General features: G+C 64.7%; 55 protein-coding genes and 1 pseudogene (1 of these 56 cut by a window edge). 31 read left to right on the top strand and 25 right to left on the bottom strand.

The window, feature by feature from the left end; translation table 11 throughout:
* The 4 genes in view from OWC48_RS39110 to OWC48_RS39095 are tightly spaced (at most 9 nt apart) and all read left to right on the top strand, a layout consistent with a single transcriptional unit that may run on beyond the window.
* Positions 1-467, top strand: the 3' end of a protein-coding gene (locus OWC48_RS39110; protein ID WP_282524778.1) for an ATP-binding protein. It extends 2,119 nt beyond the left edge of the window; the window shows 467 of its 2,586 coding nt (coding positions 2,120-2,586); the start codon falls outside the window, past its left edge; it ends in the stop codon at positions 465-467.
* Positions 464-853 carry a response regulator gene (locus tag OWC48_RS39105; protein WP_014496960.1) on the top strand — a complete coding sequence of 130 codons (390 nt, stop codon included), beginning with the start codon at positions 464-466 and terminating at the stop codon, positions 851-853. The genes OWC48_RS39110 and OWC48_RS39105 overlap by 4 nt, the downstream gene beginning before the upstream one ends.
* Positions 850-2,100, top strand: a complete 1,251-nt coding sequence (locus OWC48_RS39100; RefSeq protein ID WP_282524777.1) for an adenylate/guanylate cyclase domain-containing protein — start codon at positions 850-852, stop codon at positions 2,098-2,100. The genes OWC48_RS39105 and OWC48_RS39100 overlap by 4 nt, the downstream gene beginning before the upstream one ends.
* 9 nt (positions 2,101-2,109) lie before the next feature.
* Entirely contained in the window at positions 2,110-2,856 is a 747-nt protein-coding gene (locus OWC48_RS39095) for a hypothetical protein (protein WP_282524776.1), read from the top strand.
* A gap of 217 nt (positions 2,857-3,073) precedes the next feature.
* On the opposite strand, the gene OWC48_RS39090 is transcribed toward OWC48_RS39095, so the two are convergent.
* The 12 genes from OWC48_RS39090 to OWC48_RS39035 form a co-directional block, all read right to left on the bottom strand.
* The gene (locus tag OWC48_RS39090; protein ID WP_282524775.1) at positions 3,074-3,961 is read right to left on the bottom strand and encodes an ABC transporter permease; all 888 of its coding nucleotides are present in this window, start codon (positions 3,959-3,961) and stop codon (positions 3,074-3,076) included.
* A 3-nt stretch (positions 3,962-3,964) separates the two neighbouring features.
* Entirely contained in the window at positions 3,965-4,906 is a 942-nt protein-coding gene (locus tag OWC48_RS39085) for an ABC transporter permease (RefSeq protein WP_014496956.1), read from the bottom strand.
* Between the two features lie 31 nt (positions 4,907-4,937).
* Positions 4,938-6,449: an ABC transporter substrate-binding protein gene (locus tag OWC48_RS39080; protein ID WP_282524774.1), complete on the bottom strand. Its 1,512-nt coding sequence runs from the start codon at positions 6,447-6,449 to the stop codon at positions 4,938-4,940.
* Positions 6,450-6,472: 23 nt separating this feature from the next.
* Entirely contained in the window at positions 6,473-7,573 is a 1,101-nt protein-coding gene (locus tag OWC48_RS39075; RefSeq protein ID WP_282524773.1) for an ABC transporter ATP-binding protein, read from the bottom strand.
* Positions 7,573-8,562 (bottom strand): ABC transporter ATP-binding protein, encoded by a 990-nt coding sequence (locus OWC48_RS39070; protein WP_282524772.1) that lies wholly within the window; start codon positions 8,560-8,562, stop codon positions 7,573-7,575. Before OWC48_RS39070 ends, OWC48_RS39075 begins: the two co-directional genes overlap by 1 nt.
* Positions 8,559-9,269 carry a DUF1028 domain-containing protein gene (locus OWC48_RS39065; RefSeq protein ID WP_282524771.1) on the bottom strand — a complete coding sequence of 237 codons (711 nt, stop codon included), beginning with the start codon at positions 9,267-9,269 and terminating at the stop codon, positions 8,559-8,561. The genes OWC48_RS39070 and OWC48_RS39065 overlap by 4 nt, the downstream gene beginning before the upstream one ends.
* 9 nt (positions 9,270-9,278) lie before the next feature.
* Positions 9,279-11,084: a gamma-glutamyltransferase family protein gene (locus OWC48_RS39060; protein ID WP_282524770.1), complete on the bottom strand. Its 1,806-nt coding sequence runs from the start codon at positions 11,082-11,084 to the stop codon at positions 9,279-9,281.
* An 87-nt stretch (positions 11,085-11,171) separates the two neighbouring features.
* Positions 11,172-12,161, bottom strand: coding sequence for an ABC transporter ATP-binding protein (locus OWC48_RS39055; RefSeq protein WP_282524769.1), 990 nt, complete (start codon positions 12,159-12,161; stop codon positions 11,172-11,174).
* Complete coding sequence (locus OWC48_RS39050) at positions 12,158-13,144, bottom strand: ABC transporter ATP-binding protein (RefSeq protein ID WP_038942057.1); 987 nt, start codon at positions 13,142-13,144, stop codon at positions 12,158-12,160. The genes OWC48_RS39055 and OWC48_RS39050 overlap by 4 nt, the downstream gene beginning before the upstream one ends.
* Positions 13,145-13,172: 28 nt before the next feature.
* Positions 13,173-14,144 carry an ABC transporter permease gene (locus OWC48_RS39045; protein ID WP_282524768.1) on the bottom strand — a complete coding sequence of 324 codons (972 nt, stop codon included), beginning with the start codon at positions 14,142-14,144 and terminating at the stop codon, positions 13,173-13,175.
* A 10-nt stretch (positions 14,145-14,154) separates the two neighbouring features.
* Entirely contained in the window at positions 14,155-15,135 is a 981-nt protein-coding gene (locus OWC48_RS39040; RefSeq protein WP_282524767.1) for an ABC transporter permease, read from the bottom strand.
* A gap of 104 nt (positions 15,136-15,239) precedes the next feature.
* Entirely contained in the window at positions 15,240-16,835 is a 1,596-nt protein-coding gene (locus OWC48_RS39035) for an ABC transporter substrate-binding protein (protein ID WP_282524766.1), read from the bottom strand.
* A 293-nt stretch (positions 16,836-17,128) separates the two neighbouring features.
* Here OWC48_RS39035 and OWC48_RS39030 point away from each other — a divergent pair, with 293 nt between their 5' ends.
* The 6 genes from OWC48_RS39030 (at position 17,129) to OWC48_RS39005 (ending at position 24,864) form a co-directional block, all read left to right on the top strand.
* Entirely contained in the window at positions 17,129-17,386 is a 258-nt protein-coding gene (locus tag OWC48_RS39030; protein ID WP_028146839.1) for a DUF6489 family protein, read from the top strand.
* The gene (locus tag OWC48_RS39025; RefSeq protein ID WP_282524765.1) at positions 17,387-18,187 is read left to right on the top strand and encodes a triacylglycerol lipase; all 801 of its coding nucleotides are present in this window, start codon (positions 17,387-17,389) and stop codon (positions 18,185-18,187) included. It begins immediately after the preceding gene.
* Between the two features lie 46 nt (positions 18,188-18,233).
* Positions 18,234-19,784: a wax ester/triacylglycerol synthase family O-acyltransferase gene (locus OWC48_RS39020; protein WP_282524764.1), complete on the top strand. Its 1,551-nt coding sequence runs from the start codon at positions 18,234-18,236 to the stop codon at positions 19,782-19,784.
* 10 nt (positions 19,785-19,794) lie between these two features.
* Positions 19,795-20,790, top strand: coding sequence for an alpha/beta fold hydrolase (locus tag OWC48_RS39015; protein WP_282524763.1), 996 nt, complete (start codon positions 19,795-19,797; stop codon positions 20,788-20,790).
* A gap of 132 nt (positions 20,791-20,922) precedes the next feature.
* Positions 20,923-24,159: a bifunctional cytochrome P450/NADPH--P450 reductase gene (locus OWC48_RS39010; protein WP_282524762.1), complete on the top strand. Its 3,237-nt coding sequence runs from the start codon at positions 20,923-20,925 to the stop codon at positions 24,157-24,159.
* Between the two features lie 30 nt (positions 24,160-24,189).
* Positions 24,190-24,864 (top strand): spermidine synthase, encoded by a 675-nt coding sequence (locus OWC48_RS39005; RefSeq protein WP_282524761.1) that lies wholly within the window; start codon positions 24,190-24,192, stop codon positions 24,862-24,864.
* 13 nt (positions 24,865-24,877) lie between these two features.
* On the opposite strand, the gene OWC48_RS39000 is transcribed toward OWC48_RS39005, so the two are convergent.
* On the bottom strand, positions 24,878-25,792 hold the full coding sequence (locus OWC48_RS39000) for an alpha/beta fold hydrolase (protein ID WP_282524760.1): 915 nt from the start codon (positions 25,790-25,792) through the stop codon (positions 24,878-24,880).
* Between the two features lie 168 nt (positions 25,793-25,960).
* Between OWC48_RS39000 and OWC48_RS38995 the strand changes: the two genes are divergently transcribed.
* The 16 genes from OWC48_RS38995 (at position 25,961) to OWC48_RS38920 (ending at position 40,024) form a co-directional block, all read left to right on the top strand.
* Positions 25,961-26,344: a hypothetical protein gene (locus OWC48_RS38995; protein WP_282524759.1), complete on the top strand. Its 384-nt coding sequence runs from the start codon at positions 25,961-25,963 to the stop codon at positions 26,342-26,344.
* Positions 26,341-27,423, top strand: a complete 1,083-nt coding sequence (locus OWC48_RS38990; protein ID WP_282524758.1) for an alpha/beta hydrolase — start codon at positions 26,341-26,343, stop codon at positions 27,421-27,423. Before OWC48_RS38995 ends, OWC48_RS38990 begins: the two co-directional genes overlap by 4 nt.
* Positions 27,420-28,013, top strand: a complete 594-nt coding sequence (locus tag OWC48_RS38985) for a GNAT family N-acetyltransferase (protein ID WP_282524757.1) — start codon at positions 27,420-27,422, stop codon at positions 28,011-28,013. Before OWC48_RS38990 ends, OWC48_RS38985 begins: the two co-directional genes overlap by 4 nt.
* A 222-nt stretch (positions 28,014-28,235) precedes the next feature.
* On the top strand, positions 28,236-28,691 hold the full coding sequence (locus tag OWC48_RS38980; RefSeq protein WP_282524756.1) for a phasin: 456 nt from the start codon (positions 28,236-28,238) through the stop codon (positions 28,689-28,691).
* A 162-nt stretch (positions 28,692-28,853) separates the two neighbouring features.
* On the top strand, positions 28,854-30,140 hold the full coding sequence (locus OWC48_RS38975) for a DUF445 domain-containing protein (protein WP_282524755.1): 1,287 nt from the start codon (positions 28,854-28,856) through the stop codon (positions 30,138-30,140).
* A gap of 201 nt (positions 30,141-30,341) precedes the next feature.
* A complete protein-coding gene (locus tag OWC48_RS38970; protein ID WP_282524754.1) occupies positions 30,342-31,112 on the top strand; it encodes a triacylglycerol lipase in 771 nt (256 codons plus the stop codon).
* 209 nt (positions 31,113-31,321) lie between these two features.
* Entirely contained in the window at positions 31,322-32,188 is an 867-nt protein-coding gene (paaX, locus tag OWC48_RS38965; RefSeq protein WP_282524753.1) for a phenylacetic acid degradation operon negative regulatory protein PaaX, read from the top strand.
* A gap of 76 nt (positions 32,189-32,264) precedes the next feature.
* Positions 32,265-33,257, top strand: a complete 993-nt coding sequence (paaA, locus tag OWC48_RS38960; protein WP_282524752.1) for a 1,2-phenylacetyl-CoA epoxidase subunit PaaA — start codon at positions 32,265-32,267, stop codon at positions 33,255-33,257.
* Positions 33,258-33,268: 11 nt separating this feature from the next.
* Positions 33,269-33,556 (top strand): 1,2-phenylacetyl-CoA epoxidase subunit PaaB, encoded by a 288-nt coding sequence (gene paaB, locus OWC48_RS38955; protein ID WP_282524751.1) that lies wholly within the window; start codon positions 33,269-33,271, stop codon positions 33,554-33,556.
* Positions 33,556-34,332 (top strand): 1,2-phenylacetyl-CoA epoxidase subunit PaaC, encoded by a 777-nt coding sequence (paaC, locus tag OWC48_RS38950; RefSeq protein WP_282524750.1) that lies wholly within the window; start codon positions 33,556-33,558, stop codon positions 34,330-34,332. The genes paaB and paaC overlap by 1 nt, the downstream gene beginning before the upstream one ends.
* Positions 34,326-34,829: a 1,2-phenylacetyl-CoA epoxidase subunit PaaD gene (gene paaD / locus OWC48_RS38945; RefSeq protein WP_282524749.1), complete on the top strand. Its 504-nt coding sequence runs from the start codon at positions 34,326-34,328 to the stop codon at positions 34,827-34,829. Before paaC ends, paaD begins: the two co-directional genes overlap by 7 nt.
* Before the next feature lie 2 nt (positions 34,830-34,831).
* Positions 34,832-35,914 (top strand): 1,2-phenylacetyl-CoA epoxidase subunit PaaE, encoded by a 1,083-nt coding sequence (gene paaE / locus OWC48_RS38940; protein ID WP_282524748.1) that lies wholly within the window; start codon positions 34,832-34,834, stop codon positions 35,912-35,914.
* A gap of 55 nt (positions 35,915-35,969) precedes the next feature.
* Positions 35,970-36,419 carry a hydroxyphenylacetyl-CoA thioesterase PaaI gene (gene paaI, locus OWC48_RS38935; RefSeq protein ID WP_282524747.1) on the top strand — a complete coding sequence of 150 codons (450 nt, stop codon included), beginning with the start codon at positions 35,970-35,972 and terminating at the stop codon, positions 36,417-36,419.
* A 40-nt stretch (positions 36,420-36,459) separates the two neighbouring features.
* On the top strand, positions 36,460-37,791 hold the full coding sequence (gene paaK / locus OWC48_RS38930; RefSeq protein ID WP_282524746.1) for a phenylacetate--CoA ligase PaaK: 1,332 nt from the start codon (positions 36,460-36,462) through the stop codon (positions 37,789-37,791).
* 51 nt (positions 37,792-37,842) lie between these two features.
* Positions 37,843-38,847 carry a zinc-binding alcohol dehydrogenase family protein gene (locus OWC48_RS38925; protein ID WP_282524745.1) on the top strand — a complete coding sequence of 335 codons (1,005 nt, stop codon included), beginning with the start codon at positions 37,843-37,845 and terminating at the stop codon, positions 38,845-38,847.
* Between the two features lie 121 nt (positions 38,848-38,968).
* The gene (locus OWC48_RS38920; RefSeq protein WP_282524744.1) at positions 38,969-40,024 is read left to right on the top strand and encodes a YeeE/YedE family protein; all 1,056 of its coding nucleotides are present in this window, start codon (positions 38,969-38,971) and stop codon (positions 40,022-40,024) included.
* Here OWC48_RS38920 and OWC48_RS38915 read toward each other — a convergent pair.
* On the bottom strand, positions 40,003-40,917 hold the full coding sequence (locus tag OWC48_RS38915; RefSeq protein ID WP_282524743.1) for a DMT family transporter: 915 nt from the start codon (positions 40,915-40,917) through the stop codon (positions 40,003-40,005). The genes OWC48_RS38920 and OWC48_RS38915 overlap by 22 nt on opposite strands.
* Before the next feature lie 100 nt (positions 40,918-41,017).
* Between OWC48_RS38915 and OWC48_RS38910 the strand changes: the two are divergent.
* Positions 41,018-41,575 (top strand): annotated as a pseudogene (locus OWC48_RS38910) (GntR family transcriptional regulator); the annotation flags it as partial.
* A gap of 97 nt (positions 41,576-41,672) precedes the next feature.
* On the opposite strand, the gene OWC48_RS38905 reads toward OWC48_RS38910, so the two are convergent.
* Genes OWC48_RS38905 through OWC48_RS38885 form a run of 5 tightly spaced genes read right to left on the bottom strand, consistent with a single transcriptional unit; the run spans position 41,673 to position 46,432 of the window.
* On the bottom strand, positions 41,673-42,896 hold the full coding sequence (locus tag OWC48_RS38905) for a bifunctional alpha/beta hydrolase/OsmC family protein (protein WP_282524741.1): 1,224 nt from the start codon (positions 42,894-42,896) through the stop codon (positions 41,673-41,675).
* Positions 42,897-42,921: 25 nt separating this feature from the next.
* Entirely contained in the window at positions 42,922-43,584 is a 663-nt protein-coding gene (locus OWC48_RS38900) for a sulfite oxidase-like oxidoreductase (protein ID WP_282524740.1), read from the bottom strand.
* A 3-nt stretch (positions 43,585-43,587) separates the two neighbouring features.
* A complete protein-coding gene (locus OWC48_RS38895; protein WP_282524739.1) occupies positions 43,588-44,910 on the bottom strand; it encodes an MFS transporter in 1,323 nt (440 codons plus the stop codon).
* Positions 44,911-44,942: 32 nt separating this feature from the next.
* Positions 44,943-46,163, bottom strand: a complete 1,221-nt coding sequence (locus OWC48_RS38890) for a cytochrome P450 (protein ID WP_282524738.1) — start codon at positions 46,161-46,163, stop codon at positions 44,943-44,945.
* A gap of 59 nt (positions 46,164-46,222) precedes the next feature.
* Entirely contained in the window at positions 46,223-46,432 is a 210-nt protein-coding gene (locus tag OWC48_RS38885) for a ferredoxin (protein ID WP_007607931.1), read from the bottom strand.
* A gap of 152 nt (positions 46,433-46,584) precedes the next feature.
* On the opposite strand from OWC48_RS38885, the gene OWC48_RS38880 reads away from it, so the two are divergent.
* Complete coding sequence (locus OWC48_RS38880; protein ID WP_282524737.1) at positions 46,585-47,232, top strand: TetR/AcrR family transcriptional regulator; 648 nt, start codon at positions 46,585-46,587, stop codon at positions 47,230-47,232.
* On the opposite strand, the gene OWC48_RS38875 is transcribed toward OWC48_RS38880, so the two are convergent.
* From OWC48_RS38875 to OWC48_RS38860, 4 genes are all read right to left on the bottom strand, one after another.
* A complete protein-coding gene (locus tag OWC48_RS38875; protein ID WP_282524736.1) occupies positions 47,229-47,867 on the bottom strand; it encodes an aspartate/glutamate racemase family protein in 639 nt (212 codons plus the stop codon). The genes OWC48_RS38880 and OWC48_RS38875 overlap by 4 nt on opposite strands.
* 185 nt (positions 47,868-48,052) lie before the next feature.
* Positions 48,053-49,066: an amino acid ABC transporter substrate-binding protein gene (locus tag OWC48_RS38870; protein ID WP_282524785.1), complete on the bottom strand. Its 1,014-nt coding sequence runs from the start codon at positions 49,064-49,066 to the stop codon at positions 48,053-48,055.
* 12 nt (positions 49,067-49,078) lie between these two features.
* Positions 49,079-50,428 carry an aspartate aminotransferase family protein gene (locus OWC48_RS38865; protein ID WP_282524735.1) on the bottom strand — a complete coding sequence of 450 codons (1,350 nt, stop codon included), beginning with the start codon at positions 50,426-50,428 and terminating at the stop codon, positions 49,079-49,081.
* A gap of 3 nt (positions 50,429-50,431) precedes the next feature.
* The gene (locus tag OWC48_RS38860; protein WP_282524734.1) at positions 50,432-51,304 is read right to left on the bottom strand and encodes a MurR/RpiR family transcriptional regulator; all 873 of its coding nucleotides are present in this window, start codon (positions 51,302-51,304) and stop codon (positions 50,432-50,434) included.
* 87 nt (positions 51,305-51,391) lie between these two features.
* Between OWC48_RS38860 and OWC48_RS38855 the strand changes: the two genes are divergently transcribed.
* The 3 genes from OWC48_RS38855 to OWC48_RS38845 all read left to right on the top strand — a co-directional run bounded on the left by OWC48_RS38855 (position 51,392) and on the right by OWC48_RS38845 (position 54,070).
* Positions 51,392-52,579: an amino acid ABC transporter permease gene (locus tag OWC48_RS38855; RefSeq protein WP_071915770.1), complete on the top strand. Its 1,188-nt coding sequence runs from the start codon at positions 51,392-51,394 to the stop codon at positions 52,577-52,579.
* A 2-nt stretch (positions 52,580-52,581) separates the two neighbouring features.
* Positions 52,582-53,691: an amino acid ABC transporter permease gene (locus OWC48_RS38850; RefSeq protein ID WP_282524733.1), complete on the top strand. Its 1,110-nt coding sequence runs from the start codon at positions 52,582-52,584 to the stop codon at positions 53,689-53,691.
* A 196-nt stretch (positions 53,692-53,887) separates the two neighbouring features.
* Entirely contained in the window at positions 53,888-54,070 is a 183-nt protein-coding gene (locus OWC48_RS38845) for a hypothetical protein (protein WP_282524732.1), read from the top strand.
* A gap of 53 nt (positions 54,071-54,123) precedes the next feature.
* Here the strand turns inward: OWC48_RS38845 and OWC48_RS38840 are convergent, their stop codons facing one another.
* The gene (locus OWC48_RS38840) at positions 54,124-55,542 is read right to left on the bottom strand and encodes an amidase (protein WP_282524731.1); all 1,419 of its coding nucleotides are present in this window, start codon (positions 55,540-55,542) and stop codon (positions 54,124-54,126) included.
* Positions 55,543-55,656: 114 nt separating this feature from the next.
* Positions 55,657-56,433, bottom strand: a complete 777-nt coding sequence (locus OWC48_RS38835; RefSeq protein WP_014496907.1) for an SDR family oxidoreductase — start codon at positions 56,431-56,433, stop codon at positions 55,657-55,659.
* Positions 56,434-56,445: the final 12 nt, after the last annotated feature.

Raw genomic sequence — 56,445 nt, 5'->3', positions numbered from 1 at the left:
ACGGCGCGCGCGCGGAACGGCCCGCCTTTAACGTCACGCTTGAGCGCGAGTTCGATCCCGGGGCCGGGATGGTCGATGTCTATCCGCAGGAGATCGCGCGCGTCTTGCTCAATTTGATCTCGAACGGCTTCTATGCTGCGGCCAAGCGCAAGGAGAGTGCGACGGACGGCTTCGAGCCCACCTTGAACGCGACGACGAAAAATCTCGGCGACAAGGTCGAGATCCGGATCCGCGACAACGGCACGGGGATTCCGCCCGAGGTGAAGGCGAAACTATTCAATCCGTTCTTCACCACCAAGCCGGCCGGCGAGGGCACCGGGCTCGGCCTGTCCATGAGCCATGACATCGTCGTGAAACAGCACGGCGGCACGATCGACGTGAACACCGAGCCCGGTGTATTCACCGAATTCATCATCACGCTGCCGCGCATGATGGCGGCAGGCGGCACTCCCGGAGGCAAGAGTTGAACGTTTACATCCTGGTCGTCGATGACGAGCCCGACGTCGAGGCGCTGTTCCGGCAGCAGTTCCGGCGTGACCTGCGCGCCGGACGCTTCCAGATGGAATTCGCGCCGTCCGCGTCCGACGCGCTCAGGCTCGCCTCCGAGGTGCGCGACCCTTCGTTGATCCTGATCCTGTCCGACATCAACATGCCCGGCATGAGCGGGCTCGACATGCTGCCCAAGGTGCGCGCGGAGCATCCGGACGTTCCCGTCATCATGATCACGGCCTATGGCGACGCCGAGACGCGCCGGAAGGCGATCGAGCGTGGCGCCATCGGGCTCCTCACCAAGCCGATCGATTTTGCGCTGCTCCGGCAGGAGATCGACACGAGGCTCGAGCAAGCCGCATGACTTCGACCATCCTCTTCGTCGATGACGAGCCAGACCTCGAGGCGCTGATCCTGCAGAAGTTCCGCAGGCAGATCCGCGACGGGCTCGTGGCCATCATGTTTGCGCGCGACGGCGTCGAGGCGCTGGAATCCCTCGAGCAGAACCCGCATGTCGACATGGTGGTCTCCGACATCAACATGCCGAGGATGGATGGGCTGTCGCTGCTGGCGAAGCTCCAGGAGGCCGAAGACAAGAAATCGACCATCATCGTCTCGGCCTACGGCGACATGAGCAACATCCGCACCGCCATGAACCGCGGCGCGTTCGACTTCCTCACTAAGCCGATCGACTTCGCCGACCTGGAAGCCACGATCGAGAAGACCATTCGCCATATCGAGATGCTGCGCGAGGTGCGGCGCCGTCAGATGGAGGCGGAGCGGGCCCATGCCGCGCTGTCGCGCCATTTCTCGCCCGAGCTCGCCAAGCGTCTGGTAGCCGGCGGCGAGGGTGAGGGGATCGAGGTGCAGTGGCGCGATGTCGCGACCATCTTCACGGATATCACGGGGTTCACCTCCCTGGTCGAGAGCGCGCCGCCCGAGACGCTGGGCGCGCTCCTCAACGAATATGTCGGCGGGATGACCGAAACCATCTTCGCGCATGAGGGGACGGTCGCAAAAATCATCGGCGATGCGATCCAGGTGCTCTTCAATGCGCCCGGCGATCAGCCGGACTATGCGACGCGTGCGGTCGCCTGCGCCCATGACCTCGATGCCTGGGCGCAGGATTTCTGCGCGCGCCAGAGGGCCATGGGCGTGAATTTCGGCACCACCCGGATCGGCATTCACGCCGGGCCGGCGCTGGTCGGCAATTTCGGAGGCAACCGCTTCTTCGATTACACCGCGTATGGAGACACCATCAACATCGCGGCGCGGCTGGAGGCCGCCAACAAGCATCTGGGAACACGCATCTGCGCCAGTGCCAGCGTCGCCAAGGCGGCGGAGCATTTTCAAGGCCGTCCCGTCGGCGATCTGATGCTGCGCGGACGCAGCGAACCGCTGCGTGCATTCGAGCCGTTGCCGCAGGAAAAGTTCGAAGCGCCAAGGACGGCGCAATATTCCGAGGCTTTTGCCAAGATGGAGGCCGGCGACGTCGGGGCCATGCCCGCCTTTGCCGCGCTGGTCGGGATGCACGCCGACGATTCCCTGGCCGGCTTTCACCTGAAGCGCTTGCTCAACGGCGCCAAGGGTATCCGCATGAAACTGGATTAGGAGTTCGACATGATTGGTGATTTCTCCGCCGGCAACTATCGTTTCATTCCGTCCGTGTTCCAGTATTCGGCCGGTGCCGCCGCTGACGACGGCTACGAGATCGAGCGGGTTCGGTTCGACCGCATGGTGCCGCTGGCCGAGGGATTTGCGCTCGCGGCGAAGTATATCCAGGAAGCAGGGCGTCCGCTGACGGCGTTCTGCGCCTGCGAGTTGCGCTCACCGGCGGCCTTCAGCGAGGAAGGCTTTCGCGCATTCAACCTGCATTATGTGAAGACGCTGTCGGAATGGGGCATCTTCGACGGCACCACCAATCCGGTGGCGCGCAGCAATGTCTGTCCGGAGTTCGATCCGCCGTCCGAGCCGTCGTTCTATGCCTTCTCCTTCACGCGTCCGACAACCTCGAAGGCACCAAGCTTCGTGATTGCCGGTGGCGCCGAGGCGCGCGAGGGCGGCGGCACCTATGTCGAGCGCACCGTGCGCTACCGCGACCTCAGTCCGGAGGGCCTCCGCGAGAAGGTGCGGTTCACCACGACGTCGCAGATGGAGAACCGGATGACGGCCTTCGGCTTCGGCTGGAAGGACACCACTGGCGTGCAGGCCTATTCCGTGCACGATTTCCATCACGCGCTGGTCGACGAACTGGTCCGCCGCGGCGCGTTGCGCTCCGGCCTGACCTGGCACTTCGCCCGTCCGCCGGTGGTGGACCTCGAATACGAGATGGATTGCCGCCGCGTGATGCGCGAGACCGTGATTTGAGGTCCTCGACAGCGGCGCTCTCTCCGTTCCCTCCCCCCTTGCGGGGGAGGGGCAGGGAGGGGGGCCACACGGGGATTCTATCCTTTGCGCGTCGGCCTCGGCGCGTCATCAGCAACCGGCACCTTTTCCTGGGCTACCCCTCTCCCTAACCCTCCCCCGCAAGGGGGAGGGAACGCACCTACGTCGGGGCGCGGGTCGAGGCTCATCCCATCAGGCCTTAGCGCTGGCGCGGGTCGAGCGCGTCGCGCAGGCCGTCGCCGAGGAGGTTCAGCGAGAGCACGACGAGGAAGATCGCAAGGCCCGGCCAGATCGCCATCCACGGCGCCTGGGTCAGGAAGCGCTGCGCCGCGTTGAGCATGCTGCCCCAGGACGGCGCCGGCGGCTGCTGGCCGAGGCCGAGGAACGATAGCGCCGCTTCGGCAATGATGGCGGCGGCGATCGACAGTGTCGCCTGCACCAATAGCGCCGGCAGGATGTTCGGCAGGATGTGCGAGAACGCGATCCGCCACGGCGGATTGCCGAGCGCGCGCGCCGCCTCGACATAGTCTTCGGCCTTGACGCTCAAGACCTGCCCGCGCGTCAGACGGATGAAGATCGGCGTTGCCGAGATGCCGATCGCGATCATGGCGTTGCCGAGGCTGGGACCGAGGAAGGCAGCCAGTGCGATCGCGAGGATCAGGAACGGGCAGGCCAACATTGCATCGGTGATCCGGCTGATCAGCGCGTCAACAAATCCGCCGCGATAGCCGGCGAGGAGACCAAGAGGGACACCGATCCCGAGCGCGATCGCGACCGAGATCAGACCCGCCATCAGCGAGGCCCGCGCGCCGTAGACGACGCGGCTCAGGATGTCGCGGCCGAGATCGTCGGTGCCGAACCAGTGTGCCGCGGTGGGCGGCTTGCGCACCAGGCTCCAGCTCGTTGCAATGGGATCATAGGGCACGACCAGCGGGGCAAGGGCCGCAAGCAGGATGAAAGCCGTGATCACGACAAGCCCGAAGACCGCAGCCTTGCGCTTGAACAGGCGCCGCCGCGCGCGGCGGGCCGGGCTGTCCAGCTCGTAGGCCTGCGTGGCGGGACCGACTGGCAGTGCTGCGTCGGTCATCGCCTAGCCCCTCAGCCGCGGATTGACGAGGACATAGGCGACGTCGGCAACGAGATTCAGCGTGATGTAGACTGTGGCCGTCACCAGAACCACGCCCTGCACCACAGCATAGTCACGGTTGAATACGGCATCCACGATCAGCTTGCCAAAGCCGGGGATGGAGAAGATCTGTTCGGTCAGCACCGCGCCCGACAACAGCGTGCCGAGCTCGAGCGCACCGAGGGTGATGATCGGCGTCAGCGCGTTGCGCATCGCATGCTTGAGGATCACCGAGCGCTCGGAGAGACCTTTCGCGCGCGCGGTGCGGACATAGTCGCTCTCCAGAACCTGGAGCATGGCGCTGCGCGTGTGCCGCATCAGGACCGCCGAAATTGCGTTGCCGAGCACGAAGGCCGGCATGATGGTGGCGGCCAGGCTCGCGCGCCAGTTCTCGGTGAGCGGCACATAGCCTGAGGCCGGCAGCCAGCCCAAGTGAATCGAGAACAGGAAGATCATGAGGATTCCGAGCCAGAAATTCGGCGTCGAGATTCCCCACAGCGCGAACAGATTGGCGCCATAGTCCCAAACCGTGCCCTTCTTCACCGCGGAGATGATGCCGGCGGGAATGCCGATGAGGAACGCGATCAGGATCGCCATCGAGCCGAGCTGGAGCGTCACCGGCAGTTTCTGTGCGATCAGCTCGCGCACCGGCATCTTGTTGCGCAAAGACTCGCCGAAATTGCCTGAGAGAACGCCCTTGAGCCAATAGACGTACTGCACGGGGATCGGCTGATCGAGCTTGTACTGCTGGCGGATCTGCTCGATCACGGCCGGATCGCGTTCCTCGCCGGCCATCACCAGCGCGGGATCGCCCGGCAGCAATTGCTGGAGTGAGAAGATCAGCACCGACACGAAGAACAGTGTCGGCACGATCTGCGCGATGCGGTGGGCGAGGAAATTCAGCATGGTTCCACGCGCGTCCCAACCGCTGCCGTGATCACTTGAACTTCAATCCGACTACGCGCACCAGCCCATCGGGCATCTGCTTGTAGCCTTGAAGCTTGGTCGTGTGTGCGATGAGCAGTGTGCGGTGATAGATGTAGATGATCGGCAAATCGTCGAGCAGGATCTTGGTCAGCTTTTCATAGATCGCCTTGCGCTCCTCGACGTTGGACGTCATGCGTCCATCTTCCATCAACTTGTCGGCCTCGGGGTTCGCGTACACGCCGTCGTTTTGCGGCGCCTTGCTGCGCATGAAGATGTAGGAATTGCCGTCAGGATCGATGCGGCCGCTCCAGTTGATCTGGAAGATCTGGAACTCGCCTGCCTGGGCCTGCTTGAAGGTCGTGGCGAACTCGACCGCGCGGATCTTGATGTCGAAGCCCGCTTCGGCGGCCATCGACTGGACGACCTGGGCGACGGCTTCGTTCTCCGCGCCCTTGGGGATCATGTAATCCACCGTCACCGGCGCGGTGACGCCAGCTTCCTTCAGCAGCGCCTTGGCCTTCGCGATGTCGCGACCGCGAACCGGGAACGCTTTCTGGTAATAGGGATGCTTCGGGCTGACCCACTGATTGCCGGGCGTGAACTCGCCGTTGAAGACGACCTGGTTGAGGGCTTCGCGATCGATCGACAGGTCCAGCGCCTGACGGACTTTTGCGGACTGGCTCAGCGGCCCCTTGGTCTTGTCGTTGCCGATATTGACGGTCAAGCCGAGATAGCCGAGCTCCGGCGCGGTCGACAGCACGAGACGGGAATCGGCGCGCACGTCCTTGATGTCGGTGGCGAGCACGCGCTCGATCAGATCGAGCCCGCCCGACTTCAGGTTCGCAAGCCGCACCGTCGCGTCGACGATCGGCAGGAACACGACGCGGTCGATATGGATGTTGTCCTTGTTCCAGTAGTCGGCAAACTTCTCGAACACCATGCGGTCCTGCTGGACACGCTCGACGAATTTGTAGGGGCCGGCGCAGACCGGATGCAGGCCGAACTTGTCGCCGGCTTCCTTGGCCGCCTTCGGCGACACCATCATGCCGGAGCGGTCGGTGAGCTGGGCGATCAGGGGCGAGTAGGGGGTCTTGAGCACCAGCTTGATGGTCAGGGGATCGACCACCTCGACATGGTCGACGCTGGCAAGCTCGGACTTCCGGAACGAGGTCGGCAGCGTCATGTGCCGCTCGAGCGAGAACTTTGCGGCTTCCGCGTCCAGCGGTTCGCCATCGTGGAATTTGACGTTGGGCCGGAGCTTGATCGTCATCTCCTTGCCGTCGGCCGAAGTCTCGTAGGACAGCGCGAGCTGCGGCACGATGTTGAGCTTCTCGTCGATGTCGAACAGCTTGTCGCAGAAGGCGGAGAAGACGATGCGGCCGACATAGGTGCGGCCGATGCTGGGATCGAGGATGTCGGGGTCTTCGGCGATGCCGATGCGAAGCGTGGTCTGAGCCTGGGCTGCGCCCATGAGCGACGTCAGCACAGCCGACGCCAGGATTGTCAAACGCATGAAACTCATCGCTCTCAACCTCTGTTTTGCGGCTATGCCGGGTCCGTTCCCAATGGACTAACCCCGCTGCCGCGGACTGCTTCCGGGCCGCCGCTGAAGGCGGCGACCAATTTTTCAAGGACCGGCGAGAAGCCGCCGTCGGACGGGACGATCGCCGCGGAGGACGGCAGTTCCGACGTTCGGTGACAGGCCGTTGCATGTCCGATGCCATCCGGCACCAGCTGCGGCATTTCACTGCGGCAGCGGTCGACCACGTAGGGGCAGCGGGTGTGGAAGCGGCAACCCGGCGGCGGGCTGAGCGCGCTCGGGATCTCTCCCTGCAGCACAATCCGGCTGCGCTTTGCCCGCGGTTTAGGCACGGGGATCGCGGACAGCAGCGCACGGCTGTAGGGGTGGCGGGGCGCTGCAAACAGCGCATCGGCCTCGGCGGTCTCGACGATCTGGCCGAGGTTCATCACCGCGACATGGTCGGCGATGTGCTTGACCACGGCGAGATCGTGCGAGACGAAGATATAGGCCAGCCCAAGCCGATCCTGCAGCTCGCGCAGCAGGTTCAGGATTTGCGAACGGATCGAGACGTCCAGCGCCGAGACCGGCTCGTCGCAGATGATCAATTTCGGCTCGACCGCGAGCGCGCGGGCAATGGCGATGCGCTGACGCTGGCCGCCGGAGAACTCGTGCGGATAGCGCCGCTCGAGCCGCGGCTCGAGGCCGACCAGCCGCAGGATTTCCGCGACGCGCTCGCGCCGTTGCGCCGGCGGTACCAGATCGTGCAGCGCCAGCGGCTCGGTGAGAATCTGGCCGACCGTCATGCGCGGATTGAGCGAGGCGTAGGGGTCCTGGAAGATGATCTGCGCTTCGCGGCGGAAGGCGCGGAGCGCGCCGGCGTCCAGCGAGAGCAGGTCACGGCCGGCGAAACGCACCGTGCCTGCATCCGGCTCGATCAGCCGCAGCACCAGGCGACTGACGGTGGATTTGCCGCACCCGGATTCGCCGACCAGGGCCAGCGTCTTGCCGGCGTCGAGAGAGAAGCTGACGCCATCGACCGCTTTGACATGCCCCAGTGCCCGGCCGAACAGCGACCGCCCGGCGACAAAATGCTTGACCAGGCCTTCGACCTCGAGGAGAGCCATCACGACACCAGAAGTTCGAGCGGCGCGCGGATGCAGCGCGAGAGGTGGCCGGGGCTGACCTCGACCAGCGGTGGTGGCGCCTCGGTGCAGGCGTCCAGCACGAAGGGGCAGCGCGCACTGAATCGGCAGCCGGCGGGTGGCTGCGCCATGTTCGGCACCATGCCCTCGATCGTGGCAAGCTGCTCGGCGCGGTGGTCGAGCCGCGGGATCGAGCCCAGCAGGCCGACGGTGTAGGGATGCTGCGGCATCGCGAACAGCTCGTCGACCGGCGCGCGCTCGACGATCTCGCCGGCATACATCACCGCGACCTCGTCGCAGACTTCGGCGACCACACCGAGATCGTGGGTGATCAGGATGATGGCGGCGCCGCTCGCCGCCTTCAATTCGCGCATCAGCTCCAAAATCTGCGCCTGCAGGGTGACGTCGAGCGCGGTGGTCGGCTCGTCCGCGATCAGGAGCCGCGGATCGCAGGCCAGCGCCATCGCGATCATCACGCGCTGGCGCATGCCGCCGGAGAGCTTGTGCGGATATTCGTCGATGCGACGCTCCGGCGAGGGGATGTGGACGCGGCGCAAGAGCTCGATGGCCCGCTCGCGCGCGCTGCGCCGGGAGCCGCCGCGGTGGCGCAGAATGGTCTCGATGATCTGGTCGCCGATGGTGAAGCTCGGGTTGAGCGACGTCATAGGCTCCTGAAAAATCATCGCCAGCCGGTTGCCGCGGAGGTCGCGCAATGTCTGGTCAGGAGTCTTCAACAGGTCGAAGCCGTCGAAGCGGATCGCGCCGGTAATTTCCGCGCTTTGCTTCGGCAGCAATCCCATGATCGCCAGCGACGTTACGCTCTTGCCGCAACCGGATTCGCCGACGAGGCCGAGCGTCGCGCCATTGGCGACGCTGAGATCGACGCTGTCGACGGCGTGGGTCACGCGGCCGTCGTCGCCGTGGAAGCGGATGCGCAGATCCTTGATCTCGATGAGAGGGCTTGCGCTCATGATTGCCTTGCTCGGCTCGCAGCGATGCTGGCGTCGATGACGCTGCGATCGGTGTTGCCTGCCGGGTTCTGCCGCGTCGGCATGGAGGTGCGGAAATGCACCCAGAGTTCTTGACTGACGCGCTCCAGCCGTTCGAGCTCGCCCAGCGGATCGGAATGATCGTCGGCGCGAATGTCCAGCGCCGGCCATTCCTCCTCGCCGTGGATTAGGAGCGCAGCGGATTGCTTGCCGCGCTTGTCGCCGCCGGCGGCCTCGCCCGCGCGCATGGCGGCAAGCAGGCGGCGCGGGAAGGGCAGGCTGTCATTGGCGATATAGGTCTTCGCCGTCTCGTCGAGCACGTCGGCGCCGGCCAGCATGTTGCCGGCGATGGAGAAACCGCTGCCGGCGATGTGCCCGCACCAGTCGACGCAGTCGCGCCCGGTATGCGCGGCGATCGCGCCGCTGGCGTCCATGATGTGGATCTGGCGGCTCTCGCGGCCGTCGTCGGTCGCGAGCAGGGTGGCGAGAACGTCATGCGCGTTCAGGCCCTCGCGCAGCAGTTTGACGCCGTCGATGCCGTAATAGGGATTGACGAAGGCCTGGGTCGCGATGGCGCCGAGACCGGCCGCGACATAGGGCACGCGCGCGCCGACGGCGAAGAAACGGGTCGCTACCGCGATGCCGAACTGGCCGGTGGCAGGATCGCGCGCGATGATCGACCAGGTCATGTGCTGCCTTCAGCGCCCTGCGGCGTAGCCCTGCATGCCGCGCGGGTTGGCGGCGGCGCGGCGGCGCACCCCGACACGCGAGGCCGCGGTGAGGCGGCCTTCCGACCAGTCGGGGCCGACCTCGACAATGTGTCCGCGCTCGCGAAGGGTCTCGATCGTCGCCTTCGCCACGCGGTTCTCGACCACGAGCACGCCGGGGCGCGCGGTGCGCGGCCAGAACGAGATCGGAAAATGCTCGGAGTGCCAGGCCGGTGCGTCGATCGCTTCCTGGAGATTGAGGTTGCAATGGACGTGGCGCAGGAAGAACTGCGTGATCCACTGATCCTGCTGGTCGCCGCCGGGCGAGCCCCAGGCCAGATACGGCTCGCCGTCGCGTAGCGCCATGGTCGGCGACAGCGTCGTGCGCGGCCGCTTGCCCGGCGCGAGCGAACTCGGCTGGTTCTCCTCCAGATCGAACATTTGTGCGCGGCTGCCGAGGCAAAAACCGAGCTCGGGAATGATCGGCGAGGATTGCAGCCAGCCGCCCGACGGCGTCGACGACACCATGTTGCCGGCCTTGTCGATGATGTCGAAATGCACGGTGTCGCCGCGCACCTCGCCGAAGCGGCCTGCGGTTGGTTCGCCGGCGCCGAGTGCGCCGACGGCCTCGCGCTGTCCTTCGGCGCGGCGCAGCTTGACCACACCGCCAAGACCCTCGACCGTGCCGGGCCGAAGGTCGAGCGAAGCTTTCTCGGTCACCAGCTTGCGACGTTCGTTGTTATAGGCGTCCGACAGCAGCGTCGCGATCGGGATCTCGCTGAACTTGGGATCGCCGTAGAATTTTTCGCGGTCGGCGAAGGCGAGCTTGGCGCATTCGATCTGGAGATGGATGAATTCCGGCCCGGTCGGATCGAGCCCGTCGAGCGCAAAGCCCTTGAGCAGCGCGAGCTGCTGGAGTGTCACCGGACCCTGGCTCCAGACGCCGGCCTTGCAGACGGTGTAGCGGCCATAGTCGTAAGTGAGCGGTGCCTCGATCGTCGGCTGCCAGCGCGCCATGTCGTCGGCAGAGAGCACGCCGCGATGCGGCGAGCCGCTGACATCCATCACCTCTTGGGTGCGGCAGAACTTGTCGATGGCCTCCGCAACGAAACCTTGCGACCAGGCCTTTCGCGCGCGCTCGATCTCGGCGTCGCGGCCACCGCCGCCGCTCTCGGCTTCGCTGAGAATGCGGGCGTAGGTCGCAGCCAGCGTCTTGTTGGTGAAGAGCGTGCCGGGCCTCGGCACTTCACCATTGGGCAGATAGACCGCGGCCGAGGTCGGCCAATGCTTGCGGAAAAGCTGCTCGACGGTCTGGATCGTGGCGCAGGCGCGCTCGACCAGCGGATAGCCGTCACGCGCGTAGGAGATCGCCGGCTCCAGCACGTCGCGCACGCGCATCGTGCCGTAGTCGCGCAGCAGCATCATCCAGGATTCGAACGTGCCGGGGACGCAGGCCGCGAGCAGGCCGGTGCCGGGCACCATGTCGAGGCCTTCGCTCTTGTAGTGCGCGATGGTGGCGCGCGCCGGCGCCGGGCCCTGGCCGCAGATCACCTCGGTGCGTGCGCGTTTGACGTCATGCACGATGATGGGCACGTCTCCGCCCGGGCCGTTCAAATGCGGTTCCACGATCTGGAGCGTGAACGCGGTGGCGACGCCGGCATCGAAGGCATTGCCGCCCTTTTCCAGGATGGCCATGCCGACCGCGGTCGCGATCCAGTGTGTGGTGGCGACGACCCCGAACGTGCCCTCGATCTCGGGGCGCGTCGTGAAGGGATCGGGATTGACGTTGCTGGCCATGGGATTTCGCTACCTTATTTGTCGCGCGCGCAATTGATCACAGGCAATGCCGTGCCGCCAATGCGTGGACCGCATGGCACGCGCGCGTCACGCCGGGACCGGCGCGGTGTTCACCGCATGGCAGGCGACGCCTGCGATCAGTTCGGGGGCTTCCTTGCGGCAGAGATCGAATGCCAGCGGGCAGCGCGGATTGAAGGCGCAGCCGGGCGGCGGATGGATCGGATTCGGGATCTCGCCCTTCACCGGAATACGCTGGCGGCCCGACATTGCGAGATCGGGCACGGCGCCCAGCAGCATCTTGGTATAGGGCATGCGCGGTCGGGCGAACAGCTCGCGTCCCTCCGCGATCTCGACGATGCGGCCGAGATACATCACGCCGACGCGGCTCGCCATGTGGCGGACCACGGCGAGGTTGTGGCTGATGAACATGTAGGTCAGGCCGAATTTATCCTGGAGGTCGCGCATCAGGTTCAGGATCTGCGCCTGCACGGAGACGTCGAGCGCCGAGGTCGGCTCGTCGCAGACGATGAACTCCGCATCGGAGGCGAGCGCTCGCGCGATCGCGATACGCTGACGCTGGCCGCCGGAGAATTCGTGTGGAAATTTCAACCGGTCGTCGGGATGCAGCCCGACAAGGCTGAGCAGTTCGCCGACGCGCGCCTGGATATCGCGCTCACCCTGGATCAGGTCGAAAGCGCGGATCGGCTCGGAGATGATGGCATCGACCCGGAAGCGCGGGTTCAGGCTCGCATAGGGGTCCTGGAAGATCATCTGGATGCGGCGGCGCAGCTTCCGGCGCGCCTGCGCCTGCCGCGGATCGGTCATCGAAACGCCGTCGATCAGCACGTTGCCGGAACTCGGCGGCAGCAGGCCGACGACCATCCGCGCCACCGTGGTCTTGCCCGAGCCGGACTCGCCGACCAGCGCAAAGGTCTCGCCCTTCCTGATGTCGAAGCTAACGTGATCGACAGCCTTGAGATATTCGAGATGCCCGCCTTCGAGTATGCGGTTGAGCCAGGGTTTTGAGACGTCGAAGACGCGGCGCAGATTTGTGGCCTGGACGAAAGGCGTGCTCATGCCGCGCTCTCCGCAGGCACGGTGTCGTAGAGATGGCAGGCAACGGACTGTGTGCCGCGCGATAGTGGCTCCGGCCGTTCAACCCGGCAGCGATCGAAGGCGAAGGCGCAGCGCGGATTGAACGAGCAGCCGCGCGGGATCGCCGACAGGCGCGGCATGGAGCCGGGGATCTGCACCAGGCGCTTGTCGTCCCCGGCAAGCGTCGGAATCGCGCCCATCAGGCCCTTGGCGTAAGGGTGCAGCGGATTCCTGACAACGTCCTGGACCGGGCCGATCTCGGCGACGCGGCCGGCATACATCACCGCGACGCGATCGGAGGTCTCCGCGATCACGCCCATGTCGTGGGTCACCAACATCACGGCGGTGCCGTGGTCGCGGCCGAGCCGCTTGATCAGCGAGATGATCTGGGCCTGCACGGAGACATCGAGCGCGGTGGTTGGCTCGTCCGCGATGATCAGCTCTGGCTCGGCGCAGATCGCCAGCGCAATCACGACGCGCTGGCGCATACCGCCGGAGAATTCGTGGGGATAGCCGTCGATGCGCTTTTCCGGTGCGGGAATGCCGACTTCGGCGAGCAGGTCGATGGCGCGGCGGCGCGCGGCCGTCTCGGACAGGTTCAGGTGGGTTTTGATCGTCTCGATGATCTGGTCGCCGACGCGGTAGAGCGGATTGAGCGAGGTGAGGGGATCCTGGAAGATCATGCCGATCCGTTTTCCCCGGATGCGGCGTATCTCCTCGGCGGGCAGATTGTCGATGCGCTGGCCGGCGAGACGAATCTCGCCGCCGGCGATGCGGCCGGGCGGATCGATCAGGCCGATCACCGCCAGGCCGGTGACGGACTTGCCGGCGCCGGATTCGCCGACCACGCCGAGCACCTCGCCCTTGGCGATGTCGAACGAGACGCCGTCGATCGCGCGCAGCGTGCCGCGGCGGGAGGCGAACTCGACCTGGAGATTGCGCACGGAGAGTACGGGTTCGGTCATGGGCGAGGCGTTTTCATCGAAGCTTTGCTCATCGAAGTTTCGGGTTCAGCGCATCGCGCAGCCAGTCGCCGAGCAGGTTGATCGACAGGATCAGCGCGGCAAGCGCGAGTCCGGGGAAGGCGACGATCCACCATTCGCCGGCGAAGAGGTAATTGTTGCCGATCCGGATCAGCGTGCCGAGCGACGGCATCGTGTCGGGCAGGCCGACGCCGAGGAACGACAGCGTCGCCTCGGTGATGATGGCGAGTGCGAGGTTGATGGTGGCGATGACCAGGATCGGTCCCATCGTGTTGGGCAGCACGTGCCGCAGCATGATCTTCGGCGCGGGCAGGCCGATCAGCTGCGCTGCGGCCACGTAGTCCTTGTTCTTCTCGACCATCACGGAACCGCGTACCGTCCGGGCATATCCGACCCAGAAACTGAGCCCGATCGAGATCACCAGCACCACCAGCATGCTGTTGGCATCCAGCCGGTTGCCGAGGATCGATTTCGCGATGCCGTTGACCAGTAGCGCGATCAGAATGGCCGGGAAGGTGAGCTGCACGTCGGCGATCCGCATGATCACGCCGTCGACCGCGCCCCCGAAATAGCCGGCGATCAGGCCGAGCGCGATTCCGAGCGCGCCGGCGAAGACCACGCCGGCGACGCCGACGGCGAGCGAGATGCGCAAGCCATAGAGGATGGCGGAGAACACGTCGCGGCCCTGCTCGTCGGTGCCGAGCAGGAACGGACTCTGGCCGTCGGCGGTCCAGAGCGGTGAGATCCGCGAGTTCATCAATTGCAGCTGCGCCGGATCGAACGGGTTCTGCACCGCAAGCGCGGATGCAAAGATCGCGAGCAGGAAGAACAGCACGGTAATGGCCGCCGCCACCATGGTCAGCTTGGAGCGGCGGAACGAATAGAAGATGTCACTGTCGAGCGCGCGACTGAGCCAGCTGCGGGCGGCATGCGTCGGCAGCGTGCTCTGCTTGTCGGAATTTGAGGCGACTGCATCGGACATTGAGGCTGCCTTATGCGGCGCGGCCGATGGTCGAGCGCAGGCGCGGATCGACCACGGTGTAGAGGATGTCGACCACCAGATTGATGGTGACGAAAATCAGAGAGACCATCAGCAGGTAGGCGGCCATAATCGGGATATCGACGTTTTGCACGGCCTGCACGAACAGAAGTCCCATGCCGGGCCATTGGAATACAGTTTCGGTGATGATCGAAAATGCAATAACCGAGCCAAACTGCAGTCCGGCCACCGTGATGACGGGAATGAGCGTGTTCTTCAGCGCGTGGCCGAAATGGACGGCGCGGGTGGTCAGCCCGCGGGCCCGAGCGAAGCGAATATAGTCGGTCCGAAGCACTTCCAGCATCTCCGCGCGCACCAGCCGCATGATCAGGGTCATCTGGAACAGGCCGAGCGTGATCGAGGGCATGATCAGCGCCTTCAGGCCCGACAGCGTGAGCAGCCCCGTCGTCCACCAGCCGAGCTTGACCACCTCGCCGCGACCGAATGAGGGCAACCAGCCCAATGTCACCGCGAACAGATAGATCAGGAGAATGCCGATCAGGAAAGTCGGCAACGAGATGCCGATCAGCGAAACCGCCTGGAATAATTTGGCGAGCACGGTGTCGCGCTTAAGCGCCGAATAGACGCCCATCAGGATGCCGAACACCATTGCGAATACGGTCGCGCAGATCGCAAGTTCCAGCGTCGCCGGCATGCGCTCCATCAACAGCGCCGAGACCGGCTGGCGGAATTGATAGGAGACGCCGAATTTGAACTGCGCGGCGTTGCCGAAATAGCGGACGAACTGCACCGGTACGGGATCATCGAGGCCGAGCGATTTGCGCACGGCTTCGCGTTCGGCCGCCGACGTATCGATCGAGACGATCTGGTTGACCGGGTCGCCGGCGAAGCGGAACATCGAGAACGCGATGATGCCGACGGCGAACATGACGCCGATGGCCTGAACGGCGCGGCGAAGAGTGAAAGCGAGCATGCCTTCCACCGTCCTTGGGTGTGCGTTTGGCTGACGCCGTTGTCAGCCGGAAAAGGAAAGGTCCCGGAAGCCTGACGCTGCCGGGACCTCGTGTTCAACCGACGCTATTCCTTCTTGGTCGCCCAGTGGAACATGACTAGATTGTCGGCGCGCTGCGGCAGGTTAACCTTCTTCGATACGCCCCAGGCCAGCGCCTGCTGGTGCAGCGGGATGTAGGACCAGTCCTTGTTGCCGATCTCGTAGGCCTGCTTGATCAGCTGGTTGCGCTTGGCGGTGTCGGTTTCGACCAGCACCTTGTCGGTGATGGCGTCGAACTCCTTGTTGCAGTACCCGCCGAGATTGGCTTCACCGCGCGAGGATTTCGCATCGTCGCGGCAGCCCATAATGTCATAGAGCACGTTGTGGGAGTCCATCGTGCTCGGCGTCCAGCCCAGCATGTAGAACGAGGTCTGGTAGCCGCCCTGCTTCAACACCTTGGCGAAGTATTGCGCCTTCGGCTGCGCCAGCAGATTGATCTTGACGCCGATGCGGGCGAGCATGCCGACGACGGCTTGGCAGATCGCGGCATCGTTGACGTAACGATCGTTCGGGCAATCCATGGTGACCTCGAAGCCGTCGGGGTACCCGGCCTCGGTCAGGAGCTTCTTGGCGCCATCAGGGTCGAATTTCGGCCGGGTGAACTCCTTGGACAGCAGGAACAATTCCGGAGCGATCATCAACGCCGACGGCGTCGCCAGCCCGCGCATCACGCGCGTCTTGATCAGCTCGATGTCGATCGCCTTGTAGAAGGCCTCGCGGACGCGGATGTCCTTGAATGGGTTCTTGCCCTTGATGCTGGAGTAGAGCAACTCGTCGCGGACCTGATCGAAGCCGATGAAGATGGTGCGCAGCTCCGCCCCCTTCAGCACCTGGGCGTTCGGGCTCGAATCGACGCGGGAGATGTCCTGGATCGGCACCGGCTCGATGACGTCGACTTCGCCCGACAGCAGCGCGGCGACGCGGGTGGCGTCGGAGGCGATCGGGGTGAAGATGATCTCCTTCAGGTTACCTTCGACCTTGCCCCAGTAATTTGGATTGGCCTTGAACAAGGTCTTCACGCCGGGCTGATGGCTCTCGATGACGAAGGGACCGGTGCCGTTCTCGTGGAGCGAGGCGTAGCTCGGCGTGGTCGCCGCCACCGGCGTCGGATCGACGACGTTGTTCTCCTCGGCCCATTTCTTGTCCATGATGTACCAGACATCCCACGCGTTATGCAGGATGGGATTGGGCGAGGGCAGGACGAAATCGACGGTATAGTCGTCGACCTTGACCACCTTGACGTCGGGGGCAAGGCGGGTCTGCATATTCGACCCCTTCTTGCGGACGCGATCTGCGGAGAACACCACGTCGTCGGCGGTGAAGGGGTCGCCGTTGTGGAACTTCACGCCCTTGCGCAAATGGAAGCGCCAGCGGGTCGGCTCCGGAGTTTCCCAGCTCTCCGCCAGCGCCGGGATGATCTTGAGGTTCTTGTCGCGCGCGGTGAGGCCTTGATAGACGTGACCGAGATGGGCGTGAGTGGTGCTCTCGTTGAGGGTATAGGGATCGAGCGACTTCAGGTCACCCTGGTTGGCATAGCGTAGCGTCTGGCTCGACGCCGACGAGACCGTCAACGCAAGCGTACCGGCGAGCGTCGCCGCAAACAGACTTCGACCGACTGACATTCTTGACCCTCTCCACTCTGCCGCGCCGGTGATTTTTTGATTGTTCGGCGGGCGGTTGAACCATGTTGCCCAGAGTTCTCGACCCGTGCAAGCGCCATTCCAGCAAGGAACGCGCCAAGTTGCGCCGCTGTGCAGCAATGCTGACCGACAATCGGACCGCGAGGCGGATTTTGATTGACCATATCTGCCGATCGTGGAGGCCGGTGCCCGGCCACCTGTCTCAGGTCGCTTGCGTTGCACACCGTCTCGCGGTGATACTGCGACAGGCCGCTCGAATCTCATCTGGAGGGGACATGAAAGTTAACATCGAAATCGACTGTACCCCCCTCGAGGCCCGCCAGTTCTTCGGTTTGCCCGACGTGTCGCCGATGCAGACGGCGGTGATGGACAAGCTGCAGCAGCAGGTTTTGAGCAATATCGAGAAAGTCTCGCCGGAATCGCTGATCCAGAGCTGGTTCACCTTCGATCCCAAGATCGCCGAGCGGTTTCAGGACATGTTCGTCACCATGGCCGGTCTCGGCAGCCCGCGCAGCGGCGACAAGAAGAAATAAATGTCGCCCGGGCCGGACGAGCCGCAGGCGTCGGGCCGGCTTCGTCCGCCGAGCCTCGGCCTGCTGCTGGCCGAAGCCCGTGGACTTTTCGAATTCAACGCCAGCCTGATGCTGTCGCCGCTCCTGATGCGCGCACCCAGAGGCGACGGCCATCCGGTGCTGGCGCTGCCGGGCTTTCTCGCCAGCGATCTCTCCATGGTGCCGATGCGGCGCTATCTCAGCGAGCTCGGCTATGAGGCGCATGCCTGGCGGATGGGGCGCAATCTCGGTGGGCTGGGGCGGATGAGGGAGGCCTTGCGCACGCGCCTTGCCGAAATCCACGCCACGAGCGGACGCAAGGTCAGCCTGGTCGGTTGGAGTCTCGGCGGCGTCTACGCCCGCGATCTCGCGCTCCAGGCGCCCGAGATGGTCCGTTACGTCGTCACGCTCGGCAGCCCGTTTGCCAACGACGTGCGGGCGACCAACGCCACGCGGCTCTACGAAGCGTTGTCCGGCGATCGTGTCGAGGATTTTGCCGAACTGCGCGAGGCGATCGCCGGCGATCTGCCGATGCCGGCGACGTCGATCTATTCGCGCGCCGACGGTGTCGTGAACTGGCGAACCTGCTTGTTGCGCCCCTCCGACCGCGCCGAGAACATCGAGGTTCACCTGGCGAGCCATATCGGGCTCGGCGTGAACCCCGCGGCGCTGTGGGCCGTGGCGGACCGCCTGTCGCAACCGGAGGGGGAATTCTGGCCGTTCGACCGGGCTGGGCCGTTTGCCATTGCATATGCCCCGCCGGAACGGGCAGTATCGGCCTGACGAGAAGCGCCGGCAAAGGCGCCCGTCAAAATTAGCGGAGGGAACTATGGCTGACGGTAAGAAGCTGTCGTCGCTGGACGCATCATTTCTCTATCTGGAAACGCCGGAGATGCCGATGCATGTCGGCAGCATGGCGATTTTTCGCCTGCCTGACGACTACAAGGGCGACTTCTTCGAAGACTTCAAGGCGATGATCGTCTCGCGCCTGCACATCGCGCCGATCCTGAAGGCGCGGCTGGAGAAGGCGCCGCTCGATATCGATCATCCCTCCTGGGTCGAGGACGACCAGTTCGACATCGACCGCCACATCTTCCGTGCCAGCCTGCCGCAGCCGCGCGACCGCGCCACGCTCGAGCGCATCGTCGGCTGGATGCACGCCAAGCTCTTGAACCGCGCCCGGCCGCTCTGGGAGTTCTACGTGTTCGAAGGCATGAAGGACAACGAGGTCGGGCTCTATTCCAAGATGCACCATGCCGCCATCGACGGCGGCGCCGGGGCGGCGCTGACCAACATGATCTACGATATCTCGCCCACCCCCCGGAAGGTCGATCCGCCGACGGCGGGAGCTAAGCCCGGACAGGAGCCGCGCGACATCGCCGCCAACCTGCTCGATTCCTATCAGCAGCTCTTCAACCAGCCGCTCGATGCCTCGGCGGCCGCGAAGAACCTGCAACTGCCGCGCACCGGCAAGAGCGACATCGGCTCGATCCTGTTCGACAATGCGATGTACCAGATCGAGAGCGCGGTGCGCTTCGCCGGCAACATCCCGACCATGGTCAAGAGCGTCTCCGACGTGCTCGGCAAAATCTCCGATCCGAAATCCCGGGAAAGCCTCGCCAGCATGGTGTCGCCGCCGACCATGCTGAACAAGACGATTTCCTCGGAACGCAGCTTTGCCGGCGTCTCGATCTCGCTGTCGCGTTCAAAGGCGCTCGCCAAGCAGGCCGGCGGCAAGCTCAACGACGTGGTGCTGGCGCTCGCCTCCGGCGTGGTCCGGCGCTACCTCCAGCAATATGGCACGCTGCCGGCGAAATCGCTGACCGCCGCCGTGCCGATCTCGCTGCGCGAGGAAGGCAACACCGAGGCCAACAACCAGGTGTTCGGCATGATCTGCTCGATCGCGACCAATATCGACGATCCCAAGGCGCGGCTGGAGGCGATCATCGCGCAGTCGACCAAGTCCAAGGAGATGTCGCATCCGTTGCGGGCCCTGATGCCGCAGATTTCCAACATCTCGATGCTGGGTGCGCCGATGATGGTGCAGGTTCTGGCGCTGCTCTACAGCCGCTCGAACCTGTCGGACGTGCTGCCGCCGGCGGCCAACATCACGGTGTCCAACGTGCCGGGGCCGCGGCAGACGCTCTATGCCGCCGGCGCGGAGCTGTTGCACATCTTCCCGGTGTCGATCTCGACGCATGGGCAGGCGCTCAACATCACCGTGCAGAGCTATCGCGACCAGCTCGACTTCGGCTTCATCGTCGGCGCCAACATCATTCCGCACGTGCAGGTGATGTGCGACATGCTGCCGGAGGAGTTTGCCGCGCTGGAGGCGGCCTACGCGCCGCCGGCGGCCGACGTCAAGGGCGCCGCAGAGTAGGAATAGTGCGATGATTGAAATGCCACCGCTCAAGTTCGTGCAGACGAACGGAATCCGTATGGGCTACTACGAGGCGGGCCCGGTCAGCGACAAGCCGCCGATCGTGCTGTGCCACGGCTGGCCGGAACTCGCATTCTCCTGGCGTCACCAGATCAAGGCGCTGAGCGAGGCCGGCATCCGGGTGATCGCGCCGGACCAGCGCGGCTATGGCGCGACCGACCGGCCCGAGCCGGTCGAGGCCTACGACATCGAACATCTGACCGGCGACCTCGTCGGGCTCCTCGATCATCTCCAGATCGACAAGGCCATCTTCGTCGGTCACGACTGGGGCGGCTTCATCGTCTGGCAGATGCCGCTGCGGCACATCGACCGGGTTGCGGGGGTGGTCGGCATCAACACGCCTCATACCAACCGTGCCTGGGTCGATCCGATCGAGCTGCTGCGCGCTCGCTTCGGCGACAAGATGTACATCGTGCAGTTCCAGGATCCGGCGCATGAACCCGACAGGATCTTCGGCAGTCGCGTCGAGCAGACATTCGATGCATTCATGCGCAAGCCGGCGCCGCGCCCGCCCGATGCGCCGGCAGAGGAAGTGATTGCCGGCGTGGGTGCTTCGCCGCGGGTCAATCTGGCGTTTCCGCAGATGATTGCGGCTTACGACGCGAAGCACGATCCGCGCACGCCGATCCTGTCGCCGGAAGAGAAAAAGGTGTTCGTCGACAATTTCACCAGAACGGGCTTCACCGGCGGCATCAACTGGTACCGCAACATGTCGCGCAACTGGATTCGCGCCGAAGGGCTCGATCATACGGTGCGCGTGCCGTCGCTGATGATCATGGCCGAGAACGACGCGGTGCTGCCGCCGTCTTCCGCCGATGGCATGGACAAGCTCATTCCCGATCTCGAAAAATATCTGGTCCGCGACAGCGGCCATTGGACGCAGCAGGAGAAGCCGGAAGAGGTCAGCGCCAAGCTGATCGAATGGCGTAGAAAGCGGTTTGGCTAGCGCTCGTCGTTGCGAACTCGTCATTGCGAGGAGCGAAGCGACGAAGCAATCCAGACTGCTTCCGGGGATATATTCTGGATTGCTTCGCTTCGCTCGCAATGACGACATTGAGGCAGGGGGGACTACATTTCAATGTCATCCAAGAACCGTCTGGACCCGATTCCGCAGCCGCCGACCAAGCCAGTGGTCGGCAACATGCTGTCGCTGGATTCGGCCGCGCCGGTGCAGCACCTGACCCGGCTTGCCAAGGAGCTCGGGCCGATCTTCTGGCTCGACATGATGGGCTCGCCGATCGTCGTCGTCTCCGGCCACGATCTCGTCGAGGAGCTCTCCGACGAGAAGCGCTTCGACAAGACGGTGCGCGGCGCGCTGCGCCGCGTGCGCGCGGTCGGCGGCGACGGCTTGTTCACGGCCGACACCCGCGAGCCGAACTGGAGCAAGGCGCACAACATCCTGCTCCAGCCGTTCGGCAACCGCGCCATGCAGTCCTATCACCCGAGCATGGTCGATATCGCCGAGCAGCTCGTCAACAAATGGGAACGGCTCAACGCCGACGACGAGATCGACGTCGTCCATGACATGACCGCGCTGACGCTGGACACGATCGGCCTGTGCGGCTTCGAGTACCGCTTCAACTCGTTCTACCGGCGCGACTACCATCCCTTCGTCGAGTCGCTGGTTCGCTCGCTCGAAACCATCATGATGACGCGCGGCCTTCCGCTCGAGCAGTTTTGGATGCAGAAGCGCCGGAAGACGCTCGCCGAGGACGTCGCCTTCATGAACAAGATGGTCGACGAGATCATCGCCGAGCGCCGCAAGAGCGCGGAAGGGATCGACGACAAGAAGGACATGCTCGCCGCGATGATGACCGGCGTCGACCGCTCGACCGGCGAGCAGCTCGACGACATCAACATCCGCTACCAGATCAACACGTTCCTGATCGCGGGCCACGAGACCACCAGCGGCCTGCTGTCCTACACGCTCTACGCTCTGCTCAAGCACCCGGACATTCTCAAGAAGGCCTATGACGAGGTCGACCGCGTCTTCGGCCCCGATGTCAATGCCAAGCCGACCTACCAGCAGGTGACGCAGCTCACCTACATCACGCAGATACTCAAGGAAGCTCTGCGGCTGTGGCCGCCGGCGCCGGCCTATGGCATCTCGCCGCTGAACGACGAGACCATCGGCGGCGGCAAGTACAGGCTCAGGAAGGGCACCTTCATCACCATCCTGGTGACGGCGCTGCATCGCGATCCCTCGGTCTGGGGACCGAATCCCGACGCCTTCGATCCCGAGAATTTCAGCCGCGAGGCGGAGGCCAAGCGGCCGGTTAATGCCTGGAAGCCGTTTGGCAACGGCCAGCGCGCCTGCATCGGACGCGGTTTTGCGATGCACGAGGCGGCACTCGCGCTCGGCATGATCCTCCAGCGCTTCAAGCTGATCGACCATCAGCGCTATCAGATGCATCTGAAAGAAACGCTGACGATGAAGCCGGAAGGCTTCAAGATCAAGGTACGTCCGCGCGCCGATCGCGAGCGCGGTGCTTATGGCGGGCCGATCGCAGCTGCAGTTTCAGCGCCGAGAGCACCGCGTCAGCCGACGACGCGGCCCGGCCACAATACGCCGATGCTGGTGCTGTACGGCTCCAACCTCGGCACGGCCGAGGAACTCGCGACGCGCATGGCCGACCTTGCCGAGATCAACGGCTTTGCCGTGCATCTCGGGCCGCTCGACGATTACGTCGGCAAGCTGCCGCACGAGGGCGGCGTGCTGATCATCTGCGCCTCATATAACGGCGCGCCGCCTGACAATGCGACGCAATTCGTCAAATGGCTCGGCGACGATCTGCCGAAGGATGCCTTTGCCAATGTGCGCTACGCCGTGTTCGGCTGCGGCAACAGCGATTGGGCGGCGACCTATCAATCGGTGCCGCGCTTCATCGACGAGCAATTGTCGAAGCGTGGTGCGCGCGCGGTCTATCCGCGCGGCGAGGGCGATGCGCGCAGCGATCTCGACGGCCAGTTCCAGAAATGGTTCCCGGCGGCCGCGCAGGTCGCCACCAAGGAATTCGGTATCGACTGGAATTTTACCCGCACCGCGGAGGACGATCCGCTCTATGCGATCGAGCCGGTGGCTGTGACCGCCGTCAACACCATCGTCGCGCAGGGCGGTGCTGTCGCGATGAAGGTGCTGGTCAATGACGAGCTTCAGAACAAGTCCGGCGCCAATCCGTCCGAGCGTTCGACGCGCCATATCGAGGTGCAGCTGCCGTCCAACATCACTTACCGCGTCGGCGATCATCTGAGCGTGGTCCCGCGCAATGATCCGACGCTGGTGGATTCGGTCGCCCGCCGCTTCGGCTTCCTGCCGGCGGACCAGATCAGGCTTCAGGTCGCCGAAGGCCGGCGCGCGCAGCTGCCGGTCGGCAATGCCGTCTCGGTCGGACGCCTGCTCAGCGAGTTCGTCGAGCTGCAGCAGGTGGCGACACGGAAGCAGATCCAGATCATGGCCGAGCACACCCGCTGCCCGGTCACCAAGCCCAAGCTGCTGGCCTTCGTTGGCGAGGAGGCCGAGCCGCTCGAGCGTTATCGCACCGAGATTCTGGTCAGGCGCAAATCGGTGTTCGACATGCTGCTCGAATATCCGGCCTGCGAGTTGCCGTTCCACGTTTACCTGGAAATGCTCTCGCTGCTGGCGCCGCGCTACTATTCGATTTCGTCCTCGCCGTCGGTGGACCCGGCGCGGTGCAGCGTCACGGTCGGCGTGGTCGAAGGGCCGGCCGCCTCCGGACGCGGAGTCTACAAGGGCATCTGCTCGAATTATCTCTCCAACCGGCGCGCGGGCGATGCGATCTATGCCACCGTGCGCGAGACCAAGGCCGGCTTCCGGCTCCCGGATGAGTCATCCGTGCCGATCATCATGATCGGCCCGGGCACCGGACTGGCGCCGTTCCGCGGCTTTCTCCAGGAGCGCGCCGCGCGCAAGACGAAAGGAGCCGCCCTCGGTCCGGCCATGCTGTTCTTCGGCTGCCGCCATCCCGACCAGGATTTTCTCTACGCGGAGGAGCTGAAGGGGCTGGCGGCAAGCGGCATCACCGAGCTCTTCACGGCGTTCTCGCGTGCAGATGGACCGAAGACCTATGTGCAGCACATGCTTGCCGCGCAGAAGGACAGGGTCTGGCCGCTGATCGAGCAGGGCGCGATCATCTATGTCTGCGGCGATGGCAGCAGGATGGAGCCCGACGTGAAGGCCGCTCTCGTTGCGATCCATCGCGAGAAGAGCGGCAGCGACGCCGCCACGGCTGCGCGCTGGATCGAGGAGATGGGCGCGAAGAACCGCTATGTGCTGGACGTCTGGGCGGGAGGGTGATTGTTCGTCCGATCGTGCTAAAGCTCTCCCATGATTCCCTGGGAAAAGATCGACACCGCAAAAATCCCCGGCTCCGACGAGGAGCTCCGCCTGATGCGGCGGGGCAAGGAGTTCTCCATCAAGCTCGGCACCAACGAGCTGATGAACAACCGCCTGTCGGGCTCTGAGGCCGCGCTCGCAACGCTGGCAGCGAAGCAGATCGAGACGGTCGCAAAGCCCGTTGTGCTCATCGGTGGTCTCGGCATGGGCTTTACGCTGCGCGCGGCGCTCACCGTGCTGGGAAGCAAGGCCAAGATCGTGGTCTCCGAGCTCGTGCCGGCGGTGGTCGCCTGGGCGCGCGGCCCGATGGCCGAGGTCTTTGGCGACAGTCTCGATGATGGCAGGGTGAGCATCCGGGAGACTGATGTTGGCGAGATCATCCGCGCACAGCGGTCGGTCTTCGACGCCATTCTTCTCGACGTCGACAACGGGCCGGAGGGGCTGACCCGGAAGGGCAATGACGCACTCTACGATGCGAGCGGGTTGAAGGCGGCGAAGGCGGCGCTGCGTCCGGGCGGCGTGCTCGCCGTCTGGTCGTCGGGACCCAACCCGGCCTTCACCAAGCGCCTCGGCAGCGCCGGCTTCGACGTCAACGAAGTCAATGTTCGCGCCACCGGCAGAGGCGGTGGCGCGCGCCATGTGATCTGGATGGCTAGGAAGGCTTAAGTCGCCTTTTTGACTATGCTGCCTGCGCCGCCGCCCCATGGGCGTGCTTGTCGATGGCGCGGATGATCTCGGGCCAGAAGCGCATCGGCAGCGCATGGCCCATGCCGTCGATCATCAACAGCTTTGCGCCGGGAATCGACTCTGCGGTGTCCTTGCCGCCTTCGGGCCGCACCAGCGGATCGACGGTGCCGTGAATGACCAGCGTCGGCGTTTTCACGCCATGCAGCCGCTCCTTGCGGCTGCCGGAGGCGAGCACGGCGCGGAGCTGCCGGCCGACGCCGGCCGGATTGAGGCCGCGTACGAACACGCGCTCGGCACGATCGGGGTCGAGCGCTTCCTCTTCCGGAAAGGACCCGGCGCGCAGCACCTTCCAGGTCTCGCCGAAGCGGACGATGAACTCCTCCTTGCTGCGCGGCGGCGGTGCCATCAGCATTGCAGAGGCCTCGCGTGTCGGCGGCGGCACGCGCGGATTGCCTGTCGTCGACATGATCGAGGTGAGCGAGCGCACGCGCTCGGGAAACGACAGCGTCACCTCCTGCGCGATCATGCCGCCCATGGAGGCACCAACCAGATGCGCGGACTTGATGCCGAGCGCATCCATCAGGCCGACCGTGTCCTTCGCCATGTCGATCAGCTTGTAGGTTGCGGCGACGGGAATCCTGAGGAAGCGCAGCTTCAACAGCTCGATCGGCGTCAGGCGTTTGCCGCCCGTCAGATGGCTCGACTTGCCGATGTCGCGATTGTCGAAGCGGATCACGCGAAAGCCATGCACGGCGAGCTGCTCGCAGAACGCATCGTCCCAGTGGATCATCTGCGCCCCGAGCCCCATGATCAACAGCAGCGGCTCGGCATTGTCGTTGCCAAAAATCTCGTAGCAGATGTCGATGCCGTTGGCGCGGATGGTCTGGGGTGGCTGATGGGTGGTCACGGGCGCGTTCCCTCCTGCTGATCGATGCTGTATCGCACGGTTTCCCGCCGCAAAGAAGCGGCGTGCGTATTAGCGCACCCGCTGCTTGGCGGTTGACCGGCACCGCGCAACGGTGTGGTATGGCGAAAAAAGAAGGGCATCGCAGCTCTCGATACCAGGAGGACGCCGATGACCGACAAGACCAATGACCCGGTCGCCATGTGGCAGAAGATGATGGGTGAGATGGAGAAGGGGTTCAACTCCTTCGCCAACCAGGCCATGTCGTCGCCCGAATTTTCACAGGCGATGAACCGAGCGGGAGGGGTTGCTGCAGGTGCTCAGAAGCAACTCGGCGAGCTCATGGAAAAATATCTGGTCTCCATGAACCTGCCCAGCCGCGATCAGGTCACTGGCCTTGCCGAAAGGTTGCAAGCCATCGAAGGCCAGATCGGTGAGATCAAGTGGCTGCTGACCCAGATGGCGGCAGGTTCCGGCGTGTCTCAGGGCTCCGATACGGCATTGCGACCGCCGCGCACCAAGCGTCCGCCGTCCGAGGGCGGAGAGCAGACATGAATGCAGCCACCGGACTAGATTTCGCATCGATCCCGGATCGCATCCAGTCCGAGGTGCAGCGCGCAATCCAGCGCAGCATCAAGGGCGTCGAATATTTCTCGACTTCGGGCCCTTCGCTCGGCTCGACGCCAAAGGACGTGCTGCATTCGCGCGGCACCATGAGCCTCTATCACTACCGACCGATGTCCGACGAGATCTACCGCGTGCCGGTCTTGATCGTGATGGCGACCACCAATCGCGGCTACATCCTCGATCTCGTGCCTGGCCAGAGCTTCATCGAATTCCTGCTCAAGCGCGGCTACGACGTCTACATGCTGGACTGGAGCGCGCCGCGGCCCGAGGAGAAGAGCCTGCGCATGGAGGACTACGTCCTTGACTTCATCCCGGACTGCGTCCGCCGCGTGCAAGCGGATTCCGGCGAGCAGGACGTCTCCGTGATCGGCTATTGCTTCGGCGGCGTGCTGTCGCTGCTCTACGGCTCGATCCACAAGGACGGGCCGATGAAGAATTTGATCTGCTTCACCACGCCGATCGACTTTCGCGAGATGAAGCTGTTCTCAAATTTTTCCGACCGCCGCTATTTCGACGTCGACCGTCTCGTCGACAGCGTCGGCAACGTGCCGCCGGAAATGATCCTGTCCTCGTTCGAGATGCTGCGCCCGGCCTCGCGCACGGTGAGCCAGATCCAGCTCTGGGAAAACATCTGGAACGACGAGTTCGTGAAGTCGTACCGCATGTTCGACCGCTGGGCGACCGACACGCTGCCGCTTGCGGGCGAGTATTTCCGCGCCATCACCAAGGACCTGATGTGGGACAACAAGCTGTTCAACGACACCATGTCGGTCGGCGGCCGCGCGGCGAAGCTCGAAGACATCAAGGTGCCGTTCCTGCATGCGGTCGCCGAGCACGATCACATCGTGCCGTATGACGCCGCAAAGCACCTGATCGCGAAGATCGGGTCCGATGACAAGGAAGAGGTGATGCTGAAGGGCGGTCACGTCTCGCTTGTTGCCGGCGGCAACGCTGTGAAACGGCTGTGGCCGAAACTGGATACCTGGCTGGGGAAGAGATCGACATGAGTGAGCAGCGTTCCTATCCGCGTCAGGTCAAGACCGACGCCGGCGATATCGACATCCGCCTGATGTCGCCTGCGGACGAGGCCGCGATGCTCGCGTTCGGCAAGGGCCTGCCGACCCATGATCTGTTGTTCCTGCCGCGCAACATCAGCGAGCCGAAGGTGCTCTCGGCCTGGGTCAAGGAGATCGAGCGCGGCGCGATTACCAGCCTGCTCGCAGTCAGGGACGCCAAGGTCGTCGGCTGTGGCACGCTGGTGCGCGATCCGCATTCCTGGTCGCCCCATGTCGGCGAGATCCGGATGGTTGTTTCCCTCGACGTGCGCGGGAAGGGAGTGGGGCGGGCGCTGTCGCAGGAGACCTTTGCGCTCGCGCTCGGCGCCGGCCTGGAAAAGCTTTCGGTCCAGATGACAGTCGACCAGCAGGCGGCGATCGCCCTTTTCGAGAGCCTCGGCTTCAAGGCCGAGGCGCTGCTGCGGGACCATGTCCGGGACGTCGACGGCAAGACCCACGACATCGTCGTGCTCGGGCACAATATTGCGCGGGTCCAGGCCCAGATGGAGGCTTACGGGCTGCCAGGCGCCGTCCAGCACTAAAGGCGCCGTCCAGCATTAGGGGCCGCCGGTGCGTTTTCCGGGAACCCGTCTGGCCAGGGAGGCGCCAGATTGCCTCCCATTAAGGCTGTTCACGATTTCGTGATATCGCAGTGCAATACGAATATTGCATCGCACCATTAATTATGTCATATAAGCCGTGCCCCGGGCCAATGAGGACGGGGTGAGCCCATAGCTCAACCCAATGAGGATGGAGAGAACCCCATGACCACCGAAACCAACACTGCCTTCGAAGGCTTCAAGGACGCTTTCAAGAACATCCAGAACCTGGAAGTTCCCGAGGCCGCCCGCGAGTTCGTCAAGAAGTCTGCCAACACCGCCAAGGACCGTGCTGCCGAGGTGTTCGCTGGCTCCGAGCGCGTGACCGCCGCCGTCGAGAACGCGGTGACCGAGTCCGTCACCGAGGCCGGCAAGATCAGCCGCAACATCCAGCAGGCGATCTACGAGGACGCCGAGGCGTTCTTCTCGGGCATCGACAAGCTCGCGTCCGCCAAGTCGATCAGCGAAGCCGTCGAGATCCAGTCGAGCCTGCTCCGCGCCCGCGGCGAAGTCTTCGTCTCGCGCGCCAAGGCGACCGCCGACTATGTCGGCAAGCTCGCCGCCAACGGTGCGAAGTCCGCTCAGGACAATTTTTCCAAGGTCTACACCAAGACCGCCTGATACGGCATCCTGAGTACAAACTGAAATTTGAGGCCCGCTTCGGCGGGCCTTTGTTTTTGCGCTGCCGTCATTGCGAGTGAAGCGAAGCAATCCAGCCCGTCTCGGTGGAAAGACTCTGGATTGCTTCGCTTCACTCGCAATGACGAGTAGGGTGATGCAGTGATGACCCCGCCCGCCACTTTCTCATTCGACAGCCCTGGTGACGCCGAACGCGCGGCGGAGCTTCGCCGCGTGAAAGCACTGGCGACGCTGGTGCTGGCCTCGACGCTTGCCCTGTTCGTCGTCGCGAAATGGCTTCTGCCAGTGCATCCCGTGTTCGGCTTCATCGCGGCCTTCGCGGAAGCTGCGACCATCGGCGGGCTTGCCGACTGGTACGCGGTGGTCGCGCTGTTCAAGCGGCCGCTCGGCCTGCCGATCCCGCACACCGCGATCATCCAGAGCAATCAGGCCCGCATCGCCGACAAGCTCGGCGAGTTCATCCAGGTGCATTTCCTCGAGGCCGGCCCGGTCGAGGCCAAGCTGAGGGAGATCGATTTCGGCTCTTTCGTCGCCGATTGGCTGCGCGACCGCAAGCGCAGCGATGATCTCGCGCGTTTCGCGTTGCGCCTGCTGCCGGAGGCCGTCTCCGCGACGGAAAGCTCAGGTCTGATGACCTTCATCATTCGCCGCATGTCCTCGCAGCTGCAGGCGATCGACCTTGCGCCGCTCGCGGCCGGTACGCTGCGCGGCTTCGTCGCGGAAGGGCGGCATCAGATCCTGTTCGATGATCTCCTGCGCGTGATGCACGAGACGCTGAACCAGAAAGAGACGATGGCGATGATCCGCGAGAAGGTGCGCGCGGAGTTGCCGACCCTGCTCAATCTCTATCGCGCCGACAAATTTCTGGTGAACAAGATCGTGGCCTCCGCCACCGCATTCTTCAACGAGGTGCGCAGTGATCCCAAGCATCCGTTCCGCGGCGAGTTCGATCGTATGGTGCTGAGCTTCGTCGACCGGCTCGGCACCGACCAAGCCTATATCGATCGTATCGACAGCTTGAAGCGCGACCTGCTGGCGCGGCCGGAGCTTGCCGATCTCGCCCGCACCGTCTGGACCAACACGCGTTCGTTCATCGAGCGCAGTGCGAGCGGCGAGACCCAGGTGCTGCAGCATCATCTCGCCGGCATGTTCGTCTCCGCGGGCGAGGCGCTCGCCGGCGATGCCGAGCTCCGCGGCGAGATCAACAAGGGTCTGGTGGCGGTGCTGCGCAGCTTCGTTGCGGATCAGAAAAGCGGCGTCTCGACCTTCATTTCCGACCAGGTCAAGGCGTGGGATATGGCGCAGCTGATTTCGCTGATTGAAATCAATATCGGCCGCGACCTGCAATACATCCGCTTCAACGGTTCGCTGATCGGCGGGCTCGCAGGTCTTGCGCTCTACTCCGTAGAATTCCTGCTTCGATGGTTGTGACTTTTGCGTCACGGACGCTGGCATTCACGCGCGAGCCTATTGTCGCCTTGGGCTTCACCCGCTTGAATGTCCGGAACCGGCCGCCTAGCTGATTCATGCTGCGTTGCGGAACGTTCAAGAAGCCGGACTGTTGGAATTTGTACCCATTTGCCGGCATCGCAACCGGTAGCCTTTTCAGCAATTCTTCCCAGGGGACCATTGATGACCGCTACTGCCCAGACTCTGCGTCCGCCGTCCCGTACCCTGATGTTCCTGGAAGGGCGCGCGATCCACGAGTTCGGCGCGTTCCTCGGCGCGCTGCCGCTGCTGAGCCTCTCGCCCCGCGGCGATGGGCATCCGGTGCTGGTGTTCCCGGGCCTCGTGGCCTCCGACGCGTCGACGCGCGCGCTGCGCTCGTTCCTGACCAGCAAGGGCTATGCGGCAAGCGGCTGGCGCCAGGGCCGCAACTACGGCCTGCGCGAGGGCGTGCAGCATGCGATGGTCGATCTCGTGCACGAGCTCAGCGACAAGCATGGCCGCAAGATCAGCCTGGTCGGCTGGAGCCTCGGCGGCCTTTATGCGCGCCAGCTCGCCAAGATGATGCCGGCGCGCGTGCGCCAGGTGATCACGCTCGGCAGCCCCTTCGCGGGCGATCCCCGTTCGACCAATGCCTGGCGCGTCTATGAATGGGCGAGCGGGCGGAAGTCCGACGAGGTCGATCCGCAGTTCGGCGGCGAGCTCGCCGTCCCGCCGCCGGTGCCGACCACCGCCATCTTCAGCCGCACCGACGGCGTCTGCGCCTGGCAGGGCTGTATGGAGCAGACGGGCGCGCAGACCGAGAGCATCGAGGTCGAGAGCAGCCATTGCGGCATGGGCCATCATCCCGCCGCCGTCTACGCGGTCGCCGACCGCCTCGCGCAGAAGGAAGGCCAGTGGCAGCCGTTCAACCGCAGCGGCTGGCGCAGCATGGTCTATCCCGATCCGCATCGGTGATGCTTCGCCTCTCCCCGCCTGCGGGGAGAGGCCGGAATTTGCGAAGAGCAAATTCCGGGTGAGGGGGAGTCTCCACGAGTCCAACTCTCACCGAATGCGCGGAGGCTCCCCCTCATCCCGACCTTCTCCCCGCAAGCGGGGAGAAGGAGAAGAGGAAGCGTCGCCCCCGTCCATTGTCGCGCCCGCATCAAACGCGCTATGCCTCGCGGATGGCGCATCCATTGTCCCGCATCATCGACCAGCTCAAGCGTGAGCCGTCACGCACGGGCTCCATCGTCATCACCGTGTTTGGCGACGCCATCGTGCCGCGCGGAGGTTCGGTGTGGCTCGGCACGCTGTTGGAGTTCTTCGAGAGGCTGGACATCGATGCCGGCGTGGTGCGCACTGCGATGTCGCGCCTTGCTGCCGATGGCTGGCTGATGCGCGAAAAGGTTGGCCGTAACAGTTTTTATCGCCTGGCCGACAAGGGAAGTCAGACCTTCGAGGCCGCCACGCGCCACATCTACGATCCGCCATCGCCGGACTGGACCGGGCGCTTCGAGCTGCTCCTGATCGGCAACGGCGAGGATCGCGACGTCTCGCGCGAGGCGCTGCGCAACGCCGGCTTCGGCAGTCCGCTGCCCGGCGTGTGGGTCGCGCCATCAGGCGTGCCGGTGCCGGACGAGGCTGCCGGAGCGATCCGCCTCGAAGTCTCGGCGGAGGATGACAGCGGCCGCCGTCTGCTCAGCGCGAGCTGGCCGCTGGACCGCACCGCCGACGCCTATCTGAAATTCATGAAGACGTTCGAGCCGCTCCGTGCCGCTATCGCGCGCGGTGCGGATCTGTCCGAGGCCGATGCCTTCACCGCGCGCATCCTGCTGATCCACTATTACCGCCGCGTCGTGTTGCGCGATCCGCTGCTGCCCGAGAGCCTGCTGCCGGGCGATTGGCCCGGCAGGGCCGCACGTGAACTCTGCGGCGAGGTCTATCGCGCGCTGCTTGCGCCGTCGGAACAATGGCTTGATAGCCATGGAACCAATGAGAAGGGGCCGCTGCCGCCGGCTCGAAAGCTCCTGGAGCGGAGATTCGAGGCCTGATTTACATGTTACAGAAATATCTTGCATGATGTAATTCTTGTTATATATTGCCTCCCAATAAAACGGGAGGATGCGCATGTATACCCAGGCGCTGAACACGGCCGAGACCGACGATCGCGGTCTTGAGGAAGCAGGAAGAGCTGCGCAGTTCCAGGCCCGCATCGATGCGGAGGAGCGCATCGAGCCGAACGACTGGATGCCGGCGGCCTATCGCAAGACGCTCACCCGCCAGATCTCCCAGCACGCCCATTCCGAAATCGTCGGCATGCTGCCCGAAGGCAACTGGATCACGCGCGCGCCGACCCTGCGCCGCAAGGCGGCGCTGCTGGCCAAGGTGCAGGACGAATGCGGCCACGGGCTCTATCTCTACGCCGCCGCCGAGACGCTCGGCACGTCGCGCGAGGAGCTGGTCGACGCCATGCTTGCCGGCAAGGCCAAATATTCCTCGATCTTCAACTATCCGACGCTGACCTGGGCCGACATCGGTACCATCGGCTGGCTGGTCGACGGCGCCGCGATCATGAACCAGATCCCGCTGTGTCGCTGCTCCTACGGCCCTTATGCACGCGCGATGATCCGCGTCTGCAAGGAGGAGTCCTTCCACCAGCGCCAGGGCTACGAGATCATGCTGACGCTGTGCCGCGGCTCGGATGAGCAGAAGGCGATGGCGCAGGATGCGCTGAACCGCTGGTGGTGGCCGGTGCTGATGATGTTCGGTCCGCCCGATGCGACGAGCCAGCACAGCGACACGTCGACCAAGTGGAAGATCAAGCGCTTCTCCAATGACGAGCTGCGCCAGAAGTTCGTCGATGCCACCGTGCCCCAGGCGCAATATCTCGGCCTTGCCATCCCCGATCCCGGCATGACGCAGGATGCCGAAGGGCACTGGCGCTACAGCGAGATCGACTGGACCGAATTCAAGCAGGTGCTCGCCGGCAACGGCCCCTGCAACCGCGATCGGCTTGCCGCGCGCCGCAGGTCGCACGATGAGGGCGCCTGGGTGCGCGAGGCGGCAGCTAGCTATGCCGCAAAGCGCGCGCAGCGTCAGACCGCACAAGCCGCGGAATAGGGAGATCAAAAATGGCCACGCCGAACACGCCGCTGTGGGAAGTCTTCATTCGCAGCCGCAACGGGCTCGCGCACAAGCATGTCGGCTCTCTGCATGCGAACGACGCCACCATGGCGCTGCAGGCCGCGCGCGACATCTACACCCGCCGCGGTGAGGGCCTGTCGATCTGGGTCGTGCCGTCCACCGCGATCACCGCAAGCGATCCCGCCGAGAAGGGCATGATGTTCGAGCCGGCGGAAACAAAGATCTACCGGCATCCGACCTTCTATGAGGTGCCCGAGGAAGTGGGGCACATGTGATGCTTGTGGCCAACATCCAGGTCGCGGAAACGCCGCTGGTGCTCTACGCGCTGCGCCGCGCCGACGATGCGCTGATTCTCGGTCATCGCCTGTCGGAATGGTGTGGGCATGCGCCGATGCTGGAAGAGGACATGGCGCTCTCCAACATCGCGCTCGACCTCATCGGCCAGGCGCGTGAGCTCTACACTTACGCCGCCAAGGCCGAAGGCAAGGACAACGACGAGGACAAGCTCGCCTATTTGCGCGACGTCAGGCAGTACCGCAACCTTCTGCTGGTCGAGCAGCCGAATGGCGACTTTGCCCAGACCCTGGTGCGGCAGTTCTTCTATTCCGCCTTCGCCGACCTTTATTGGCGGGCGATGATGGCCTCGCGTGATCCGACGCTTGCGGCCATTGCCGCCAAGTCCGAGAAGGAGAGCGCTTATCATTTGCGCCACGCCTCGGAATGGATCATTCGGCTCGGCGACGGCACCGGTGAGAGTCACGCCAGGGTGCAGGCCGCGATCGATCACCTATGGGCCTTCACCGGTGAGATGTTCGCCGTCGATGACGGAGAACGTGCCCTGATCCATGCCGGTATCGCGATTGATCCCGGCAGCTTGCGCGGTCGCTGGCTGACGACGCTCTCGGATGTCATCAGCGAAGCAACACTCACGCTGCCGCAAAACGACTGGATGCAGCAGGGCGGCCGGTCCGGCCGGCACAGCGAGCATCTGGGCCATCTCCTGTCCGAGCTGCAATCGATGCAGCGCACCTTCCCGGGGCAGACATGGTGACGGTGCTTGAACGCGACAGTGAGCTGCGCCGGCGCGCCTGGGATGCCGCTTCGAGCGTCGTTGACCCCGAAATCCCGGTGCTGACCATCGCCGATCTCGGCGTGCTCCGTGATGTCGTGCTCGACGGCGATCATGTCGAGGTCGCGATCACCCCGACCTACTCGGGCTGTCCGGCCATGAACATGATCGCGCTCGAAATCGAGGTCGCGCTGGAGCGCGCCGGCTTCCATCGTCCGAAGGTCCGCACCGTGCTGTCGCCGGCCTGGACCACCGACTGGATGAGCGAGGAGGGGCGCCGCAAGCTGCACGCCTACGGCATCGCGCCACCGCAAGCGTCGAGCTCGCGCCGCGCGCTGTTCGGCGAGCAAGCCGTCGCGTGCCCGCAATGCGGCTCTGACAAGACCGAGCTGCTGTCCGAATTCGGCTCGACCTCCTGCAAGGCGCTGTGGCGCTGCAAGGCCTGCCGCGAACCCTTCGATTATTTCAAGTGTCATTGATCATGTCCGCAGCCGCACCGCGCTTTCATCGCCTGACCGTCAACGACCTCCGCCGCGAGGCGGCCGACGCCGTGTCGATGACCTTTGCGGTCCCCGGCGAACTCGCGGGCGATTACGCTTTCGCGCCCGGCCAGTACCTTACGCTCCGCACCATGCTGGATGGCGAGGAAGTCCGGCGCTCCTATTCGATCTGCTCGGGTCCTGACGATGGCGAGATCCGCATTGCCGTGAAGAAGATTGACGGCGGAGCATTTTCGAGCTGGGCGGCGGATGAACTCAAATGCGGCGACGAACTCGACGTCATGACGCCGACCGGACGCTTCGGCGTGATCCCGCCGGCGGATAGTGGACGCATCCATGTCGGCTTTGCCGCAGGCTCCGGCATCACGCCGATCCTGTCGATCGTCAAGGGCGTGCTCGCGCGGGAGCCGGGCAGCCGCTTCTTCCTGTTCTACGGCAATCGTGCGACCGACAACATCATGTTCCTGGAGGCGCTCGAGGAGCTCAAGGATCGCTTCATCGATCGCCTCTCGATCTTCCACGTCATCTCCGGCGAGGAGCAGGACATCCCGATCCTGCATGGCCGGCTGGACGGCGACAAGGTGCGGGTGCTGCTGCGCTCCCTGGTACCTGCCGCGAGTGTCGATCATGTCTTCATCTGTGGCCCCCTTGGCATGAGCGAGGAGATCGAGGCGACCTGCCGCGATCTCGGTATCGCGGACGAGCGCATCCACGTAGAGCGCTTCGTCTCCGAATTCGGCGGCAAGCCGCGACCGAAGAAGATCGTTGCGCCCGACGCGCCGCCGAAGGCGATCGCCTCCCTGATCATCGACGGCAAGCGTCGCGACGTGCCGGTTGCCGAGGACGAAGCGATCCTCGATGCCGCGCTGCGCGCCGGCGTCGATCTGCCCTTCGCCTGCAAGGGCGGCATGTGCTCGACCTGCCGCGCCAAGCTGGTCGAGGGCGAGGCGCCGATGGACATCAACTATTCGCTGGAGCCCTGGGAGTTGAAGGCCGGCTTCGTCCTGACCTGCCAGGCGAAGCCATCGTCGGAGCGGGTCGTGGTCGATTACGATCACGTTTGACAGTTATGGCCGGGCAGCAGAGCATTGTGGCCAAACATTTGGCCGGGAGAAGCGCGTGAACGTCAAAGCCAACCTGTCGCCCGAGGATATTGCCCGCGCCTGTGCCGACGCCATGTGGGCGGAGGACGATGCCTCCAAGGGTCTCGGCATGGAGATCGTCGAGATCGGTCCGGGCTTCGCGACGCTGGCGATGAATGTGCGGCCGGACATGGTCAACGGCCAGCGCATCGCCCATGGCGGCTTCATCTTCACGCTGGCCGATTCCGCCTTCGCCTTTGCCTGCAATTCGCACAATGAACGTGTCGTGGCGGCACAGGGCCAGATCACCTTCATCAAGCCGGGCAGGCTTGGTGACCGCCTCGTTGCAAAAGCGCGCGAGGTCAGCCGTGGCGGACGCTCAGGCATCTACGACGTGCGCGTGACAGCGGGCGACACCGTCATCGCGGAATTCCGGGGGCATTCGCGCGTCATTCCCGGCACGTGGCTGCCGACGCAAGAACAGTAAGAGTCCAATAAAAAGAACCAACCAATGTAGGGAAACGAGGATGGCTCTGACGAGGCTCAAGGAAGGTGGCAGCGCCTATCGTGCCGAGATGGACGCGCATGAGCGCGCGTCACGTGACGAGATCATGGCGCTGCAAACGCAGCGGCTGGCCTGGTCGCTGAAGCACGCCTACGACAACGTCGCACATTACCGCCAGGCCTTCGAGAAGGCCGGCGTGCATCCGTCCGACTTTCGCGAACTCTCCGATCTCGCGAAATTCCCGTTCACGGTGAAGACGGATCTGCGCGACAATTATCCCTTCAACATGTTCGCCGTGCCGCGTGAAAAGCTGGTGCGCGTGCATGCGTCCTCCGGCACCACAGGCAAGCCGATCGTGGTGGGCTATACGCAACGCGACATCGACACCTGGTCGGAGGTCATGGCGCGCTCGATTCGCGCCGCCGGCGGCCGCACCGGCATGATCATTCACAACGCCTATGGCTACGGCCTGTTTACCGGCGGATTGGGCGTGCACTATGGCGCCGAGAAACTTGGTTGCACCGTGGTGCCGATCTCCGGCGGCATGACCGAGCGGCAGGTGCAGCTCATCAACGACTTCCGGCCTGACATCATCACGGTGACGCCGAGCTACATGCTGGCGATCCTCGACGAGTTCAAGCGTCAGAAGCTCGACCCGCGCCAATGCTCGCTCAAGGTCGGCATCTTCGGCGCCGAGCCCTGGACCAATGCGATGCGCGGCGAGATCGAGGACGCCTTCGACATGGACGCGACCGACATCTATGGCCTCTCGGAGGTGATCGGCCCCGGCGTCGCGCAGGAATGCATCGAGACCAAGGACGGCCTGCACATTTGGGAGGACCATTTTTATCCCGAGGTGATCGACCCGGAGACTGGCGCGGTGCTGCCGGACGGCGCGAAGGGTGAACTGGTCTTCACCTCGCTCACCAAGGAAGCCTTCCCGGTGATCCGTTATCGTACCCGTGACCTGACGCGGCTGCTGCCGGGCACGGCGCGGCCGGGCATGCGGCGCATGGAGAAGGTGACGGGCCGTTCGGACGACATGATCATCCTGCGCGGCGTCAATCTGTTCCCGACCCAGATCGAGGAGGTATTGCTCGCGACTGATTGGTGCGGCGGGCATTTCATTCTTGAACTCACCCGCGAAGGCCGCATGGACGAGCTGACCATCATTGCCGAGGCGCGGCCGGAAAGCTGGGACGGAAGGGGTCTCGTCGATCACGCCGACCGCATCTCGACCCACATCAAGAACACCATCGGCATCAGTTCCCAGGTGCGCGTGGTCGCGCCGGCCACGCTGGAGCGCTCGCTGGGCAAGGCCAAGCGCCTCTACGACAAGCGGCCGAAGGATTGACTTGGCCGGTCCCAAAGGCGACAAGGCCCGCGAGAAATCGTGGGTCTTTCGATGTCATCCGCCGATCGCAAAACCGTCGAAGCGCGCTGCGTCCGCTTCAATGCCAAGGCCGATAATGCTGCGGCGATCGCGCCGCTGATCGAGCGTCATATGCTCACGCGCGGTCCGAAAGATCTCCTGATCGAGATAAGGGCCGCCGCCGTCAACCCCTCCGATGTGAAGGCTGCGACCGGGCTGATGCCCTATGCGGTCTTCCCCCGCACGCCCGGCCGCGATTATGCCGGTGTGGTGATCGACGGGCCGGCCGATACGATCGGCCGCGAGGTGTTCGGCTCCTCCGGCGATCTCGGCATCCGCCGCGACGGCACCCACGCCAGCCATCTCGTCGTCGAAGCGGACGCCGTGGTGGAGAAGCCGAAGACGGTGTCCTGGGAGGAGGCTGCCGGCATCGGTGTGCCCTTCGTCACCGCGATGGAAGGCTTTCGCCGCGCCGGCGTTCCAAAGCCCGGCGAAACCGTGCTGGTGTTCGGCGTCAACGGCAAGGTCGGTCAGGCCGCGGTCCAGATCGCGACCTGGCAGGGCGCGCGCGTCATCGGCGTAGTGCGCAAGGCGGAAGCCTATGAGGGCCATGCCAACGCACCGATCGAGGTGATTGACTCCTCGGCGACCGATGTCGCCACGCGTGTGCGCGAAGTGACCGGCGGCAAGGGGGCCGACATCGTCTTCAACACGGTCGGCGATCCCTATTTCCAGGCCGCGCACAAGTCGCTCGGATTGCGCGGCCGCCAGATCCTGATCGCCGCGATCGACCGCATCGTGCAGTTCAACATTCTCGAATTCTACCGCGGGCAACACACCTATGTCGGCATCGACACGCTCGGGCTGTCCTCGGCCGCAACCGGCGCGGTGCTGCGCGACCTCGGCCCCGGCTTTGCGAGCGGGCACCTGAAGCCGTTCCCGATCAAGCCGAATGCCGTCTATCCGCTGGAGCGCGCCAAGGAGGCCTATGTCGCGGTCGCCGGTTCGTCGCGGGATCGCGTGATCCTGAAGCCTTAACACACCGTCATTGCGAGCGCAGCGAAGCAATCCAGAAATGTATCCGCGGAGACAGTCTGGATTGCTTCGTCGCTTCGCTCCTCGCAATGACGGAGAATGGCGAGAGACCTGAGAACCAAAAATGGATTCCACCCAACTCGTCATCCTCGCCGGCCTCGTCATCGGGCTCATCTATGGCGCCGTCGGGCTCCTCAGCGGGTTCTGCCTGATGAGCAGCATACGCGGTTGGCTGGCCGAGGGAGACGGGCGGCTGGTGCGGACCTTTGCGATGGCGATTGCTGTTGCGGTTGCTGCGAGCCAGTTCCTTGCCGGTAGCGGCATGGTCGATCTCGGCAAGTCGATCTATCTGCAACAATCCTTCTCGGTGCCGGTGCTGTTCCTCGGCGGCCTGTTGTTCGGCTACGGCATGGTGCTGTCGAACGGCTGTGGCTCGCGGGCGCTGGTGATGCTCGGCCGCGGCAATCTCCGCTCCTTCGTCGTCGTGATCGTGCTCGCCATCGCCGCGCAGATGACACTCAAGGGCCTGATCGCGCCGGCCCGCATAGCCCTGGTCCAGGCCTCGCAAACGACCGTCAACGCCAATTCGCTGCCGTCACTGTTGGCGACGCTCGGTCCCGGTGAAGCGGTCTCGCGCGCGCTGGGCGCTGCCCTAATCGTCGTTGCGCTGATCCTGTTTGCGTTCGCACACCCGGCATTCCGGCGTTCGCCCGGCCAGATTGCGGCCGGCGTCGTCGTCGGCCTTCTGGTCGCCTGCGGCTGGTTCGTCACCGGCTATCTCGGCGCCGACGATTTCAATCCCGTCCCGGTGACCTCACTCACCTTCATCGCGCCGATCGCAGATAGCCTGCAATACGCCATGCTCTCGACCGGCCTGACGCTCAACTTCGGCATCGCCACCGTGGCCGGTGTTCTCGCCGGCAGCCTTGTCACCGCGCTCGCTGCGGGCCGCTTTCACCTCGAAGGTTATTCCTCGCCGCGCCACATGCTGCGCTCGGCCGGCGGCGCGGCGCTGATGGGGATCGGCGGTGTGATGGCGTTCGGCTGCTCGATCGGGCAGGGGCTCACGGGCGTGTCGACGCTCGCTCTGGGCTCCTTCGTTGCGGTCGCCGGCATGCTGCTCGGCACGACGGCCGGCCTGCGCGGTGCACTGCGGGTTCAGCCGCTCGCGGTGGCCTGACCGCGCAGCAGCTGGTCGCCCAGCGTCGCAAGACCGATGCCGGTGACGATCAGTCCGGCCGCGACAGCAAGGCTCATGTCGATCGGCTCACCCAGCAGGATCGCCGCGCTGGCGATGCCAACGAGCGGGGTCCCGGTGGTGCCGAGCGACGTTGTCAGGGCCGAGATGCTCTTGTTGACCATTGACATCGCCCAATAGGCCAGCGCCGTTCCGATCAGCCCCGAATACAGGAACAGCAGCACGAGCTTCCACGACCATTCCGCGTGCGGCAGGCCATCCGTGACCACCGCCGATCCGGTCAACACAACGGTTGCCACGAGCACCTGCCAGATCAGGAGCTGGAGCGGCGATGCAATCCAGCGATGCGCGCTCATATAGATGATGTTCGCGGCCCAGGACATCGCGGCCAGGATGACCATGCCGGCCCCCAGCAGGACGTTGGTATTGGTCCAATCGATCGACGTGGGGTTCAGGATCACGGCAAGGCCGATCAGCCCGAGCAAGGCGCCGGCGAGCTTGGGCGCCGTCAGCGTATCCTTCCCCAGTAAGGGCGCGGCGATCGCGACCCAGAGCGGCGTGGTGTAGCCGAGCACGATGGCCTTGCTCGCGGGCAGGAAGCGCACACCGGCCGCAACCAGAACCGAGAACACCGTCATGTGCAGCAGCGCGACGCTCAGGATCACGGGAATGTCGCGCCGCTCCGGGATCACCAGATTGTTGCTCAGCCCGAGGATCACGAACAATCCGGCCAGCGCGATCCAGCTCCTGATTGCCGAAGTCCATAGTGGCGGAAGGAACTGGACGAGTTGCTTCGTCACCGACCAGTTCACGCCCCAGGCCAGCACAACGATGAGGAACAGGCCGACGGCCGCGCGGGAGGAGAGGGAGTTCATCGCAAAATCCTTGAAGCAGTCCAGTCCGGCGCATAGCATCCGGATTGGCACCTGAAAAAGTGCCAGATTGGAAAGGAACAAGGTGCCAGTTTCGGAAGGTGTGATCTCCGCCCTGATCGAGTTGAAGCGGACCGACGACGAGGGGTTGACGGCGCAACTGACGAGCCAGCTGCGAGACCTGATCGCGACCGGTCGACTCGGCAAAGGCCGTGCGCTGCCGTCGAGCCGCCGGCTTGCGGGCGATCTCGGCGTCTCGCGCAACACCGTCACTTATGCTTTCGAGCAGCTCGCCGCCGAGGGATATCTGGAGGCGTCGCACGGTCGTCGTCCCATGGTCACGGTCGACGGCGGCCGTAACGAAGGGACGGGCGCCGTCGCACCGAGCGTCCGCTCTGGTAAGCCGCGGCTCTCGCCCTGGGCGTCGAAGCTCAAGCAGACCGACTGGCCGATGTCCTATCAGGCGCCGCTAAAACCCCTGCGTCCGGGGCATGGAGATGCGCGGGAGTTTCCGCACGAAGTGTGGGCCCGCTGCCTGCGCCGCAGCGCGGTGCGCGCAGCCAAGCGCGAGCTTGGACCGGTCAACCGGACGCGTCTGCGCCAGGCGCTGGCGCATTATCTGGCCGCCAGCAGGGGCGTCCGCGCCACCGCAGACCAGATCAGCACGGCGGTGCGGACGATGGCGTCGTGCTTCTAGAGCATGATCCGGAAAAGTGTGAAGCGGTTTTCCGAAAAGATCATGCTTAAACAATAACGCGCTAGTCCACGGCCTTCGTCACGATGCGTATCTCCGAGGTCAGCGTCCGGTGCACCGGACACTTGTCGGCGATCTCCATCAGCTTCCTGCGCTGCTCCGCATCGAGCGCGCCGTCGATCGCGATGTCGCGCTCGATCTGGTCGAGCATGCCATCGCGCGTCTCGCACTCCGCGCAGTCCTTGGCGTAGATCTTGGAGTGCTTCAGCGTGACCGTGACGCGATCGAGCGGCAGCGATTTGCGATCGGCATAGAGGCGCATGGTCATGGAGGTGCAGGCACCAAGGCCGGCCAGCAGGAAGTCATAGGGGCCGGGGCCGGCATCCTCGCCGCCGGCCGCAATCGGCTCGTCCGCCACTAGATGATGCGGCCCGACCGTAATGGTCTGGTTGAATTTGCTCTTACGGGTCTCCTGCACCACGACCCTGCGCGGCTCCTCAGCGACATCCGTGGCCTTCGCAGGCTCTGCGATGTCGATGTAGCGGCTGGCCCAGGCCGCGATCACGTCGGCCGCGTAGAGCGCGTCGGCCGGCTTGGTCAGGAGATGATCGGCGTGGTCGAGCGAGACGAAGCTCTTGGGATGCCTGGCCGCAACGAAGATCTTCGTCGCATTGTCGATCCCGACGGTATCGTCGACAGGTGATTGCATCACCAGCAGGGCCTTGTGCAGGCCGGTGATGTCCTTCATCAGTTCGTGCTCGGCGATATCGTCGAGGAATTCGCGCTTGATGCGGAACGGGCGCCCCGCAAGCGAGACCTCGACCTCACCCTGCGCGCGGATGCTGTCGAGTTGCTCGCTGAACAGACCGGTGACGTGAGCGGGATCGGACGGCGCCGCGATGGTCACGACAGCCTTGGCTTCCGGAATCCTTCCGGCGGCGGCGAGGATCGCGGCACCGCCGAGGCTGTGGCCGATCAGGATCGACGGCGCCGTGCGGACCTTGCGCAGATGATCGGCCGCGCGCACGAGATCGGCGACGTTGGAGGAGAACGTCGAATTGGCAAAATCGCCCTCACTGGAGCCGAGTCCGGTGAAGTCGAAGCGCAGCACCGCGATGCCTTTGGCTGCAAGCGCGACCGAGATGCGTTTTGCTGCCAGCGTGTCCTTGCCACAGGTGAAGCAGTGCGCGAACAGCGCGTAGGCTGCGGGCTCGCTATCGGGCAGCTCCAGCGCGGCGGCTAGTTGATGGCCACCTTCGCCGGTGAATTGAAAGCGTTCGGTCGGCATGGGCTTCCCCCGTCCTTGCTTGAACCTAATCGGCTGAATAACGCTGCTCGGCCCAGGGATCGCCGCGGCTATGATAGCCGCGGACTTCCCAGAAGCCCGGCGCGTCCTTGGTCAGGAATTCGATGGCCTGAAGCCATTTGGCGCTCTTCCAGAAATACAGATGCGGCACGACGAGCCGTACCGGGCCGCCGTGCTCTTCGGTCAGCGGCTGACCCGACCAGCTGTGGGCGAGCAGCGCGTCCTCGGCGGCAAAGTCTTCCAGCGTGAGGTTGGTGGTGTAGCCGTCATGGGAATGCAGGACCACGAAGCGGGCGTCCTCGCGCGGCTGGCAAGCCGCAAGCAGCTCGCGCGTGGCGAGGCCTTCCCACTCATTGTCGTAGCGCGACCAGGTGGTCACGCAGTGAATGTCGGAGGTGATCTGCGCCTGCTTCTGCGCCGCGAATTCGGCAAAGGTCCAGAACACAGGGGTCTCGATCGCACCGTAAACGTCGAGCCGCCAGCGCTCACGCGAAACCGGCGGCACGACTCCGAGATCGAGCACCGGCCAGTCCTTGGTGAGATGCTGGCCCGGCGGCAGCCGCTGATCCTCCGGTCGCGTAACGCGGCCGGTGAGGAAGCGGCCTTCGCGCGCCCATTTCTCCTTGGTGCGCGTCAGCTTGCTGTCGGGCGGCTCGTTGTCGTCGGCCATGAGCTACTCGTGGCGATGCATCGCGGAGGCGTGCTTGGTGTCACGCATGGTGGAATAGATGATCAGCGACAGGCAGATGACGCCGGCGAGATAGTAGTAGAACCACTCCTCGTGCCCGATGCTCTTGAAATAGAGCGCTATCGCCGGCGCCGTGCCGCCGAAGATCGAGACCGTGATGGCGTAGGGCAGGCCGACGCCGAGGGCGCGGACATTGGTCGGGAACAGCTCGGCCTTCACTACGGCGTTGATCGAGGTGTAACCGGCGACGAACAGCCAGGCGCAGCAGATCAGGATGAAGGCCATGAAAGGCGACTTGGTCTCCTTCAGCGTCATCAGCAGCGGCACGGTCGCGAGCGTACCGGCGACACCGAAGAAGATCAGCAACGGCTTGCGCCCGATCTTGTCGGAGATCGCGCCGTAGATGGGCTGGAGGATGGTTGCGAAGATCAGCGTGCCGAAGATCACGAAAGTGGTCTGGTCCTCGGTCAGCCCGACCGAGAGCTTGACGAAGGTCTGCATGTAGGTGGTGAAGGTGTAGAACGCCGCGGTGCCGCCGGCCGTGAGGCCGACCACCAGTAGCAATTCGCGCGGGTAGCGTAGCAGATTGGCCAGCGAGCCGGTCGGCTTCACCATCTTCTTGGCCTCCTCGAAGGCCTCGGTCTCCTGCAGATTGCGCCGCATCACCGCGGCAAAGATCGCCAGCGCCGCGCCGATCGCAAACGGGATGCGCCAGCCCCAGGCCTTCAGCTCCTCCGGCGTGAGGAAGACCTTTTGCAGGAGCAGCAGCACGATGATCGCGGTGAGCTGGCCGCCGATGAGGGTGACGTATTGAAAGCTCGAATAGAAACCGCGATGCTTGGGATCGGCGACCTCGCTCAGGTAAGTGGCGCTGGCACCATATTCGCCGCCGAGGCTCAGGCCCTCGATCACGCGGGCGAGTGCCAGGATCACAGGTGCGGCGAAGCCGATCGTGGCATAGGTCGGCGTCAGCGCGATGATCAGCGAGCCGAAGCACATGAAGACGACCGACAGCGTCAGCGAGATCCGGCGCCCGAAATGGTCGGCGATATAGCCGAACAACCAGCCGCCCAGCGGGCGCATCAGGAAGGTCGCCGCGAACACCACGGCGACGTTCAATTGCTGGACGACGGGGTCACTGCCAGGGAAGAAGGCCGGAGCGAAATAGAGCGCGAACGCCGTATAGGCGTAGAAATCGTACCATTCGACGAGGTTGCCGATCGAGCCGATGAGGATCATCTTGATCCGCCGTTCGGCGTCGGCGATGTCGATGTGGTCAGAGGCCGGTAGGGTTGCTTGCTCTGTCACGTCCGGCCTCTCTCCTTTGGTCTTGGAAAGGCCTACATCGCCTTTCCGAGCAGAAATGGCAACTGGCGGGGGCCTCTCACCGTGCCCTGTGACCAGGTCACCGTGCCTGCCGGATCGAGAGCGAAGTCGGGGATCCGCTTCAGCCATTCCTCCAGCGCAATCTGCATCTCCATGCGTGCAAGGTTGGAACCGACGCAGCGGTGGACGCCGAGGCCGAAGGCGGCATGGCGGTTCTCGCGGCGGTCGATCACGACTTTGTCAGCGTCCGGAAACATCTTGGGGTCGCGGTTGGCGGCCGGGAACGACAGCAGCACCATGTTGCCCGCCTTGACCGGGCAGCCCGAGATCGTGGTCTCCTTGACCACCTCGCGGGCCATGGTCACCGGCGAATAAGCCCGCAGCAGCTCCTCCACGGCGGTCGGGATCAGCCCGGGCTCGGCGATCAGCCGTTCGCGGTCGGCCGGCGTACGGGCGAGATGCCAGAGCGAGGAGCCGATCGCACTCCAGGTGGTGTCGATGCCGGCGATCAGGAGCAGCCGCAGCGAACCCAGCACATGGGACTCTTCCAGCGGCTGGCCTTCCTTGTCCTTGGCATTCATCAGATAGGAAATCAGATCGCCGGTCGGCTTCGATCTGCGCTCCTCGATATGGGTCCTGAAATAGTCGCTCATCTCGTGCACGGCCTGGAGCAGCATATTCTCGTCCTTGATGCCGAGCTCCAGGATCATATGGATCCAGTTGATGAAGAGATCGCTGTCAGACTCGGGAATGCCGAGCATGTGGGCGATCGCGCGCACAGGGATGTATTTGCTGTAGCGCGCCGCGGCATCCACCTGGCCGTCGGCGATGAAGCCGTCGATCAGCTCGTTGCAGATCGCGCGCATGCGGGGCTCGAGCTTCTTCATCGCATCCGGCGTGAACGGCGGCAGCAGCAATTGCTTGGCCGGCTTGTGCACGGGCGGATCGGAGGTGATCGGCGGCGCCGCGTTCCTGGAAATCTCCGGCCGGACGTCACGGACGATGATGCGGCGCGAGGAGAAATGCTCGGTGTCGTTGGCGATCTCGCGCACGGCCTCGTAGGTCGTCGGCATGTAGCAGCCGAGAAAACGGTCGGTGTGCACGACCGGGCTCGCGGCACGCAGCTCCTCCCAGATCGGGAAGGGATCGTCCGTCCATTGCGGATCGGTGTGGTCGAAATCATGGACCCAGTCGGTCACGGGGGGATGGGCGGCGGGCTGGCTGACGTCGGACATACGGGAAATCCCTTTGGGGCTCGTGTTCGCTGAAAGCACGCAAGCGGGCAGGAGCCGCGCTACTCCTCGATCACATCGATCGCAATTTCCGGGCAGTTGGATTTGGCGAGCCAGGCCTTGTCTTCGAGGCCGGGCGGCACGGTGCCGTCCCCGGCCTCATGGGCGTTGCCGTATTCGTCGAGCTCGAACAGCTCCGGTGCAAGCGCCTTGCAGCGTGCGTGGCCCTGGCATTTGTCGGGATCGACGTGAACCCTCAGTCGCTCTGTCATGGCGGCTTCCTCGGTCGTGTGCGCGGGACCCGAAGGCCGCGCGTTCCTCATGTGAGTTTTATCGGCGGCATTTGCCGCCGCTTTAAGTTATATCCTATTACATTCGCGGCGGGCTTCCCCTGTCAAGCGCAAACTTATAGGCTTGACGTAACATGCGTTCACAACTCGTCCGTAAGCCGGAGAATACCTACCACCATGGCGATCTCCGTGACGCCTTGATCAAGGCCGCGCTGCGCGAGGCGGAGCAGGGCGGCGCCGAGGCGATCAGCATCAAGGCGCTTGCCAAACAGCTCGGCGTCTCGCAGCCGGCGCCGTATCGGCATTTTGCCGACCGTGATGCGCTGCTAACGGCGGTGACGGCGGAGGCGTTCCGGCAGCTCAGTGCACTTCTGCGCGAGGCGATGGCGAAGCCGTCGAAGCAATCGAAACTGTCGCGGCTGGCGCAGGCGATGCTCGATTTCGGTCTGCGCCGCAACGGCATCTATCGCCTGATGTTCGCCTCCCGCACCGTGTCATGCGCGGCAAAGGGCAGCGAGCTGCACGATGCCACGCGCGAGACGTTCGCGCTGGTGATCGAAGCCCTCGAGGCGCCGGCGGTCGGCTTTTTGCGCGAGCGGCAAGCGCTCAAGATCTGGGCGGCGTTGCATGGCGTGGTGATGCTGGCCGAACAGGGCCTCTTCACCGGCGAGGCCGCGCATGCCACGCGCGAGGAACTGGTCGAGGACTTTGTGAACGAAACGAAGGCCGCGCTCGCTGCTGCGATCAAGGATGCGCGACGTCGGAAAAAGTCCGGCGCCTAGGCCTTCGCTTTCAGCAGCCTCATCAGCTTGTCGACCGCGCTGTCCGGGGTCGTCACGACCGGGCGGCCGGTGGCTTCGGCGACCAGCGGCGCGGTTGCGGCGATGCTGAATTGCGCGAGCGCAATGACGTCACAATCGCGCAAGTCCTTTGAAGCCTCGACGATCACCCTGTCGTGCATGGCACGATCGCCGCGATCGAGCGCCGCCAGCGCGCCCTCGGCGAGTTTCGGCACGACCTGGGCCGAGGCCGGAAACTCCGGTGGCATCGAGGCCAGTGTCGGCGGGAAGGTCGAGAGCAGGCCAATCCGCTTGCCCATGTTCACGGCCTGCTCGATCATCGCCTCGTTCGGCTTCAGCACGGGCATCGTCGCATGTGCGCGCGCGACGGCCTCGATGCAGGGGCCGAAGGCCGAGCAGGTGAACAGGATTCCGTTCGCTCCAGTGGCTACCGCATAGTCGCCGAGCGCGAGGAAGCGCTCGGTCATGGCATCGTTGAGCACGCCGTCGCAGGCCAGATCCGCCGACAGGCTGTCGTCGAGCAGGTTCATCAGCCGCGCCTCCGGCCACGCCTTCGCGAACGCGGCCTCGATCGGGGCGATGGAATGCTTGAGGGCGTGGATCAGGGCGATGCGCATCGGTGTCTCTTCTCCCTCGCCCCGTTCTTACGGGGAGAGGGTCGGGGTGAGGGGCTCTATCCGTACCAAAGGTGAAAGCGGGATTCGAGGAGACTCCCCCTAACCCGGATCGCAATCCGACCTCTCCCCGCATCCGCCTTCGCTAAAGCTTCGGCGGACATGCGCGGGGAGAGGTGAAGCACCGTTTACTTGAACGGCACCGCGTACATCAAGCCGCCCTTGCTCCAGAGGCCGTTGAGGCCGCGGTCGAGCTTGAGCGGGCTCGCCTTGCCGACATTGCGCTCGTAGATTTCGCCGTAATTGCCGGTGGCCTTGATCACTGTCACCAGCCATTTGTTGTCGAGACCGAGCCGCGAGCCGAGGTCGCCGGAGGCACCCAGCAGGCGCTGGACCGCCGGCGTCTGTGACTTCGCCATCTCATCGACATTGCCTTGCGCGACGCCGAGCTCCTCGGCCTCGATCAGGCCGTAATGCAACCAGGTGATGATGTCGCTCCAGACTTCGTCGCCATTGCGGGTGAAGGGCCCGAGCGGCTCCTTGCTGATGGTCTGCGGCAGCACGACGTAATCGGCGGGATTCGGCGCCGCGGTCGTCACGGCGCCAGCGAGCGCGGAGGCATCCTGGGTCATGGCATCGCAGCGGCCGCCGAAGAAGGTCTGGTACATGGTGTCGACGCGGTCGAACACCAGCGGCTTCCAGTCGATGCCGTTGGCGCGGCCGTAGTCGCCGAGCGTGACTTCATGCGTGGTGCCCTGCGCGACGCAGACCGTGGCGCCCTTGAGGTCCTTCAGCTCCTTGACGCCGAGGTCCTTCTTCACGACAAAACCCTGGCCGTCGTAGAAGTTGATCGGACCCTGGCGCAGGCCCAGCGTCACGCCACGCAGATAGGTCTGGGTCGAGTTGCGGTAGAGTACGTCGATCTCACCCGATTGCAGCGCGGTGAAGCGATTCTGCGCGGTCAGCGAGACGTAGCGCACCTTGCTGGCGTCGCCGAGCACGCCGGCTGCGAGCGCGCGACAATAATCGACGTCGAGACCCTTGTAATTGCCCTGCGAGTCCGGCGCGGAGAAGCCGGCAAAGCCGGCGCTGACGCCGCAGATCAGCGTGCCGCGGCTCTTCACCGTGTCGAGCGTCGCCGCCGACGCGGCAACCGTCGATGCCGCGAGCATGCTCGCCGCGATAACCACTTTCCTCATGATATGACTCTCCCCTCAGTGATTGACACTACGCAACACGTTGTCGACGGCCGTGCCGAGCTTGTCGACGATCAGGTCGATCTCGTCAGCCGAAGCGATGTAGGGCGGCGCCAGCAGCACATGGTCGCCACGGACGCCGTCCACGGTGCCGCCGCCCGGATAGCAGCCGAGCCCGTTGGCGAAGGCCTCCGCCTTGATCTTCTGGTTCAGCTTGAGCGCGGGATCGAACGAGGTGCGGCTGGCGCGGTCGGCGACGAGCTCGATCGCCCAGAACAGGCCGCGGCCTCTGATATCGCCGACATGGCGGTGATTGCCGAAGCGCTCGGTCAGGCGCTGCTCGAGCTGCTTGCCACGCTCCTTGACGCGGTCGAGCAGGCGGTCTTCGCGTATGACGTCCTGCACCGCGAGCGCGGCCGCGCAGGCGAGGGGATGCGCGAGATAAGTGTGGCCATGCTGGAACGCGCCCGATCCGGCGCGGATGGTGTCGATAATCCTACCACTCGCGAGCATCGCGCCGATCGGCTGGTAGCCGCCGCCGAGGCCCTTTGCGATCGCCTGGATATCAGGAGCAACGCCCTCCTGCTCCCAGGCGTGCGTCGTGCCGGTGCGGCCCATGCCGCTCATGACTTCGTCGAGGATGAGCAGCGCGCCATGTCGGTCGCAGATGTCACGCACGGCTTTGAAGTAGCCGTCCGGTGCCGTCACCGCACCGGCGGTGGCACCGACGACGGGCTCGGCGAGGAACGCGGCGACGGTGTCGGGGCCAAGCCGCTGAAATTCGGCTTCGAGCTCAGCGGCCAGTCGCGCCACGAACTGCGCATCGGATTCGCCCTGGTGCTTCTCGTGATAGGCAAAGGCCGGCGTCACATGGCTGAAGGCCCCGGACAGCAGGGGCGCATAGGGCGCGCGCCGCCAGGCATTGCCACCGGCGGCTAGCGCGCCGAGCGTGTTGCCGTGATAGCTCTGCCGCCGCGCAATGAAGTGCTGCCGCTGCGGCTCGCCGCGCTCGATGAAATATTGCCGCGCGAGCTTGATGCTGGCTTCGATCGCCTCCGATCCGCCGCTGACGAAATAGGCGTAGGCGAGACCGCCGGGTTCGTGCCCGACCAGCGTCTCGGCCAGCGCCTCGGCCGGCTCGGAGGAGAAGAAGGCGGTGTGCGCATAGGCCAGCGTCGCGGCCTGTTTTGCCATCGCCGCGATCACGCGCGGATGCTGATGGCCGAGGCAGGAGACGGCTGCGCCGCCGGAGGCGTCGATCACGCGCCGCCCGTCCTCGGCGAAGAGATAGACGCCTTCGCCGCCGATCGCCTTGGGCGGCGTTTCGCGCAACGAACGGTGCAGCACGCGGCTGGTGCGAGCGGCCATGGGTCAACCTTTCTCTGGGACGTAAGTGGAGGCCGCGGCGAGCCGCGCCTCGGTGGTTTCCAGGCGCTTCTTTGCGGTCGTGCCGCCGAGCGAGAATGTTACCGCCGCGAGCGATTGCGCAATCGCGATGGCGCCGGTGAGGCTCGGGAAGAAGCCGGGGGACGAGGCCGCCTCAAACAGCAGCACGTGGTCGGCGCCTTCGGCCATCGGCGCCGAGAGGCTGTCCGCGATCGCGATCAGCGCTGTGCCGGCACGATGGGCGGCCTGCGCAACACGGACGCTCGCATGCGTGTAGGGCAGGAAGCCGATGACGATGACGGCCTCGCCGGGACGAAAGGCGCCCAGATCGAGATCGTCGGGGCCGGATGCGCCGACGAGTTGCACCTGTTCGGGACGGAACAGCCGGAGCTCGTAGTTCAAGAGCTCCGCGACGCTCCGGCAGCTTCGGTAACCGGCAATCCAGATCCGCTTGGCGTCGTGCAGCGCGCGGGCGGCATCCGCAATCGGCTGGGCCGGAATGCGCAAAAGGCCGGCGCCCTCGGCCTCGAGCTTGTCGGTGACCAGCGCGACATCGGCGTTCGGGCCGTGACGGCGGCTCTTGGCGCGGCCGGAGAAAGGTGAGATCTGCGACGGCCGCCGCGCTTCGGTGAGCGCCGCGCGCAATTGGTCCCAGCCGGAATAGCCGATCGCCTTGGCAAGCCGCGTAAATGCGGCCGGGTCGGCGCCGGCCTCGGCGGCGAGATCGCGCATCGAACGGGTGGTGGCGTCGTAGTCATTGGCGGCGACGAAGCGGCCGACCTCCTGCAGGCGCAGGGGGAGCGATGGCAACGCAATGCGCAGTTCGCTCAAGGGCGAGGATTTCGCGGGCTCGGCCATGAAACATTTGTTGCACGCTTTTCGGATTGGTGCAACAGTTGACGTGCGCCGCCGGAAATCGTTGCTCGCCAGAAGGATTTTTGTGCTGTGACTTCAGACAGTCCAAGACCGCCGCCCCGCCGTCGCTTCTTCGGCGGATTTGGCCGCCGAGAGCTGCAAGGCCTGTTCTGGCAGGTGCTCGTCGTCGGAATCGTGCTTGGGGTTGTCGCCTTCCTCTGGTCCAACACCGTCACCAATCTCTCGGCCCGCCGCATCACGACCGGCTTTGCTTTCCTCGGCCGCGAAGCCGGCATGCCGATCGCCGACAGCCTGCTCTCTTATAATCCGAGGGACACGTATCTGTGGGCCTTCGTCGTCGGCATCGCCAACACCTTGCGCGTCGCCGTGATCGGCATCGTGCTCGCGACGATCCTGGGCACGCTGATCGGCATTTCGCGTCTCTCCGCCAACTGGCTGTTGTCGCGGCTCGCCGCCGTCTATGTCGAAACGCTCCGCGACATCCCGCTGCTGCTGCAGCTTCTGTTCTGGTACGTGTTGATGCAGGCGCTGCCGGCCGCGCGTGCGGCCTGGCGGCCGGTCGAGGGCGTGTTCCTGTCCAATCGCGGCCTGATCCTGCCGGCGATTCCGGTCGGCTCGCCGCAGCTCTGGGTGCTCGGTACAGCCGTGCTCGGGCTTGCCGTGTTCTATCTCATCAGGCGATGGCTGATCGCGCAGCAGATGCGCGACGGCAAGCCGCGGCCGGCGTGGCCCTTTGCGGTTGGCCTCATCGTCGCGCTGCCGGCGGCGATGTCCGTGGCGCTTGGTGTGTCCTGGAAGATCGAATGGCCGGAGCTGCGCGGCTTCAACTTCGTCGGCGGGCTGACGCTCGCGCCGGAATATTTCGCGCTGCTGATCGCGCTCGTGACCTACACCTCGGCCTTCATCGCCGAGATCGTGCGCAGCGGCATCCAGTCCGTGCCGCGCGGACAATGGGATGCCGCCAATGCGCTAGGCTTGCGCCGCAGCTTCATGCTGCGGCAGATCATCCTGCCGCAGGCGCTGCGCGTCATCGTGCCGCCGATGACGAGCCAGTATCTCAATTTGACCAAGAACTCCTCGCTCGCGGTCGCGATCGGCTACCAGGACGTGGTCTCAGTCGCTAACACCACGCTGAACCAGACCGGGCAGGCGATCGAGGCGATCGCGCTGATCATGGCGGTGTTCTTGACCATCAGCCTCGGCATCAGCTTCTTCATGAACTGGTACAATTCGCGCATCGCGCTGGTGGAGCGCTGATCATGACGGCGATCACCGACATTCCGGACGCCCCGCGCGCTGCCCGCCGCCCGCAGATGGGCAACCCGGTGCTGCGCTGGCTCCGTACCAATTTGTTCTCGTCGATCCCGAACGCCATTCTTTCGGTCGTGTTGCTGGCGATCCTCGCCAAGGGCATCTTCAGCTTCGTGCAGTGGGGCATCGCGAACGCGGTCTGGCTCACGCCGGCAAACGACTCCAGCGCCTGCAAGGCGGTGCGGGGCCTTGGCGCCTGTTGGGCGATCATCCCCGAAAAGTATCGCTTCATCCTGTTCGGCACCTATCCGTTCGACGAACAGTGGCGGCCGGCGCTGTCGGTTGTGCTGTTCATCGCGCTGTTCTATCTCTCCACCGGCCGCGCCCTGTGGCGGCGCGAGCTGGCCTATATCTGGATCGGCGCGCTGGCGTTGATCAGCGTGCTGATGTGGGGCGGGGTGTTCGGGTTCTCCTTCGTCTCGCAGGACCGTTGGGGTGGCTTGCCGGTGACGTTGATCCTGGCGACGTTTGGATTGGCCTTTGGTTTCCCGCTCGGCATCCTCGTTGCGCTCGGCCGGCGTTCAAAGCTGCCGGCGATCCGCTCGCTCTCGGTGCTCTACGTCGAACTGATCCGCGGCGTGCCGCTGGTGAGCCTGTTGTTCATGGCGAGCGTGATGTTTCCGCTGTTCATGCCGAGTGGCTTCAATATCGACAAGCTGCTGCGCGCGCAGATCGCCATCATCCTGTTCGCGGGCGCGTATCTTGCCGAAGTCATCCGTGGTGGGCTCCAGGCCGTGCCGCGCGGGCAATATGAGGCCGCCGATGCGCTGGGGCTGTCCTACTGGCGCAAGCATCGCCTGATCGTGCTGCCGCAGGCGATCCGCCACGTCATCCCGCCGCTGGTCAACACCTTCATCGCCTTCTTCAAGGACACCAGCCTGGTCCTGATCATCGGCATCTTCGACCTGCTGACGACGGCCAAGACCGCGATCATCGATCCAGCCTGGCAGCAATTCTCGGTCGAGGTCTACATCTTCGTCGCCGCGATCTACTTTGTCTTTTGCTTCGCGATGTCGCGGTACAGTCGCGGCCTGGAGGCGAATACCGCCTCGAGGTAGGCAGCTTCTCCGCCGCGGGAGCGGGCCAGAAGCGCTGGAAGCCTATACTCGAGCGCGAAATGCTTATGCCGCGCCTATAACGCGTGCCTGGATTCAAACTGGCAATCCTACGCGGCGAGATCCATCTGCAATTTGCTGGTGGCACTCACAAGAGGCACGTCACATCATGATAAAATCAGTTCTCGCAGCGTCGGCCATGCTGGTCGCGCTTTGCTCCGCCGCCTCTGCCCACGAGGCAATGAATCACTCGCACATGGCTTCGGCGGCCACCGTCCAGATGTCGGAAACGCATCCGAACTCCTTCGCCTTCGCCGCTCCAACGGATGAGGCCGGATACGATGCGCATCAGTATCACGGCGGGCCGAAAGCGAACGACTAGGGTCTGACCGGCGCACGGCGGGGACGGTCAAGTCCCCGCCGGTGCGGCTCGCGTTATGCCTTCACCTTGGGATCGATCGGCGTGGAGCCGCGCAGACCCAGAATATCCTCCAACACCTTCGCGCCGGCGATCACCTGCGCATCCGCGCGCGGGGCACCGACGACCTGTACGCCGACCGGGAGGCCAGACGCCGTGAAGCCGCAGGGCAGCGACAGCGACGGGCAGCAGGCGAGCGTGATGGCGTAGACGATGCCGAGCCATTCGACATAGTTCTCGAACTTCTTGCCGGCGCATTCGGCGACATAGCGGTGCTCGATCGGGAAGGGCGGCACGATCGTGGTCGGCGTCAACAGCAGGTCGTAGTTTTTGAAGAACTCGATCGCGCGCGCGGTCATGCCGACGCGTTGCGCCTCGGCGCGCGCGAGCTGCTCGACGGTGAGCTTGAGGCCTTCCTCGATGTTCCAGATCACCTCGGGCTTCAGGAGGTCGCGCTTGGTCCGCAGCAGATTGGCCTTGGTGATCGCGAAATCGAAGGCGCGCAGGACGTGGAAGCATTCATGCGCCTCGCGCCAGTCCGGATGCGCTTCCTCCACGATCGCGCCAGCCTCCGCAAAGCGTTCCGCGGCCTTGCGCGTGATCGCCTTGACCTCGGGATCGACCGGCGTGATGCCGAGATCGGGCGAATAGGCGATGCGCTTCGGCTTCTTGCCTGACTGCGCCGCCGACAGGAACGAGGTCGCAGGTGCGGGCAGCGAGAGCGGGTCGTCTGCATAGTCGCCGCTCATGGCATCCAACAGCAGCGCAAGATCCTCGACGTTGCGTGCCATCGGTCCCACCACGCCGAGATTGCGGTCGATCGCCGATTTGGGCGTATGTGCGACGCGCCCGATGCTCGGCCGCATGCCGACCACGCCGCAGAAGGCCGCGGGGCTGCGCAAGCTGCCGCCCATGTCGGAGCCCTGGGCGAGCCAGGCCATGCCGGTGGCCAGCGCCACCGCCGCGCCGCCGGAGGAGCCGGCCGCAGACTTCGTCGTATCCCAGGGATTGAGCGTCGCGCCGAACACTTCGTTGAACGTGTTGGCGCCGGCGCCGAATTCCGGTGTGTTCGACTTGGCGTAGACGACCGCGCCATTGCCTTCGAGGTTCTCGACCATGAGATCGGACTGCTTGGGCACATTGTCCCTGAAGATCGGCGAACCCTGCGTGTTCAGCACGCCGGCGACGTCAGTGAGATCCTTGATCGGCACCGGCAGGCCCGCGAGCAGCCCGCGCGCGCCGGCCGGCTTCTGCATCAGCGTCTTGGCGTTGTCCCGCGCGCGATCGAAGCACAGTGTCGGCAGCGCGTTGACCTTGCCGTCGACCTCACCGATGCGCTTCTCCACCACATCCAGCAGTTCGAGCGGCGAGACGTCGCCGGAGCGCAGCTTGTCGACGACGGCGCAGGCGGTTTCGCGGATCAGGTCTTGAGACAACTATTTTACTCCTGTGATTATTGTGTCGTCATTGCGAGCGCAGCGAAGCAGTCCAGACTGGTACCGCGGATGCGTTCCTGGATTGCTTCGCTGCGCTCGCAATGACGGAGATACTTAGCCCCATCCGGCGCTGATGCCGCCATCGACGGTGTAGATCACCCCCGACGTATATCCGGCGCGATCAGACGCCAGGAACGCCATGAGATCGCCGATCTCGCGCGCATGCGCGGGACGGCCGAGCGGCAGGCTCTTCTGGAATTCCTTGTAGCGGCTCTCATCGCCGAACTGGTGCTTTGCCCGCGTCTTGAGCAGGGTGACGTGGCGATCAGTGCCGACCGGGCCGGGATTGATGCCGACCACGCGGATGTTGTCGGCTAGGCTCTTGCCGCCGAGCGCGCGGGTGAAGGCCATCAATGCGGCGTTGCCGGCGCTGCCGCAGATGTAATTGGCGTCGAATTTTTCGCCGGCCGCACCGATGTCATTGACGATGACGCCGCCGCCCTTCGCCTTCATCTGCGCGTAGATCTGCCGCGTCAGGTTGATGTAGCCGAACACTTTCAATTCCCAGGCGTGCCGCCAGGTCGCCTCGTCGATCTTGTCGATCGAGCCGCCGGGGATGTCGCCGGCATTGTTGACGAGCACGTCGATGTCGGCGGCTTCCCGCGCGAGCCGCGCCACGTCCTCGGCCTTGCGCAGGTCCACGATGCTCGTCGCGGCGTCGATCTGGTGTGCGGAGCGCAGGCGGTCCGCCAGCGCCTTGAGCTGGTCGCCGCTGCGGGCGGCGAGCAGGAGGTTTGCGCCTTCTTCGGCAAACGCCTCGGCGGCGGCTGCGCCAATGCCTTTGGACGCGCCTGTGATCAGGACGCGCTTGCCACGCAGATGCAGATCCATGAAGGGTACTCG

This window comes from Bradyrhizobium sp. Arg816 (assembly GCF_029989365.1).
Classification (GTDB): domain Bacteria; phylum Pseudomonadota; class Alphaproteobacteria; order Rhizobiales; family Xanthobacteraceae; genus Bradyrhizobium.
This window is presented reverse-complemented; position numbering and strand designations above follow the sequence as displayed.

Excerpts from the sequence above, each read along its gene's own strand:
- OWC48_RS38985 (WP_282524757.1), top strand. The coding sequence starts at position 27,420 with ATGAGTGAGCAGCGTTCCTATCCGCGTCAGGTCAAGACCGACGCCGGC.
- OWC48_RS39100 (WP_282524777.1), top strand. The coding sequence starts at position 850 with ATGACTTCGACCATCCTCTTCGTCGATGACGAGCCAGACCTCGAGGCG.
- OWC48_RS38865 (WP_282524735.1), bottom strand. The coding sequence starts at position 50,428 with ATGGCCGCTCGCACCAGCCGCGTGCTGCACCGTTCGTTGCGCGAAACG.
- paaD (WP_282524749.1), top strand. The coding sequence starts at position 34,326 with ATGGTGACGGTGCTTGAACGCGACAGTGAGCTGCGCCGGCGCGCCTGG.
- OWC48_RS39025 (WP_282524765.1), top strand. The coding sequence starts at position 17,387 with ATGTCGCCCGGGCCGGACGAGCCGCAGGCGTCGGGCCGGCTTCGTCCG.
- paaK (WP_282524746.1), top strand. The coding sequence starts at position 36,460 with ATGGCTCTGACGAGGCTCAAGGAAGGTGGCAGCGCCTATCGTGCCGAG.
- OWC48_RS39015 (WP_282524763.1), top strand. The coding sequence starts at position 19,795 with ATGATTGAAATGCCACCGCTCAAGTTCGTGCAGACGAACGGAATCCGT.
- OWC48_RS38885 (WP_007607931.1), bottom strand. The coding sequence starts at position 46,432 with ATGACAGAGCGACTGAGGGTTCACGTCGATCCCGACAAATGCCAGGGC.
- OWC48_RS38880 (WP_282524737.1), top strand. The coding sequence starts at position 46,585 with ATGCGTTCACAACTCGTCCGTAAGCCGGAGAATACCTACCACCATGGC.
- OWC48_RS39055 (WP_282524769.1), bottom strand. The coding sequence starts at position 12,161 with ATGAGCACGCCTTTCGTCCAGGCCACAAATCTGCGCCGCGTCTTCGAC.
- paaB (WP_282524751.1), top strand. The coding sequence starts at position 33,269 with ATGGCCACGCCGAACACGCCGCTGTGGGAAGTCTTCATTCGCAGCCGC.
- OWC48_RS39050 (WP_038942057.1), bottom strand. The coding sequence starts at position 13,144 with ATGACCGAACCCGTACTCTCCGTGCGCAATCTCCAGGTCGAGTTCGCC.
- OWC48_RS39075 (WP_282524773.1), bottom strand. The coding sequence starts at position 7,573 with ATGGCTCTCCTCGAGGTCGAAGGCCTGGTCAAGCATTTTGTCGCCGGG.
- OWC48_RS39020 (WP_282524764.1), top strand. The coding sequence starts at position 18,234 with ATGGCTGACGGTAAGAAGCTGTCGTCGCTGGACGCATCATTTCTCTAT.
- OWC48_RS39095 (WP_282524776.1), top strand. The coding sequence starts at position 2,110 with ATGATTGGTGATTTCTCCGCCGGCAACTATCGTTTCATTCCGTCCGTG.
- paaX (WP_282524753.1), top strand. The coding sequence starts at position 31,322 with ATGGCGCATCCATTGTCCCGCATCATCGACCAGCTCAAGCGTGAGCCG.
- OWC48_RS38980 (WP_282524756.1), top strand. The coding sequence starts at position 28,236 with ATGACCACCGAAACCAACACTGCCTTCGAAGGCTTCAAGGACGCTTTC.
- OWC48_RS38915 (WP_282524743.1), bottom strand. The coding sequence starts at position 40,917 with ATGAACTCCCTCTCCTCCCGCGCGGCCGTCGGCCTGTTCCTCATCGTT.
- OWC48_RS38920 (WP_282524744.1), top strand. The coding sequence starts at position 38,969 with ATGGATTCCACCCAACTCGTCATCCTCGCCGGCCTCGTCATCGGGCTC.
- OWC48_RS39070 (WP_282524772.1), bottom strand. The coding sequence starts at position 8,562 with ATGAGCGCAAGCCCTCTCATCGAGATCAAGGATCTGCGCATCCGCTTC.
- OWC48_RS38860 (WP_282524734.1), bottom strand. The coding sequence starts at position 51,304 with ATGGCCGAGCCCGCGAAATCCTCGCCCTTGAGCGAACTGCGCATTGCG.
- OWC48_RS39045 (WP_282524768.1), bottom strand. The coding sequence starts at position 14,144 with ATGTCCGATGCAGTCGCCTCAAATTCCGACAAGCAGAGCACGCTGCCG.
- OWC48_RS38990 (WP_282524758.1), top strand. The coding sequence starts at position 26,341 with ATGAATGCAGCCACCGGACTAGATTTCGCATCGATCCCGGATCGCATC.
- OWC48_RS38900 (WP_282524740.1), bottom strand. The coding sequence starts at position 43,584 with ATGGCCGACGACAACGAGCCGCCCGACAGCAAGCTGACGCGCACCAAG.
- paaE (WP_282524748.1), top strand. The coding sequence starts at position 34,832 with ATGTCCGCAGCCGCACCGCGCTTTCATCGCCTGACCGTCAACGACCTC.
- paaC (WP_282524750.1), top strand. The coding sequence starts at position 33,556 with ATGCTTGTGGCCAACATCCAGGTCGCGGAAACGCCGCTGGTGCTCTAC.
- OWC48_RS39085 (WP_014496956.1), bottom strand. The coding sequence starts at position 4,906 with ATGCTGAATTTCCTCGCCCACCGCATCGCGCAGATCGTGCCGACACTG.
- paaA (WP_282524752.1), top strand. The coding sequence starts at position 32,265 with ATGTATACCCAGGCGCTGAACACGGCCGAGACCGACGATCGCGGTCTT.
- OWC48_RS39035 (WP_282524766.1), bottom strand. The coding sequence starts at position 16,835 with ATGTCAGTCGGTCGAAGTCTGTTTGCGGCGACGCTCGCCGGTACGCTT.
- OWC48_RS39030 (WP_028146839.1), top strand. The coding sequence starts at position 17,129 with ATGAAAGTTAACATCGAAATCGACTGTACCCCCCTCGAGGCCCGCCAG.
- OWC48_RS38850 (WP_282524733.1), top strand. The coding sequence starts at position 52,582 with ATGACGGCGATCACCGACATTCCGGACGCCCCGCGCGCTGCCCGCCGC.
- OWC48_RS38905 (WP_282524741.1), bottom strand. The coding sequence starts at position 42,896 with ATGCCGACCGAACGCTTTCAATTCACCGGCGAAGGTGGCCATCAACTA.
- OWC48_RS39040 (WP_282524767.1), bottom strand. The coding sequence starts at position 15,135 with ATGCTCGCTTTCACTCTTCGCCGCGCCGTTCAGGCCATCGGCGTCATG.
- OWC48_RS39090 (WP_282524775.1), bottom strand. The coding sequence starts at position 3,961 with ATGACCGACGCAGCACTGCCAGTCGGTCCCGCCACGCAGGCCTACGAG.
- OWC48_RS39080 (WP_282524774.1), bottom strand. The coding sequence starts at position 6,449 with ATGAGTTTCATGCGTTTGACAATCCTGGCGTCGGCTGTGCTGACGTCG.
- OWC48_RS38970 (WP_282524754.1), top strand. The coding sequence starts at position 30,342 with ATGACCGCTACTGCCCAGACTCTGCGTCCGCCGTCCCGTACCCTGATG.
- OWC48_RS39005 (WP_282524761.1), top strand. The coding sequence starts at position 24,190 with ATGATTCCCTGGGAAAAGATCGACACCGCAAAAATCCCCGGCTCCGAC.
- OWC48_RS38835 (WP_014496907.1), bottom strand. The coding sequence starts at position 56,433 with ATGGATCTGCATCTGCGTGGCAAGCGCGTCCTGATCACAGGCGCGTCC.
- OWC48_RS38845 (WP_282524732.1), top strand. The coding sequence starts at position 53,888 with ATGCTGGTCGCGCTTTGCTCCGCCGCCTCTGCCCACGAGGCAATGAAT.
- OWC48_RS38975 (WP_282524755.1), top strand. The coding sequence starts at position 28,854 with ATGACCCCGCCCGCCACTTTCTCATTCGACAGCCCTGGTGACGCCGAA.
- OWC48_RS39010 (WP_282524762.1), top strand. The coding sequence starts at position 20,923 with ATGTCATCCAAGAACCGTCTGGACCCGATTCCGCAGCCGCCGACCAAG.
- OWC48_RS38925 (WP_282524745.1), top strand. The coding sequence starts at position 37,843 with ATGTCATCCGCCGATCGCAAAACCGTCGAAGCGCGCTGCGTCCGCTTC.
- OWC48_RS38890 (WP_282524738.1), bottom strand. The coding sequence starts at position 46,163 with ATGTCCGACGTCAGCCAGCCCGCCGCCCATCCCCCCGTGACCGACTGG.
- OWC48_RS39065 (WP_282524771.1), bottom strand. The coding sequence starts at position 9,269 with ATGACCTGGTCGATCATCGCGCGCGATCCTGCCACCGGCCAGTTCGGC.
- OWC48_RS39060 (WP_282524770.1), bottom strand. The coding sequence starts at position 11,084 with ATGGCCAGCAACGTCAATCCCGATCCCTTCACGACGCGCCCCGAGATC.
- OWC48_RS38995 (WP_282524759.1), top strand. The coding sequence starts at position 25,961 with ATGACCGACAAGACCAATGACCCGGTCGCCATGTGGCAGAAGATGATG.
- OWC48_RS38875 (WP_282524736.1), bottom strand. The coding sequence starts at position 47,867 with ATGCGCATCGCCCTGATCCACGCCCTCAAGCATTCCATCGCCCCGATC.